The 57,671-nt window shown below is 52.5% G+C and carries 61 protein-coding genes and 1 pseudogene (1 of these 62 running past the window's edge); 49 read left to right on the top strand and 13 right to left on the bottom strand.

Annotated elements, in window-relative coordinates; genetic code table 11:
- Positions 1–36 precede the first annotated feature (36 nt).
- The 10 genes and pseudogenes from FMM01_RS07635 (at position 37) to FMM01_RS07590 (ending at position 12,280) form a co-directional block, all read left to right on the top strand.
- A complete protein-coding gene (locus FMM01_RS07635) occupies positions 37–1,110 on the top strand; it encodes a hypothetical protein (RefSeq protein WP_150392118.1) in 1,074 nt (357 codons plus the stop codon).
- A 156-nt stretch (positions 1,111–1,266) separates the two neighbouring features.
- On the top strand, positions 1,267–3,870 hold the full coding sequence (locus FMM01_RS07630) for a MucBP domain-containing protein (protein ID WP_150392117.1): 2,604 nt from the start codon (positions 1,267–1,269) through the stop codon (positions 3,868–3,870).
- 57 nt (positions 3,871–3,927) lie between these two features.
- Positions 3,928–5,166: pseudogene (locus tag FMM01_RS07625) on the top strand (ISL3 family transposase).
- A gap of 158 nt (positions 5,167–5,324) precedes the next feature.
- A protein-coding gene (locus FMM01_RS07620; protein WP_375708622.1) for an IS5 family transposase occupies positions 5,325–6,103 on the top strand; the annotation gives its coding sequence in 2 pieces (ribosomal slippage) (positions 5,325–5,655 and positions 5,655–6,103; 780 coding nt in all).
- Between the two features lie 407 nt (positions 6,104–6,510).
- Positions 6,511–8,448, top strand: a complete 1,938-nt coding sequence (locus FMM01_RS07615; RefSeq protein ID WP_150392116.1) for a M13 family metallopeptidase — start codon at positions 6,511–6,513, stop codon at positions 8,446–8,448.
- A 236-nt stretch (positions 8,449–8,684) separates the two neighbouring features.
- Positions 8,685–9,143, top strand: coding sequence for a hypothetical protein (locus FMM01_RS07610; RefSeq protein ID WP_150392115.1), 459 nt, complete (start codon positions 8,685–8,687; stop codon positions 9,141–9,143).
- Between the two features lie 181 nt (positions 9,144–9,324).
- Entirely contained in the window at positions 9,325–9,522 is a 198-nt protein-coding gene (locus tag FMM01_RS16760) for a helix-turn-helix domain-containing protein (protein ID WP_150392114.1), read from the top strand.
- A complete protein-coding gene (locus FMM01_RS07600) occupies positions 9,435–10,532 on the top strand; it encodes an RNA-guided endonuclease InsQ/TnpB family protein (protein WP_190973483.1) in 1,098 nt (365 codons plus the stop codon). The genes FMM01_RS16760 and FMM01_RS07600 overlap by 88 nt, the downstream gene beginning before the upstream one ends.
- A gap of 160 nt (positions 10,533–10,692) precedes the next feature.
- Complete coding sequence (locus FMM01_RS07595; protein WP_150392112.1) at positions 10,693–11,070, top strand: hypothetical protein; 378 nt, start codon at positions 10,693–10,695, stop codon at positions 11,068–11,070.
- A gap of 22 nt (positions 11,071–11,092) precedes the next feature.
- The gene (locus FMM01_RS07590; protein WP_150392111.1) at positions 11,093–12,280 is read left to right on the top strand and encodes an SPFH domain-containing protein; all 1,188 of its coding nucleotides are present in this window, start codon (positions 11,093–11,095) and stop codon (positions 12,278–12,280) included.
- Between the two features lie 73 nt (positions 12,281–12,353).
- Here FMM01_RS07590 and FMM01_RS16695 read toward each other — a convergent pair whose 3' ends face one another.
- From FMM01_RS16695 to FMM01_RS07565, 5 genes are all read right to left on the bottom strand, one after another.
- Positions 12,354–13,598 (bottom strand): C40 family peptidase, encoded by a 1,245-nt coding sequence (locus FMM01_RS16695; RefSeq protein WP_272868977.1) that lies wholly within the window; start codon positions 13,596–13,598, stop codon positions 12,354–12,356.
- Between the two features lie 299 nt (positions 13,599–13,897).
- Positions 13,898–14,203, bottom strand: a complete 306-nt coding sequence (locus tag FMM01_RS07580; protein ID WP_056990078.1) for a hypothetical protein — start codon at positions 14,201–14,203, stop codon at positions 13,898–13,900.
- Positions 14,204–14,236: 33 nt separating this feature from the next.
- A complete protein-coding gene (locus FMM01_RS07575) occupies positions 14,237–15,076 on the bottom strand; it encodes an IS3 family transposase (protein ID WP_063516983.1) in 840 nt (279 codons plus the stop codon).
- A 32-nt stretch (positions 15,077–15,108) separates the two neighbouring features.
- The gene (locus FMM01_RS07570; RefSeq protein WP_150392110.1) at positions 15,109–15,864 is read right to left on the bottom strand and encodes a helix-turn-helix domain-containing protein; all 756 of its coding nucleotides are present in this window, start codon (positions 15,862–15,864) and stop codon (positions 15,109–15,111) included.
- A gap of 89 nt (positions 15,865–15,953) precedes the next feature.
- On the bottom strand, positions 15,954–16,499 hold the full coding sequence (locus FMM01_RS07565; protein ID WP_150392109.1) for a DUF308 domain-containing protein: 546 nt from the start codon (positions 16,497–16,499) through the stop codon (positions 15,954–15,956).
- 123 nt (positions 16,500–16,622) lie between these two features.
- Between FMM01_RS07565 and sfsA the strand changes: the two genes are divergently transcribed.
- The gene (gene sfsA / locus FMM01_RS07560; RefSeq protein WP_150392108.1) at positions 16,623–17,357 is read left to right on the top strand and encodes a DNA/RNA nuclease SfsA; all 735 of its coding nucleotides are present in this window, start codon (positions 16,623–16,625) and stop codon (positions 17,355–17,357) included.
- On the opposite strand, the gene FMM01_RS07555 is transcribed toward sfsA, so the two are convergent.
- The 4 genes from FMM01_RS07555 to FMM01_RS16755 form a co-directional block, all read right to left on the bottom strand.
- Entirely contained in the window at positions 17,348–18,517 is a 1,170-nt protein-coding gene (locus tag FMM01_RS07555) for a GNAT family N-acetyltransferase (RefSeq protein WP_150392107.1), read from the bottom strand. The two genes, sfsA and FMM01_RS07555, sit on opposite strands and share 10 nt — an antisense overlap.
- A 72-nt stretch (positions 18,518–18,589) precedes the next feature.
- Positions 18,590–19,453, bottom strand: coding sequence for a hypothetical protein (locus FMM01_RS07550; RefSeq protein ID WP_150392106.1), 864 nt, complete (start codon positions 19,451–19,453; stop codon positions 18,590–18,592).
- A gap of 186 nt (positions 19,454–19,639) precedes the next feature.
- Positions 19,640–20,251: a C40 family peptidase gene (locus tag FMM01_RS07545; protein WP_223850018.1), complete on the bottom strand. Its 612-nt coding sequence runs from the start codon at positions 20,249–20,251 to the stop codon at positions 19,640–19,642.
- Positions 20,252–20,389: 138 nt separating this feature from the next.
- The gene (locus FMM01_RS16755) at positions 20,390–20,473 is read right to left on the bottom strand and encodes a hypothetical protein (protein WP_419555026.1); all 84 of its coding nucleotides are present in this window, start codon (positions 20,471–20,473) and stop codon (positions 20,390–20,392) included.
- Positions 20,474–21,034: 561 nt separating this feature from the next.
- Here FMM01_RS16755 and FMM01_RS07535 point away from each other — a divergent pair.
- The 6 genes from FMM01_RS07535 to FMM01_RS07510 all read left to right on the top strand — a co-directional run bounded on the left by FMM01_RS07535 (position 21,035) and on the right by FMM01_RS07510 (position 24,526).
- On the top strand, positions 21,035–22,240 hold the full coding sequence (locus tag FMM01_RS07535; protein WP_223850016.1) for a C39 family peptidase: 1,206 nt from the start codon (positions 21,035–21,037) through the stop codon (positions 22,238–22,240).
- Positions 22,241–22,412: 172 nt separating this feature from the next.
- Entirely contained in the window at positions 22,413–23,282 is an 870-nt protein-coding gene (locus FMM01_RS07530) for an NAD(P)-dependent oxidoreductase (protein WP_150393251.1), read from the top strand.
- A gap of 26 nt (positions 23,283–23,308) precedes the next feature.
- Positions 23,309–23,572 (top strand): hypothetical protein, encoded by a 264-nt coding sequence (locus FMM01_RS07525; protein WP_063516393.1) that lies wholly within the window; start codon positions 23,309–23,311, stop codon positions 23,570–23,572.
- Between the two features lie 36 nt (positions 23,573–23,608).
- A complete protein-coding gene (locus FMM01_RS07520) occupies positions 23,609–23,875 on the top strand; it encodes a hypothetical protein (RefSeq protein WP_150392102.1) in 267 nt (88 codons plus the stop codon).
- Between the two features lie 140 nt (positions 23,876–24,015).
- A complete protein-coding gene (locus FMM01_RS07515; protein WP_027829317.1) occupies positions 24,016–24,222 on the top strand; it encodes a DUF1659 domain-containing protein in 207 nt (68 codons plus the stop codon).
- Between the two features lie 34 nt (positions 24,223–24,256).
- On the top strand, positions 24,257–24,526 hold the full coding sequence (locus FMM01_RS07510) for a DUF2922 domain-containing protein (RefSeq protein ID WP_150392101.1): 270 nt from the start codon (positions 24,257–24,259) through the stop codon (positions 24,524–24,526).
- 82 nt (positions 24,527–24,608) lie between these two features.
- On the opposite strand, the gene FMM01_RS07505 is transcribed toward FMM01_RS07510, so the two are convergent.
- Positions 24,609–25,682 carry a hypothetical protein gene (locus FMM01_RS07505; RefSeq protein ID WP_150392100.1) on the bottom strand — a complete coding sequence of 358 codons (1,074 nt, stop codon included), beginning with the start codon at positions 25,680–25,682 and terminating at the stop codon, positions 24,609–24,611.
- Between the two features lie 230 nt (positions 25,683–25,912).
- Between FMM01_RS07505 and FMM01_RS07500 the strand changes: the two genes are divergently transcribed.
- The 26 genes from FMM01_RS07500 (at position 25,913) to FMM01_RS07380 (ending at position 50,762) form a co-directional block, all read left to right on the top strand.
- On the top strand, positions 25,913–26,323 hold the full coding sequence (locus FMM01_RS07500) for a DNA-directed RNA polymerase subunit beta (protein WP_150392099.1): 411 nt from the start codon (positions 25,913–25,915) through the stop codon (positions 26,321–26,323).
- A complete protein-coding gene (locus FMM01_RS07495; RefSeq protein ID WP_150392098.1) occupies positions 26,313–27,620 on the top strand; it encodes a Y-family DNA polymerase in 1,308 nt (435 codons plus the stop codon). The genes FMM01_RS07500 and FMM01_RS07495 overlap by 11 nt, the downstream gene beginning before the upstream one ends.
- Positions 27,613–27,975, top strand: a complete 363-nt coding sequence (locus FMM01_RS07490; RefSeq protein ID WP_150392097.1) for a hypothetical protein — start codon at positions 27,613–27,615, stop codon at positions 27,973–27,975. Before FMM01_RS07495 ends, FMM01_RS07490 begins: the two co-directional genes overlap by 8 nt.
- Positions 27,976–28,204: 229 nt before the next feature.
- Positions 28,205–29,221 carry a hypothetical protein gene (locus tag FMM01_RS07485; protein ID WP_150392096.1) on the top strand — a complete coding sequence of 339 codons (1,017 nt, stop codon included), beginning with the start codon at positions 28,205–28,207 and terminating at the stop codon, positions 29,219–29,221.
- A 100-nt stretch (positions 29,222–29,321) separates the two neighbouring features.
- Positions 29,322–30,299, top strand: coding sequence for a glycosyltransferase family 2 protein (locus FMM01_RS07480; protein WP_150392095.1), 978 nt, complete (start codon positions 29,322–29,324; stop codon positions 30,297–30,299).
- A gap of 185 nt (positions 30,300–30,484) precedes the next feature.
- Positions 30,485–31,159 carry a PI-PLC domain-containing protein gene (locus FMM01_RS07475; RefSeq protein ID WP_150392094.1) on the top strand — a complete coding sequence of 225 codons (675 nt, stop codon included), beginning with the start codon at positions 30,485–30,487 and terminating at the stop codon, positions 31,157–31,159.
- Positions 31,134–31,940 carry an ABC transporter permease gene (locus FMM01_RS07470; protein WP_223850015.1) on the top strand — a complete coding sequence of 269 codons (807 nt, stop codon included), beginning with the start codon at positions 31,134–31,136 and terminating at the stop codon, positions 31,938–31,940. The genes FMM01_RS07475 and FMM01_RS07470 overlap by 26 nt, the downstream gene beginning before the upstream one ends.
- A gap of 12 nt (positions 31,941–31,952) precedes the next feature.
- A complete protein-coding gene (locus FMM01_RS07465; protein ID WP_150392092.1) occupies positions 31,953–32,951 on the top strand; it encodes an ABC transporter ATP-binding protein in 999 nt (332 codons plus the stop codon).
- Entirely contained in the window at positions 32,935–33,093 is a 159-nt protein-coding gene (locus tag FMM01_RS16215; RefSeq protein WP_190973482.1) for a hypothetical protein, read from the top strand. Before FMM01_RS07465 ends, FMM01_RS16215 begins: the two co-directional genes overlap by 17 nt.
- Before the next feature lie 8 nt (positions 33,094–33,101).
- Entirely contained in the window at positions 33,102–33,362 is a 261-nt protein-coding gene (locus tag FMM01_RS07460) for a hypothetical protein (protein WP_150392091.1), read from the top strand.
- Between the two features lie 83 nt (positions 33,363–33,445).
- Positions 33,446–34,504 carry an IS30 family transposase gene (locus tag FMM01_RS07455; protein WP_150391459.1) on the top strand — a complete coding sequence of 353 codons (1,059 nt, stop codon included), beginning with the start codon at positions 33,446–33,448 and terminating at the stop codon, positions 34,502–34,504.
- Positions 34,505–34,557: 53 nt separating this feature from the next.
- Positions 34,558–35,358: an extracellular solute-binding protein gene (locus FMM01_RS07450; protein ID WP_150392090.1), complete on the top strand. Its 801-nt coding sequence runs from the start codon at positions 34,558–34,560 to the stop codon at positions 35,356–35,358.
- A complete protein-coding gene (locus tag FMM01_RS07445) occupies positions 35,345–36,208 on the top strand; it encodes an ABC transporter permease (protein ID WP_150393250.1) in 864 nt (287 codons plus the stop codon). Before FMM01_RS07450 ends, FMM01_RS07445 begins: the two co-directional genes overlap by 14 nt.
- A 4-nt stretch (positions 36,209–36,212) precedes the next feature.
- A complete protein-coding gene (locus FMM01_RS07440) occupies positions 36,213–36,674 on the top strand; it encodes a hypothetical protein (protein WP_150392089.1) in 462 nt (153 codons plus the stop codon).
- Positions 36,661–37,059, top strand: a complete 399-nt coding sequence (locus tag FMM01_RS07435) for a CehA/McbA family metallohydrolase (protein ID WP_150392088.1) — start codon at positions 36,661–36,663, stop codon at positions 37,057–37,059. Before FMM01_RS07440 ends, FMM01_RS07435 begins: the two co-directional genes overlap by 14 nt.
- A 129-nt stretch (positions 37,060–37,188) precedes the next feature.
- The gene (locus tag FMM01_RS07430) at positions 37,189–37,608 is read left to right on the top strand and encodes a CehA/McbA family metallohydrolase domain-containing protein (RefSeq protein WP_150392087.1); all 420 of its coding nucleotides are present in this window, start codon (positions 37,189–37,191) and stop codon (positions 37,606–37,608) included.
- 235 nt (positions 37,609–37,843) lie between these two features.
- A complete protein-coding gene (locus FMM01_RS07425) occupies positions 37,844–39,676 on the top strand; it encodes a polysaccharide deacetylase family protein (RefSeq protein WP_150392086.1) in 1,833 nt (610 codons plus the stop codon).
- A 113-nt stretch (positions 39,677–39,789) separates the two neighbouring features.
- Positions 39,790–41,034 carry a serine hydrolase domain-containing protein gene (locus tag FMM01_RS07420; RefSeq protein WP_150392085.1) on the top strand — a complete coding sequence of 415 codons (1,245 nt, stop codon included), beginning with the start codon at positions 39,790–39,792 and terminating at the stop codon, positions 41,032–41,034.
- Between the two features lie 106 nt (positions 41,035–41,140).
- Entirely contained in the window at positions 41,141–42,961 is a 1,821-nt protein-coding gene (locus FMM01_RS07415; protein WP_150392084.1) for an immunoglobulin-like domain-containing protein, read from the top strand.
- 158 nt (positions 42,962–43,119) lie between these two features.
- A complete protein-coding gene (locus tag FMM01_RS07410; RefSeq protein WP_150392083.1) occupies positions 43,120–43,569 on the top strand; it encodes a hypothetical protein in 450 nt (149 codons plus the stop codon).
- Positions 43,570–43,649: 80 nt separating this feature from the next.
- Entirely contained in the window at positions 43,650–43,844 is a 195-nt protein-coding gene (locus FMM01_RS07405) for a hypothetical protein (protein ID WP_027827606.1), read from the top strand.
- Positions 43,819–44,178, top strand: a complete 360-nt coding sequence (gene tnpB / locus FMM01_RS07400) for an IS66 family insertion sequence element accessory protein TnpB (RefSeq protein ID WP_150391429.1) — start codon at positions 43,819–43,821, stop codon at positions 44,176–44,178. The genes FMM01_RS07405 and tnpB (FMM01_RS07400) overlap by 26 nt, the downstream gene beginning before the upstream one ends.
- 98 nt (positions 44,179–44,276) lie before the next feature.
- Complete coding sequence (gene tnpC / locus FMM01_RS07395; RefSeq protein WP_150392082.1) at positions 44,277–45,833, top strand: IS66 family transposase; 1,557 nt, start codon at positions 44,277–44,279, stop codon at positions 45,831–45,833.
- Between the two features lie 28 nt (positions 45,834–45,861).
- Entirely contained in the window at positions 45,862–46,890 is a 1,029-nt protein-coding gene (locus FMM01_RS07390; protein ID WP_150392081.1) for a M10 family metallopeptidase domain-containing protein, read from the top strand.
- A gap of 138 nt (positions 46,891–47,028) precedes the next feature.
- The gene (locus FMM01_RS07385) at positions 47,029–48,327 is read left to right on the top strand and encodes a zinc metalloprotease (RefSeq protein ID WP_150392080.1); all 1,299 of its coding nucleotides are present in this window, start codon (positions 47,029–47,031) and stop codon (positions 48,325–48,327) included.
- A gap of 422 nt (positions 48,328–48,749) precedes the next feature.
- Positions 48,750–50,762: an immunoglobulin-like domain-containing protein gene (locus FMM01_RS07380; protein WP_150392079.1), complete on the top strand. Its 2,013-nt coding sequence runs from the start codon at positions 48,750–48,752 to the stop codon at positions 50,760–50,762.
- A 208-nt stretch (positions 50,763–50,970) separates the two neighbouring features.
- Here FMM01_RS07380 and tnpC (FMM01_RS07375) read toward each other — a convergent pair whose 3' ends face one another.
- From tnpC (FMM01_RS07375) to FMM01_RS07365, 3 genes are all read right to left on the bottom strand, one after another.
- On the bottom strand, positions 50,971–52,527 hold the full coding sequence (tnpC, locus tag FMM01_RS07375) for an IS66 family transposase (RefSeq protein WP_150392078.1): 1,557 nt from the start codon (positions 52,525–52,527) through the stop codon (positions 50,971–50,973).
- 100 nt (positions 52,528–52,627) lie between these two features.
- Positions 52,628–52,987 (bottom strand): IS66 family insertion sequence element accessory protein TnpB, encoded by a 360-nt coding sequence (gene tnpB / locus FMM01_RS07370; RefSeq protein ID WP_057824131.1) that lies wholly within the window; start codon positions 52,985–52,987, stop codon positions 52,628–52,630.
- The gene (locus FMM01_RS07365) at positions 52,962–53,156 is read right to left on the bottom strand and encodes a hypothetical protein (RefSeq protein WP_146995692.1); all 195 of its coding nucleotides are present in this window, start codon (positions 53,154–53,156) and stop codon (positions 52,962–52,964) included. The genes tnpB (FMM01_RS07370) and FMM01_RS07365 overlap by 26 nt, the downstream gene beginning before the upstream one ends.
- A gap of 13 nt (positions 53,157–53,169) precedes the next feature.
- On the opposite strand from FMM01_RS07365, the gene FMM01_RS07360 reads away from it, so the two are divergent.
- From FMM01_RS07360 to FMM01_RS07335, 6 genes are all read left to right on the top strand, one after another.
- Positions 53,170–53,379, top strand: coding sequence for a hypothetical protein (locus FMM01_RS07360; protein WP_150392077.1), 210 nt, complete (start codon positions 53,170–53,172; stop codon positions 53,377–53,379).
- Positions 53,380–53,502: 123 nt separating this feature from the next.
- Positions 53,503–53,697, top strand: a complete 195-nt coding sequence (locus tag FMM01_RS07355; RefSeq protein WP_150391512.1) for a hypothetical protein — start codon at positions 53,503–53,505, stop codon at positions 53,695–53,697.
- A complete protein-coding gene (tnpB, locus tag FMM01_RS07350; protein ID WP_057824131.1) occupies positions 53,672–54,031 on the top strand; it encodes an IS66 family insertion sequence element accessory protein TnpB in 360 nt (119 codons plus the stop codon). The genes FMM01_RS07355 and tnpB (FMM01_RS07350) overlap by 26 nt, the downstream gene beginning before the upstream one ends.
- 100 nt (positions 54,032–54,131) lie before the next feature.
- Entirely contained in the window at positions 54,132–55,688 is a 1,557-nt protein-coding gene (gene tnpC / locus FMM01_RS07345; protein WP_150392076.1) for an IS66 family transposase, read from the top strand.
- A gap of 194 nt (positions 55,689–55,882) precedes the next feature.
- Entirely contained in the window at positions 55,883–56,899 is a 1,017-nt protein-coding gene (locus FMM01_RS07340; RefSeq protein WP_150392075.1) for an IS30 family transposase, read from the top strand.
- Positions 56,900–56,991: 92 nt separating this feature from the next.
- Positions 56,992–57,671, top strand: a protein-coding gene (locus FMM01_RS07335) for an IS5 family transposase (RefSeq protein WP_419555021.1) whose coding sequence is annotated in 2 segments (ribosomal slippage) — positions 56,992–57,322 and positions 57,322–57,671 — 780 coding nt in all; it runs 99 nt beyond the window's last position. Because the reading frame shifts where the segments join, the coding sequence is not laid out codon by codon here.

Below are 57,671 nucleotides of genomic sequence, written 5' to 3'. Positions count from 1 at the left end.
TATTGTGACACAAAGAACAAGAAATGAGGGAGAAAAGTGAAGAAATCAATGGGTTTGTTATTCAGCGCCGCGGTATTAGGTGTCAGCTTGGCAACCATCGCCCCGACGGCCGTGCACGCGGCGGATGCAGCGCCGACTGCGGCAGTGACGAAAGCGACGATTGCTGATAAGAAGGGCACCGTATACCGGTTTGCTTACGGAAAGGCCCCTGCGATTGCGACGTATACTGACGCTGCTTTGACGAAGAAAACCGATAAAGCCGTGGCCAATACGTCTGTCTCAGGGCGCACTTGGTTGTGGGAAAATGCGTATGACCAAGTGGCCACCGACGATCAGGGCGCAGTCACAGCGTATCATTTTGCGGAGGGCTGGGCAGCCGCTAAGGAATTCTACACGGAAGACCCGACACAATATAAGATCTATCCAGAATTAAACAATGGCACGGTCACATCCGAAAAGCCCGCGACGGTTTACGCTGATCCGCAACTTACCAAGGCCACGGGCAAGACTTTGCCGGCCGGCAGCCGCTGGCGCATTAACGCGTCTTACAACGCGTTGACTCAAATTAACGGATCGTGGGGCATTGCCGATACGGTCGCCTACAATCTTGGCGGCAATCAATGGGTCAGCAACAAAGAATTCACCTCGGATGCCGGCGCAGCTTTCTATACGTCGAATAACGTTGGTGACGTCCTGGTCACTAACCCTAACGGCGCTAAGCTATACAGTGACTTAGCCCGGACTAAGTTCACTGGCCGTACCTTGTCGTTCGGTTCACGGTGGCAGGCACCCGATTCCATCATGAGCCATTCAGACGGCACGGTCGGCTGGGGCTTAGGCGGATTGCAGTACGTCAACAAGACTGATGTCAGTCCCGTTTACCGCTTTGACGCTGTCTTCACGGTCCGCTACAAGGCTCACCCAACTTGGGGCATCGCCGTATACAACAGCAAACTGCAAGTGACTAAGACCATTCCGGCCAATTCTCGCTGGCGGGTATTCAAACAGTTGCTGCGCCGAGTGAATGGAACCAACACGACCCAGGAATATTACAACATCGGTGGCGACCAATGGGTTCGGTCAGATTACGGAACCGTAGCGCCTAAGTAGCCGATCCTCATCAAGAGATGCCTGACCAATTTTGGTAGGGCATCTTTTTTAATACCGCCAAGGCATATTGTTACCGTCTTCAACCCAATCCGGCATATAATAACGCTCAAGATACGTTGTTTTGCTTTGCACAAGGGATCTGCGGGAGGATAAAATATGTTTGGGAATAAGGTACATCACGTGTTCCATAAGGTGCACAAACGGTGGCTGGTGGTGGGAATCACGGCATTGGCGCTGGGACTGACCACCACGCTGACCACCGCCAAGGCGGCCGATACCGTCAGTATCAACTATGTTTCCGGATACAGTGTTGCCGCTTGGCAGCACGCCAATGGCGTACAGGCCACCAGTAAGAAATTACCCACCGGCACTCGGTGGGCGAGTTATGGTGCAGTCCAGCAAGGGACCAACGGCGTCTATTTGAACGTGGGCGGCGACCAGTGGATCGACAGCAGTTACGCCGATTTGGCAGGCGAGAATTCCAGTCATGAGCTGCGCGGTGTTGTCACGATTCAGTATGTCCCGGGCTATGGCATTGCCATATGGAATAGCGCCAGCGGCGACCGCCAAATTGTGCGTCGGGCGGTGCTGCGTCACGGGACACAGTGGCAAGTTTATCGCCGCGCCGTGGTCAACGGCCGTACCTGGTACAACCTCGGCGGCAATCAGTGGATCGACGGCGGCTTTGCTAAGTTGACCGCTCAGCAATATCGCGGGCCGAAGACCTATCAAAGCGGCGGTCCCACCTTGATCAAGCCGACCGAACCGACGAAACCGGCGCCGAGCACGCCAATTGTCCAGAAAGTGAGCTATCGCGTCGTCACCCGGGATCAATATGGGACGATCGTTTCTACCCGGATCTATGAAGGTAATATCGGCGATACGATCACCATCGGCGCCGCCGGGATTGACGGCTACACCCTCAACGACGGCAGCACCAAAACAATTCGCCTGAGTGCGGACAGCGGGCAGAACGATATTGATTTCACGTACACCCGTAATACGCCGAGCAATCCAAATCAAGGCAGCTATGTCCCGCCGGCAGTGACGCAGCAGTATGTTAACTACCGCATCCTGGCGGTGGATGATCAAGGTCAGCCAATCCAGGAATATATCCCGACGACGGGCAGCAGTTTGCTGCGCGCAGCTATTAATGCCCCGACGATTCCCGGCTACACTGTCAGCGGTGCCCGGACGATTAATGTGGGCGTCAACGGCGGCGACGTTAAGTTTATTTATACCAAAGACGCCGTGAAAGATGTCAGCTATACGATCAAAGCAGTGGATGACCAGGGCGTCGCAATTGCTAGTTTTACTTCTGACACCAAGTCTGGCCAACCGGGGGCGACGATCAGTGCGCCCTCGATTACCGGGTATACCGTCACCGGCGCCAGTACCGCACCGATTCCAGCAACCGGCGGCGCGATCACCTTTAAGTATACGAAAAATACCCCAACGACACCGGCGACGGTGACTTATCTAATTAAAGCGGTGGATGAGCAAGAGCAGCCGATCACAGCTTATACGTCCCAAGACACCTCCGGCAAGCCCGGCGATAGCATCACGGCCCCGACGATTCCCGGCTACACGATTCAAAGCAGCAGCACCGCCCAGATTCCAGCCACCGGCGGTCCCATCACGTTCAAATATACCAAAAATGAGCCAGCTCCCGTAAGTTATACGATTAAAATCGTGGATGAGCAGGGCAACCCCATCACGGGATACCCCGACCAAACCGGCCAAGGTGCACCCGGCACGCCCATCCCTGTGCCGCCAGTCACCGGGTATACAATCAAAACCCCGACTACTGCCACAGTACCGGCTGCCGGCGGGGTAGTCACGTTCACTTATACCCAAGATGCTCCGGCAGTGACGACCGTTAAGTACACCATTGCCTATGTCGATGAGGACAAGCAGCCCATCACCACGACTAATCCGGCCAGTGGCGAAGGCAAAGTCGGTGATCCAATTTCTGCCCTGCCGATTCCGGGCTATACTGCCCCCACTGAAACACAAACGCTGAAGTCGGACACGACCGCAGTGACTTTTGTGTACAAGAAAGATGCAGTTACGCCAGCAACTGTGAACTATACAATTGCTTATGTGGATAAAGATGGCAACACTATCACCACGAACAAGCCGACCAGTGGCTCAGGCCAAGTCGGCGATCCAATTTCTGCACCCGATATTGATGGCTATACCGCAACTGCGGAGACGGCAAAACAAACGTTAGCGGCCGAGACGACAAAGATTACGTATATCTACACGAAGAACCCGGCGGCTACTGTTAAGTATACGATTGAGTACTTGGACCAAGCTAATAATCAGGCCATTACCACGAGTGAACTGACTAGTGGCGAAGGTAAGGTCGGGGATCCTGTTAATGCGCCAAATATTGCTGGCTATACGGCAACTGCGGAGACGGCCAAGCAAACGTTAGCGGCCAATACGACAAAGATTACGTATATCTACACGAAGAACCCGGCAGCCACTGTTAAGTACACGATTGAGTACTTGGACCAAGTTAATAAACAGGCTATTACCACGAGCGAACCGGCCAGTGGTGAAGGCAAGGCTGGTGATCCAGTTTCAGCGCCAAACATTGACGGGTACACGGTCACCGCCGCAACGGCCCAGCAAACATTAGCCGCGGATACGGTGAAGATCACGTACATTTACGGGTCTAGAATTTTTGGTGTTGGAAAGTATTTCCATTCCAAAAGTACTAGGCCCTTTTTGATAACAAAAAAAGACATCTAAGCCTCCCTCGTGCTATGCTTTAAGCGACGAAACTCAAGATAAGCGGGGTAGGAATAGATGTCTCAACTAGATAATACACTTAAATTACTGGGAATTACAGACACAAACATTCAGGTGTTCGGTACTCGTGAGGAATTTCATGGTCGGGGCTCGGGTCGCAAAAAGTATTTGGTCATCCAGGCAGAGCTTACCTACACACTCAGGCGCTGTCCCAGCTGTGGATACAATACGTTGCACCCTAACGGACACAAGCTCACTCATGTCCACATTGCAGGACCCATGGACCGGCCCGTAATTCTAGAGCTAAACAAGCAACGCTGGCGTTGTAGTAACTGCCATAGCACTTGTACGGCCACCACGCCAGTGGTATCAACCAACCACACCATCGGTCACGGACTAGCGACTCATGTGCTGAAGCTAGCCACTAAATTACTCCCGGCTAAGACTATCGCCAGTCTCACCGGTATTTCGACAAACTCAGTTTAGCGTATTTTGACGGCTAATATTCATCCACCCGCGAGCCGCCGGTTACCGATTAATCTATGCTTTGATGAATTCCGTTCCACGCACGGCTCCATGTCGTTTATTTGCATTGACGCCGACACTCACAAATCAGTTAAAGTACTTAGCGACCGCCTTAATAGAACCATCAAACAGTTCTTTCTTAGTCAGTACAGCACCGCAGAACGGGCCGCGGTTCAACGCGTCATCATGGACATGAACGCCTCCTATCAGGCATTCGTGCACGAACTATTCCCTAACGCCGAACTCATTATTGATCGGTTCCACATTGTTCAATTAATGGGCCGGACGATGGATACCATTCGCACTCAATGTTTAAAGCAACTCGACAAGCATTCGCGGGAATATAAAGTACTGAAATCACTATGGCGCCTATTCCACAAGGCCAACCCTGACGCACAAAAGAGCCGCTACCTCTTCGGCCTGAATGAGTACTCGACCGAACAGAACGCTATTGATATTGGAACCGATACATTTCCGGCCTTCAAAACAGCTTATGAAACCTACATCGATCTCCACGATGCTTTGATGGGGCGTCACGCTGATGAACTCAAGAATATCATCACTAACTATCAGCCTAACGGCACGCCCCTAGATACGGCCATGCATACCCTACGAAAGAATCTTAATGGCGTAATTAACGCCGCCCAATCGTCCTACTCTAACGGACCGATAGAGGGCATCAACCGTAAGATCAAGGAGCTCAAACGTGCTGGTTATGGCTTCTCCAATCAGGCCAATATGTTCACCCGCGTCTACCAGCTGATTGCCTAGATTATCTACCACAATAACGTCACGATGGTAGGCTTATTTGTTATACCTTCAAGTACGATATTCAGACAACACACCAGATTAAACGCCGCAACTAGGGAGCGTCTGAAAATCCCGAAATCCTGTATACTTCTTGTTAAAAACAAAACGGAGTGTGCAGGATGGTTATACCCAAACGTTATGAAGTAACCGACGAACAGTGGGAACGGATCGCTGATCTGTTTCCAAAGCGGTCAACGCGCGGCCGACCGCCTAAGGTCGACAATCGTACTGCTTTTAACGCCACATTATGGCTTATTCGCAGCGGTGCAGCTTGGCGGGATTTGCCCGAGCGTTACGGCCCCTGGAAGACAATCTACAGTCGGTTCCGGTTGTGGGTTGACGCGGGCGTGTTTGAGCAGATCTTCAAAGCTGTATCTGCCGATGCGGACATGGAAAACGTGAGCTTAGACTCAACCAGCATCCGCGTTCATCAGAAAGCCAGCGGTGCGAAAAAAACGCGGTAAATGCCGATGTGAATCAGTACATTGGCCGGAGTCGCGGCGGCTTGACCACTAAGATTCACGCTATCGTCGATGGCCTTGGCAATCCTCTGAGCTTCTGCCTGAGCGGCGGCGAGGTACACGATAGTACAGTGGCTGCACCGTTGCTCGGTACTATTCCATTGAAGAGCGTCAATGTCCTGGCGGACAAAGCGTACGGGACGCAGGCGCTACGAGACTTCATCACGTCTCAGGAGGGATACTACACAATCCCACCCAAAAGCAATGCAGTGAACCCCTGGCCGTGCGACTTCTATCTTTACAAGGAGCGACATCTAATCGAAGGCTTCTTCAACCAGATGAAGGAGTTCAGGCGTATAGCCACACGCTATGATAAGCTCGCGCATGTCTTTCTGGGCGCGGTTTACGTTGCAGCAATATGGGTATGGCTTAAGTAATTTTCAGACACACCCTAATAAAACAACAAAAAAGATCTCCTACACGTGAAGTGCCCCAAAGGATAGAAACTATCCTTCAACACCATTTGACAAACTTCCAAAATGAAAAGCTTATAGGTCCGGTAGCACTGGCTTATGTGGTCTAGGCCACTCGGGATATATCAGATTTCTGTGGAAAATTTTATTTTGTTGGTATTTATTCGTGTTTTGTCATATGGCTGGCAAACATTGATGTGGCGCGGCTGACAAGGGTGTTCAACAATATTCAGGATCGTTTATTTTTTTGGTCAGATAAATAACGTTGCCATTCTGGATGCTTCCTTGTGTGTTCAAGCGCACCCAGCGATGTATAATGTATCTGTGTACCCACGCCCAGTGTGGGCAACCTTCCTAAGAGGAGTGATCGAATGTTACAACGATTCTACGCTGCTGATAAGGGTGTCTACGGTTCAAGCGGCGTTGCGTACAAAGACGATCTATACGAAGCAGTCAACGGCAAGTGGGAGAAAAAAGCTAAGATTCCTGCTGACCGAGCTGGCGCCGGTGGATTCAATGATTTAAGCATCGACGTTGAGAATAAGCTGATTAGCGACTTGAACAAGATGGGCGAGCTGGAATCGACGACGGATAAGCCGGAGCTGCAAGAGGCGGTCCGCTTCTTCCAATTGGCATTGGATTTTGGCCGGCGGAAAAAGCAAAAGATGGCACCGGTGATGCCGCTCTTGAAGCGGGCCATTGAATTGAAAGATTTCGCTGATTTGAACGCCCAGGCGGGTTCATGGTATGAAACCTTCCCGGTGCCGTTCCAATTCTCAGTGGAACCAGATATGAAGGACACGGCCCACAACGCGGTGTACGCCTATGGCCCGGGCTTGATCCTGCCGGATATGACCTATTACGCCGACGATAATCCCAATCGCGACACGTTGTTGGCCACCTGGCGGGAGATGGCAGTGAAATTGCTGGTAGCCGCTAAGTTTTCCGAGAAAGATGCTGAGCGGATGGCCGATGGCGCGTTGAAATTTGACCGCAGCCTCGTGCCGTTTTCGAAGTCCGGGGAAGAATGGGCAGATTATCCGGCGATGTACAATCCGGAGCCGCTGGACAAGTTTCTGACCCATTCTGAAATGCTCAATTTCCGCAAGTTCCTGGATGATTTGCTGCCGGAAGAACCGAGTCAGATCATCGTCACAGAGCCTCGCTTCTTTGAACACTTCAACGAAGTCGTTAATGCCCGCACCTTCCGGCTGCTCCACGATTGGATGATCATCCGTTTCTTGATCCATGCGTCCAAGTACTTAAGCAATGATTTGCGCAAGGTGGGCGATACGTTCCATCGGGCGATCACTGGCAGTCAGAAGTCGCCAAACAAGACGAAGAGTGCTTACTATGTGACCAATGATTACTTCGATGAAGTCATCGGCCAATATTATGGTGAGAAATACTTCGGCGATGACGCCCGCCAAGATGTTCGCAAAATGATCGACACGATGATCAAGGTTTACGAAGATCGGTTGGCTCATAACGACTGGCTGAGTGAAGCCACCCGTAAGAGTGCCATCGACAAGCTGGAGAAAATTGTCGTCAAGGTCGGCTATCCTGACAAGCTGCGGCCGCTGTACAGCGAGTTCAAAGTGGATCGCCAAGCGAGTCTGTTTGATAATGTCCAAGAATTTGATACCCTGATTTTGCGGGATATGTTCGCCAAACTGGCAAAGCCGGTGGACCGGACGGAGTGGGGCATGCCGGGCAGTCTAGTCAATGCCCAATATGATCCATCCAGAAACGATATCACCTTCCCGGCTGCGATCCTGCAATCGCCGTTTTACAGCTTGAAGCACAGCGCATCCCGGAACTATGGCGGTATCGGCGCCGTTATTGCTCATGAAATTTCCCATGCCTTCGATAACAATGGGGCGAAGTTCGATGCTTACGGCAACTTGAAGGATTGGTGGACTAAGGAAGACTTGGCCAACTTCACGAAGCGCACGGAGGCCATGGTCGCAGAATTCGACGGTCTGCCGTATGCTGGCGGCAAAGTGAACGGCAAACTCATCTTGGGTGAAAATGTCGCCGACCTCGGCGGGATGTCCGCGGCGTTGGAAGCCGCGAAGCAATCCAAGGGTGTCGACCTGCGGGCTTTCTTCATTAACTGGGCGCGGGTATGGCGGGGTAAATATACTCAAGCCAATATGACCGCCCAGTTAGCGACAGATCCCCATGCACCGAATGTTTTGCGGGCCAACATGCAGCCGCGGAACTTCCAGGAGTTTTACGATGCGTTTGATGTGCAGCCCGGCGATGGGATGTATATGGATCCCAAGAAACGCGTTCACATCTGGTAATTTTTGAACACAAAGGGCCTGACTGGGCGTAAAATCCCGGGCAGGCCCTTTTTCTAAGCAAGTGACAACCTTGTCACATCCCTGATAATTCCCACCATCAGCGGTAAAATAGAGGCGAGGCCCGCGGTCAGTCCTGAGACCGATTTTTAACTTTCCTCATCGTTTTGCTTGCTTTCTTCCCTTACCATGGTAATATGAAAGCGTCAACGAGTGATAGAAAGGAAATGGTGAACGTCGTGGACGATGCAGAATTGCGGGCCAAACGGCGGGAAGCGATGGCGCGTTATCGTCAGCGCAACCCGAACCTGAATCAGTATGTATCATTGCGTTCCAGCGCCCGCTCGTTCTTGCGGAATAACGCAAACTATGCGGATACCTTGGAACTGATCTTCCTGGCCACCCAGCGGCAATTGCAGCTGGGGGAGACCATGGACGACGAGCTGGCGGCGGCCTTCCAGAAGTTCTGGCGGGCATTGCAGCAGCACGCTGAAGAGCCGTTAACGGAACGGTTGACGGTGCAGTTAGCGGCCCAAGCCCAGGATGCCTTTCATCAGGCATTCATCTGGCGCCAGTTGCGGGGCAACCTGGAACTGGTGGGTGAGCATCTGGCCTTGACGATCGCCTTAAACGACACCACCGTCACTGGTCAGATCCTGACCTTCCGGACTGATGGTGGTCTTGACGAGGAGGTTTGAAATGATTGCTAATTATGGGATCAAATGTCAACATCGCTAAGCAAAGACCATCATGATCCTAGATTGTTTTGTATCATGTTTCACCACTTTTCTGACTGATTCTTGATACAAATTGGTGAGCTCGAAAAAAGACAAACGTACATTCGATTCGGTATCCTTGAATTATGAGGAGGTGAATCGAATGCCGATCAAAACCCACAAGATCAGACTTTATCCCAATGCCGAAATGGTCACAGTCATCACTGAGCTGATGGATTACAACCGTTTCTGCTGGAACAAGGGATTAGAGGCTTGGAACACCATGTACACCGAGTCGCTGCTCATGAGAAGAATAAGAAACTGCGGCCCAGTGGGCGTAAAGTGCGCAACGAACTGGTGAAGAGCAAAGCCGACTGGCAGTATCAGATGTCAGCGCGCGTGCTCCAAACCGCAGTGCATCGACTGCGCCAGGCCTGGAAAAATTTCTTCAATCCCAAAATGCCGGATGCCCGCAAGCCTAAGTTTCACAGCAAACGAGATCCTAAGCAAAGTTTTACAACTGATCGGGGGACAGTGAATGGCAAGTTTCTGACCCTGGATCAACCGCATGAAAGCACTCATCGGTTCACCAAGATCAAGATGGCCGAGACTCTGCGGTTTACTGGCAAGATCAAAACCGTGACGATAACCAGGCGCGGCAACAAATTCTATGCCAGTATCACTGTTTCAGTTGAGGACCTGCCCCGGCCGGTTTTTACCAACAGCTGGGACATCGTCGCGGTCGACGTGAACGTGGGCCACTTTAGTTGGAATGGCGGTGAAGTCAACACCTTCACTCCCAGGATGGCAGCCCTGCACCAGCGGATCAAAGTTTACCAAAAACGTTTGAATCGGAAGCGGCAGGATAACCCCCACCATTTCCGGTCCAAGAACTATCAACGGTTGAAGGCTAAACTGAACCGCACTTATGAGCAGGTCTACACTTTGCAGAATGACTTGATTCATCAGTTCAGCCACCAAATCATTCGGGATTACGCCGCTCCTTGCTTGGAGGATCTCAACGTCCGATCCATGATGATGGATAAGAAAAAGATTAAAAGTCTGCAGCGCAGTCTCTTTCGCCGATTCCGTACGGCGGTTGAATACAAAGCAGCTTGGCACCATCGCCGCCTAGTGATCGCAGACCGGTTCTATCCGTCGACCCAGCGCTGTTCTAACTGCGGCTACATCAAAAAAGAAGACAGCTACGGCGGTAAGATGACGCTCCAAGGCGATAGCATTTATCACCAGCATGACGTGTACCGCTGTTATGAGTGCGGTCTGGTCATCAACCGGGATGAAAATGCGGTCCAGAATTTAATCGCATTTGCGGCGGGGCTTCCGCCAGAATGGGCAACCATTCAGAGATGATTCTCTAGTCGGTCACTGTACCGGCTGGCTTGTCTAGCTGGGGGAATATCGGTTATGACGAAATCGACTAAACACTGTCCTCTTCATGGTCTAAATCTGAAGCAACATCATAGACCAGATGTGCATACATTTGAGGACATTTTAGAAAGCAGGCACTCTGATGGAAGAGTCATTACAGCGCATCATCAATAAGATCCAAACCACTGAGCAGAATCCGCTCTTCACGCTGTTCTCTTTACCGGACAACGAGAAAGCCGAACTGACCCAGCTGCCGGATGGGTTGCAGCGGGCGATTCTGCTGCTGACCGCCGGGACCGTGTCCGGCAACAACAATGCGGTCCGGGATGATTTGATTGGCAAGAGCGTCCACGTCGCGGATGCCCATGCCAAGTCGATTTCAGTATTCGGTTCCTACTATCCCTTTGAGCTCATTGACCACGATGCCCAAGGCGACTATGTGATCATTTCCGCGGAAGACAATGTCTTGTACCTGTTGTCCAAGCACGGTCTGCAGGATACGTGGGAAACTGAGTTTTAACTTTTAGAAAGAGGGTATCATCATGGGTGGTTATATCACACTCGCCGTTGTGGCGATCATTGTTCTGTTATTGTTGTACTTCTTCTTCCACACCTTCATCTCGGTGGAATCCGGGACCGAAGCACTGGTGACTAGGTTCGGGGAATATACGAAGACTTTGCAGCCAGGACTGCATTTCTTGATTCCCATTGTGAACCGGGCGTATGTTGTTTCCATGCAGCTGCAACCCCTCGATGTCGAGAAGCAGCCGTTGATCACTAAGGATAACGCCACTGTGCAAGCGGCGGAAAAAATTAAGTACCACGTTACTGATTCCTACAAGTTCCAATTCGGCAACTCGGATTCTGTTGAATCCATGATTCAGGATGCCCAATCTGCATTGCGTTCCATCATTGGGCAAATGGATTTGAACGCCGTTTTGGGCGGCACCGAGACAATCAACCAGCGCCTGTCTGAAGCCTTGGCTGAAACGACTTCCGCTTATGGGTTGAAAGTCGATAACGTCGCCATCTTCGGGTTGCAACCGGATCCCCAGATTCAGCAAGCGATGAACAAGCTGCTGACGGCCGATCGGGAAAAGCAAGCTGAAATCAGTAAATCTGAAGGTGAACGGACCGCTGCTGAGAACCGGGCCAGCGGGCAAGCCTTCGCCATCAAGACAGAAGCCGAAGCCAATGCCTATTCCACGAAGATGTCTGCTGATGCCCAAGCTTATGCAACAGCGCGGGCAGCCGAAGCCCAAGCCGCGGCCAACACCCAAATCTTGGATGCGTACTCGGCAGCTAATTTGACCACTGAACAATACGTCCAATTGCAGCAAATTGCTGCCTTTGCCCGCTTGGCCAGCAGTCGGGCCAATACTGTCGTGATGCCGTCGGATAAAATGGATGGGGCAGTCAAAGCCGCCACAGCCACCAAGATCTTCAAGACAGACAATTCTGATACCACCGGCGCCACGTCCATCGTGAACGAACTGGATCAAAAGATCCAAGCCCCGAAGAGTTTGGAAGCCCAGGAAGCCAGCGGCAATGGTGATTTCAATCCGAACTTCGGCGACACTATGGCCAATATCAAGGCCAACGTGGCGACCGGTGACACGGAAGCCGCCGGGTCCGCGCCCAGTCCCTCGGCGTCGCCAAGCCAGCCCACCGCAACACCGGGGTCACCGGAGTACTACCGCCAGTTGAACGCGGCGGCGCGCCAGCATTAATCAGTTAAATCGTTGACAAAAAAACGCCGGCCGCATGGTCGACGTTTTTGATTGGCTAAAATAAAGTCATTGTTTACAGCACCCGGACCGCCATGCTCGGCGCAAAGCCTGGGCTGATCGTCTGGATCCGTACGACATCGCCGGGTTCCGGCGCGGCAATGTATTGATTATTGCCGATATACAGAGCGTCGTGATAGGTATTGCCGCGCGGGCCCCAAAAAATGATATCGCCAGGCTGCAGCGCGTTAAGCGAAACTGATTGGCCGGAGGATTCCTGAGGCACTGTCCAACCACCGATATTGACGCCCGCGGCGTTGAGGAAGATGTAATACATCAAACCGGAACAGTCGAACACGTCGGGGCCTTTACCGCCCCAAACATAAGGCTTGCCCAATTGCTGCTGGGCGAGGGCGATGACCGCGGCAACCTTGGTTTGGTTGGCCGGCGGCGTCACACTGTTGCCGGGTGTACTGGTACCTGAACCACCGCTGGCGGCATCAGAAACCACCGTCACAGCCGCACTGGCAATCCATTCATTGTTGCCGATGCAGTACCAGACATACCCGTCGGCCTGCTGGGCAGCTGTGTACGAATATGTACCGCCTGCGGCCAAGGTCTTCGAAATGGCATAACTGGTGCCGGCCCCTTGCCGAATATTGGCGGCGCAATTCACCCGCACTGACCCGGTTTGGTTAGGCGTCGGCGTGACGATAGGATCACCGCCGCCCGCATTATTCCCCGCATTGCTGCCGGAGCTGGTGCCATTGCCTGGATACAGCCCGGTCCCTGCAGTGACGGCCACCCCCGCGACCCATTGGTCACCGCCCAGATTGTACCAGGTATAGCCATCAGCCTGTTTTGTGGCGAAATACTTATAAGCTTCGCCCTGACTTAAACCGCGCACGACACCATAAGTCAATCCCGCCCCCGAGCGGAGATTAGCCGCTGTATTGACGGTGACCCAGCCGGTTTGGGTGGTGGTGGGCCCAGTCGCACTCCCGGCGGCTGGCGTACCAGTCCCCGGTTCAACGGCCGCACCGGCCACCCATTGGCTGCCGCCCAAGTTATACCACGTATACCCATCGGCTTGCTGGGTCGTGTACGTCTTATACGCTTCACCTTGGTTCAATGTGCGCAGTGTGGCGTATTTCAAGCCCGGCCCTTGACGTAAATTAGCCGCATAAAGAACCTTTACATAGTCCATAGTTGCAGCCTTTACCTTTTTCGTCGCGGTATTCGCGGCAATGACGCCGCCGCTGAGTAGGACAGCGGCTGACGCCAGCGTTACCATACCCGTATGTGTGCGTTTTCCTGTCAAGACGAACCCCTCCAATTCGTTATCTTTGCCCCCGATAACTATTCACTTTTGATTGTAGCACAGGCAGGAGGGGGCCCGGCTACATAAAAAGTAAAATTCCTTTACCAAAAGTAAAGGAATTTTCGCAGAAAATAGAAAAAAGCGGCCGCAGCCGCTTTTCTGACGTGCGGGGCGGTGCCCCGTCAAGTGGACAGCTCAAATATTAAAAGGTCGTTCTCGTGTTGTTCCCCAATTAGGGGCGAATTAGTTACTGATTTTGGCAGTCCGCAGGGGCTGCCATTTTTGATCCAAGAACTTTCCTAATCAAATGGTCCTTCTGGAATAGTTGGATACCGATTTAGTGCCATCTCATACGTTCCCATAGAGATGCGCTTGGCCTTGGCTATCACATTTTCTGTGTAGATTTGGAACCTTGTGCGGGTCGGCGTTACAACAAATACAAGGTCGACAATCGAATCGCTTTCTTCGTCGTAAAGAAGTGAATGATCGTAGACCTGGAAAACATCACCCGCGTCGAAAATAATCTCTTCTCGCGGTTCATCACGATAAATATCAAAACCAGTAATTTGGTCCCAGGCCTGGTAAAATTGTCCTTCTCGAATCATGGTTCTCCTCCTTATGCGTCCCTCAATACACGATCAAGCCGCTGTCTTAACGGCATGATTCCGGTATTCCACGGGGGTCATGCCATCGAGTGTTTCTTGGCGCCGATTGCAGTTGTACCACAACGCGTATTCTTCAATGAGCCGCATCATTTCTTCGTATGTGTTGGCGTGGAAGAAGGCAAAATACTCAGCCTTCGCATGACTCCAGAGACTCTCCATCGGGCCGTTGTCGCCAGGCGTTCCTGGCCGTGACATGCTATGAATGACGCCGGACCCGGCTAATTCCGTGTTGTAAAGCCGGGAAGTGTAACTGGAGCCCTGATCACTGTGCAGAAGCTTAGGCAGTACTTCTTCGGCTTCTACTGCCGCCCTGAACGTGTCGGTGACCAGCGTGGCAGTCTCAGTCGGTTCAACCTCCCAGGCTACGATACTATGGTCGTAGAGGTCCTTGATCGCGCTCAGACGCAAGCGGCACTCTGAATTGAAACCGTACGTCAACTCGCTGCAGTCCGTGACCCAAACCTCGTTTGGCCGGGTAGGATGAAAGGCATGGCTGCCGTCTTGGTTAAGCAATTTATTGCCAAGAATGAATTCTTTCTTCTCCGCTACTCGATCATGCTTCTTCTGACGAATCGAACACTGGATACCGTTATCCCGCATCAATCGCCGGACCCGTTTAGGGTTCACGTGATGTTGCGTTTCCCGATTGATAATCATCGTTAATCGGCGCACGCCATAAATATAATGGTTGTCCGCTTCCTGTTCCTTGATAAGACGGACCAGCTCGTCGTTTACGATGTCTTGCTTCGTCGGTTTCCGGCGCAACCACTTGTAGTAAGCAGAGCGTGGAATATCGAATATTTGGCAACACACCGATACCGAGTGGTATCGCTTGGTGACCTGGTTTACTTCTTGGGTGAGTTCGTGAATGGCAATATATTGGTGCTGTCGGTGTCGTTGCCGGCACTCCTTCTCTCTACATCCTGCAATTTTTTTAATAGTGCGATTTTCGTCTCCAGATAATCAATCCGAGCCTTGCTCTCCTTGTTCTCGAGTTTTAAACGTTCATTCTCATCAAGGGGACTTTCAGGCTTACGCTGGCCGCGACGATCAGTGAGACCCTCCTCGCCGCTCTCGCGGAACTTCTTTACCCATGAATAAACTTGGCCATACGAAACACCAAAGTGCTTAATGGCCCCTTGGTAGTCCATGTCATGTGCAATGGTCCACTGTGCAATTTCAATTCTCTCAACGTAAGTCGTTTTCCTGCCCTTGGTCATGGGTGCACTCCCTCTAGTGGTCTGTAGTAGTTGACCACTATTATACAGAGAAACCCATTGGTAAACGACTGCTGGATTGGAGATGTCGTACTTAGCACACAGCTTATAGTAGGACGTCCCACCCGCTAGGTATTCCTGAACAATCTGAAACTTGAGCTCGCTGGAATACGTCGTGCGCTTACGCTGTTGGCGTCGCGGTGCTCGTTCCTTAGGGACGAGTCCGGCTGTTCCCCATTGTTTATACTTCTGTACCCATTGACTCAATGCTTCCTTGCGCGGCCCTCCGGATCGCTGAACATCCATGAGTGACTGGCCAGACAGTACTCGATTAACGAACTCAATCTTGTCTTCCAAAGAGTAACGGATTCCCTTCCGCCGCATAAAAAAACTCCTTTCTGGGAGAACAGACCTTTGATTATTTGGTCTGTCCACCCTGAAGGGAGTATACCCTGCTTTATTCTGTTTTTAGCTTAGGCTTGTTTCTTGTAATACCGACCGGTGAAGAAATCGATAATGACCATTGCAATCAAGGTACCGCCGAAGAACCGGAACAGCAGCATCAACGTGCCAAAAGGATTGATCACTAAGACGATTCCAGCGATGATCAATAATGCGCCGTAAATTGCCATGGGCCAGGGGGTCACGTTTACGTAGGTCCGGTTGCGGCTGAAGCCGCTGACCAGCCGGTTGATACCCATGAAAATCAGAATCAAGCCCAGGATAAAGGGCAAGGACGCCAGCAATGGCTTGGCCAGCAGGTAGAAGACAACGGCGACCACGATCAGTCCGATGCTCAACCCCTCGGCCATCTTGTTATCCTGCATCGGATTATCCTTACCGGCCCGAATTGCAGCCACCAGCCCGATGATCCCTTGAATGGCAATGTAGGCGGCAATCAGGGCAATGGCGGCACTGGTGACAATCTTCGGCACCAGCAGCAGCAAGACCCCTAAAGCTAAACTGACAATGGATTGCAGCCAGTTGTAACGACGAAACGTAGTATATAATTGTTGCATGGAATTCACTCCTCGCAGGTTTCAATTTTTCAAGCACACAGTCAATCTTTTAAGTCACCTTCAGTATACCTGGTTCGAGGGACGGGCCAAATCGGTCCAAAGTATGGAAAGAGGTCAGGATGTATGGACTATCCTGGTATTATTTTAGGCACCTTCATCGATCGGCCCAACCGGTTTGTGGCCCACGTGGTGATTCAAGGAAAAAAAACCGCTGTCCACGTGAAAAACACTGGTCGGACCAACATTTTGGTGGCCGGGCGCACCGTGGCGCTGGCCCCGTCGGCGAATCCCAAACGCAAGACCCGTTTCGATCTTGTGGCGGTAGAAACGCTCAAGGGCTGGATCAACATTGACTCCCGGGCACCCAATGCCGTGGTCGGCCAGGGTCTGCGGGATAATCAAATCAAACTGCCAGGGTTGGCCGAGATCACACTAGTGCGGCCGGAGACCACTTTTCAACAGGCCCGCTTCGACTTTTTCGGCAGCAGCGGCCAGCAGCCCTTCTTCCTGGAAGTGAAGGGCGTAACGCTTTGGCACCATGATGTGGCCGCTTTTCCCGATGCACCGACGCTGCGCGGGTTGAAGCATGTCGAAGAACTGATCACCGCAGTGGGGCAGGGGTATCACGGCTATTTGCTGTTTCTGGTGCAGATTCCGGATATTCGGGTGGTGACGATTGCCCGGGAGATGCAGCCGGCGCTGGCGGCGGCCATTGCCCAGGCCCAAGCGGCTGGGGTGCATGTCTTGGCTTACGGTACGCGGGTCACACCAGGCACCATGACCCTGAGCCAGCCGATTCCGTTTGACGTGCAGGCCCCGTTTTCCATGGCGGCAGCGTTAGCGGAGGCTCAGAAATAATCGTTGAGCATCGGCAGTTCGTGGTGCAGTACCCGGTCCAACCGAGCCACCGCGTCTTGATCGCCATCGGCGCGGCCGCTTTTGACTAGGGCAGCCAACGGTTGGGTACCGAACAAAGCCTTGGTCAGGACTTGGATCGAAAGTGAAATGTCCGCCTCTGCGGCGGGATCATCGCCGATTTTCTCCGCCCCGGCAACGCTCAAGCGCCAGACACCCTGGTTGGCCGGCAGGGTGTCATCGGTGACGGCCAGGGTGACCGGATCCGCCAGCTGGCCGGTGTAGGGATAGCGGTTGAAAAAGTCTTGCAGGTCCACGATGCGGGCCATCATAAACGGCTCCGCCGCCGCTTTCAGCACATAGGGATTCGGGAACCAATCCCCGCGGTAACGGCTGTCTTGGTCGGCAAACTCCAAGGTAGCAAAGGTATTGCCGTGCTTCAACAGAAACGCCATCAGATGCGTCCACGCTGTCTGGTCCGCGGCATACCATTCCTGGACGGTCAGCGTATTGCCGCTGCGCTCATAAAGCAAGTACCCCCGCACCCGCCCGGCATCGTCCTGATACAGCGCGGCGTCCCAGTTGCTGGCCAGCGCCAAATGTTCCCACCACCAGTCTTCCCGGATCATCCCGCCGCGCAAATGCTCAGCCAACTGAGCATAGAGCGGTTTGAGCACGGGCAGCGCCAACTGCAGCGATTGCCGAGTGACGGTACCGTCCCCTTGGGCGCGAAACGCCGGGACATCTTTGCCCGCGATGGTGTACACCATTTTATTGAAGACCTGCTCATAACCGAAGCGCCGGTAATATTCGTAGGAGAAAGGCGCTAAATACGCCAATGTGCCGTGCTTTTCAGCCATTTCAGCCAACGATGCCCGGAGCAGCGTGCCTGCACCGCCGCGGCCGGAGAATTCCGGGGCGGACATCACGTCACCGATACCGTTCATGCGGAAGTTGACGCCGTGAAAGTTCACCGTGAAGGGTAAACTATACAATCCGCTGACCAGCTGGTCGCCGGCGTGCAAACCGTAGATCCAGCCGTGATCGTAGCGTTGGAAGAAATAATCCCGCCGGCGGGCACTGTCCTGGCGGTTGAATGCATATAAGTACAATTGGTAGAACTGTTCCCGGGCGGCCGGTCCGGTCAAGCGATAGTCTGTCATGTTTTTTCTCCATTTCTACATAAAAACCCGTCGGCCCTCTGGCGGCCAACGGGCGAATTTATTCACACGGGATTACTTCAACCCAGCGTCCTGGGGCGTGATCTTCGTCCGGCCGTCCGCATGGGCCGCCTTAATGGCCTTCATGATGTCCAGGTCGGACCAGGAAGCGGAATCGATACCTTGCGCCTGCAAATCCTTGCGGGCTTGCTGGATCTGGGCGGCGGTGATTTTTTCACCATTGATCTCCGTATCGCTCTTGTCCACGCTGTACTCACCGGAACCGCTGGCTGCGTTGCTGGATGATGATGAAGCCGAGCCGCCATTGCCGGCGGTGCTGCCGCTGGCGTTTTGGGCGCTGACGGCACCAACTTGCAGCTTCAACGCGCCGGTATAGATTGTGGCGTAATAACTGTCCGCAATGTCGCTTTGGTTGACCAATTGATTCAGCGTGGCGATGGCGCCAGCGTAATCTTGCTGATCATAAGCCGTTTGGGCTTTTTGCAATTGCCCCTGGTAGGCTTTGTATGTGGTCTGCACCTTATTGATCGTCGTCAGCAGTTCGTCCGCGACACTGTTCAGACTGCTGTCGCCGCCGGTGACGGTTTTGACGGCCGCAGCCGAGGATTTGGCGGCGTTGAAACTATTTTTGCTCAGGCTGTTTTGCGCTTCGATCAGTGCCTTCGTCTGCTTGACCAGCGCTGTCGCCTTCTTGTCGCTGGACTTTGTTAAAAGGGCACTCTGAAAATAGCCCAGCGCCTGGTCGTAAGCCTTGTTGCTGACGGCATCGCGGCCGGCGCGGATAATGGCCGTGTAGCTGGACGTGGTCTGCGCCGCTTGCGCCGAGGCCGCACTCGCACTGTCATTACCCTTGGGTTGGCACCCCGCCAGGCTGAACAACGCCAAGGCAGCGGCCACACCGACCAGAATCTTCTTCATGGGGATTCTCTCCTTTAGGCGGTCACTGGTCTGATGCCCAGCAACCTGTCTGTTCAGATTTTATCATGGATTGGCGGCGGTACCAAGTGTTGTGGGAATTGAAAAAGGGTTGAAAGAAGCAGAAAAGCCGCTGGGCGTTGCCCAATGACGGACAACGCTCAGCGGCTTATTTCGTTCTTTATGGAATTAAATAAACGGTCGGCCAACCCCGGCGATCCAAGACCGCTGGGAGTTAACGATCGGCTGGACCATGATCTTCGGCGGCCAGGATTCAATCACCTGGTTGTTGCCCAGATAAATGGCGACGTGCCAGATCAACCCGTTGCTCGGGTCACGGTAGAAGATCAAGTCTCCGCGCTGGCGCTGGGCATACGGTACTTTCTTCAAACCGGCATTGGCCCACAGATTCCGAGATTCCCACTCGTAACCCGGTTGGGCATGGCGAATGGAAGAGGAAGGCAGGGGATTGATGCCGCTCGCGTACAGGGCTTGCATGACCAAACCGCTGCAATCTGTCCCGTAAGCCGGAGACGTGGACGCGCCGACGATGTACGGCTTGCCCATGTACTTGTAGGCGGTCTGGATCATCGCTTCGATGTGCTGTGCCCGGGTGCTGTCCGCGTTGGTCAATAATGGCGAGACATAACTGTCAATAGCAAACCATTCATTCCGGCTGAAGCCCATCCGGGTCCAGAAATTAACATCAACTTCCCCAGTCACGGGCATGTGCCACTGGCGCTGGTAATACTTGATCTTGTTGACGGCGGTTTGATTCAAATTCGCATAGGAGCGGTTCAAGCCGAGCCACCACAGGGTCAGCCAGGTCTTGATCCCCTCGGAGCCTAAGCGCAGATTATAGCCGACTGTACCCTGGGGCTTGATCTGCGTAGCACTGATCTGCCAATATTGGCAGGGATTTTGGTAACTGGATTGGCGCTAAGCGCTGTTGGCGTTGATCCACTGGTTGCCGCCCAGTTCATACCATTGACTGCCATTGGCGGCCTTGGTCGTGGCGGTCACTTTCCAGCGCGACCCCTTGCCCAGCTGGCGGCCGGTGTATTGCCCCTGCACGCCAGTCCAAAGCGGGGCCGGCCGCAGTAACTGTGACGGTGTAATTCACTGCCTGCGGGGCGCTGTGGCTCATTTCGCCCAAATCGTTAACGTTCACCCATTGATTATTTCCCAGCTGATACCAGGTTTGGTCGGTACCAGTGGTTTTGCTGAACGCCTGCCAAGTGGAGCCGATTTTCAGCGTTCGGCTGGTACTGACGTAGCGGCCGTCCTGATATTGATACAAGGGTGCGTCGTGCTTCATTCCGACAATATATTTTGCCGGCAGTTTTTCTAAGGTCGGCGGTGCGGCCACCCCAACGCTGCTGTCCGCGGCGTAGAGTGTGGCGGGTGTGCTCAGTACCGGTGCAGCGGCCATCACCGCGATTGCGGCGACGGTCAGCCAGCGTGAAACCAATTTTCTCTTTTTCATTTCCACATCTTCCCCAAAGTAACAGTATTTTGTTGCTTGTATACATGATAAGATGAACAAGCATAAATTGAAATGAAAAGTTTTGGGGAGATGGCATGATGTGGAGAAAAGTGTGGACAGCTGCGGGGATATTGGGGGCAGCAGTGGTTGCTTATTGCGGTTTGACGGCGAATCCGGCCCAGGCAGCGGTAGCTGACGGCGTGATCAGTCTTGAACAGCCGGCGACGCTGTATCAAGGTTTTGATGCGACGCGGCAGAGTACTGGCCGCACCTTGGCCGCGGGGACGCGCTGGCGGGTCTCGGCGACCCAAGAAGTCGATGGGGTCCAGTGGTACGAAGTGGCCACGAATGCCTGGGTGACGGAGAACGCCCAGTTCAATCCGGTGGTTTATCAACCCATCAAACTGGCCCAGCCGACCACCCTTTACACGGGCTACGGGCCAGACCGGCAAAGCACTGGCCGGGTTTTGCCCATCGGGTCGGCCTGGAAAGTGCTGAACCGGGTCGTCGTTGACGGCATCGCCTGGTATGCCATCGGGGCCAATCAATGGGTGACTATGGATACCAGTGCCAATCCAGCGGTACCCGCCAACTTCACGAATGCTGTCTTAACCGTGACAGTGAATAATAAGAACGGGGCCAACATTTATTCTACCTACCAGCCCAATCGCTACCAGACCGGCACCTTGCCCTTCGCCAGCCGTTGGCGCGCCGGCCGTCAATCCGTCGCCGAAGATGGCTCGCTCTGGTATCAGCTGGGGACCAACCAATGGATCAGTGCTACCAGCGGCATTACGACTGGCGCCGTCTATCCTGCCAGCGCCCAAATCAACGGCGTCCCGCTGATCGCTCAGCGGCCCGAATTGCCCAACGGCTGTGGGATCACTGCCGTGACCATGATGCTGCGCTATGCCGGCGCCAAAGTCGACAAGATGCAGCTGGCCCGGGAAATGCCCCGGTCTAAGGATCCCAACAAGGGCTACATCGGCAATCCCTGGGACCGTTCCGGTGTGACCATCTTCCCGCCGGCCTTGATGGGCCTGGTGCAAAAATACGCCGGCAACGCCATCAACATGACTGGCATGTCCTTCGATGCCATTCGTTATCAAGTCGGCCTGCGCCAGCACCCTGTCGTGGCTTGGCTGACATTGCACGGGTTCCCGTATCATGCCGTGGTCGTCATTGGCTACGATGCCAGCAACGTGACGTATCTCGACTGCTGGACGAACCAGCGGGGAACGATGAGTATCGCGGCGTTTGAGAAGAACTGGCAAACGCAGAAGCGGCGGGCGATTTCGTATTGAGAAAGTTGATATAACGGCATAACGCACAGGAATGGCCTCGAATCATGTGTTGAGATTCGGGGCCATTGGTGTCTTGAAGAAAGAAATGTGCTGTACCAACTGCATGGATTTACACCCCTCAACCTTTGGTACAATATAAGCAGCAACATACTTCCAAGGAGGCTTTTTGAAAATAAAAATCGGATTTATCGGCACTGGGGTCATGGGCACTGGCATGGTCCAGAACTTATTAGCCCACGGTTCAGACGTGACAGTGTATAATCGCACCAAGGCCCACGCGCAAACGGTGATCGACGCCGGTGCTAAATGGGCTGACACCCCCGCTGCGTTGACCCAACAAAGCGACGTGCTCATCTCGATCGTCGGCTTCCCCAAAGACGTGGAACAGGTCTACTTTGCGGACGATGGTGTCTTTGCTGGCGCCCACGCTGGTTTGACCGTCATTGATATGACAACGGGGTCACCTGAGACGGCGAAAAAGATTGACGCCGCGGCTAAAAAGTTGACCAACGTGGCTGCCTTGGACGCCCCCGTATCCGGCGGCGACATTGGCGCCAAGAAAGGCACGCTGACGATCATGGTCGGCGGCGATAAGGATACTTACGACAAGATGCTGCCGATCTTCCAACAGATGGGCACGAGCATCAGCTACTTCGGCCCAGCCGACAGCGGGCAGCACATGAAGATGGCCAACCAGATCATGATTGCCGGGACGATGACCGGGATGACTGAGATGATGGTGTACGCCCAGGCGGCGGGGCTGGATCTCAAGCAAGCCTTAAAGACCTTGGCCGGCGGTGCGGCCCAGAACTGGTCGCTGGATAATTACGGTCCGCGGTTGCTACAGGGGGACTATACGCCTGGTTTCTTTGCTAAGCATTTCTTGAAGGACTTGCGGATTGCCTTGGACGAAGCAGATCGGATGGGGCTGGAGTTGCCAGCAACCGCGGAAGCTAAGCATCTTTATGAAGTGATGGTGGATTCGGACGGGCTAGGCGACTTGGGTACGCAAGGGTTGATCAAGCTATGGTGGCAGAAGTAGAAGATTTGACGAAGGGGTAGAAGCCAATGGCTGAAGGTGACATCTCGTGGGGCAAAGAGTACATGGACAAAATGCGCTCTTTACCGCACTACACGCAGGGACATCAAATCGTTGAAAAAATGGTTTTAAACCACGTGAGCACGGAACAGATTCTTGCTTTCACTGGCCTGACCGAGAATGAGTTCGCAGCAATGCTGGCTGGTGATGGTGCTTTTTCGAATCAGCAGTACACTGACCTTTTCGCTCAGATTGAGAAACATGGGCATAAGCCGGCACATGGTTCTGATTAGTCGTCAAAAGCGAACTAACGACAGGAGGGCTGTGGTGTGGAAGAACCTAAAGTTACAAAGGGAGACGTCCTTTGGGGCAAAGCATACATGGACCGCATGCGGGACATGCCTTTCTACATTCAGGGCCGAAAAATCGTCCTTGAAATGATCGACAACAACGTCTCCATCGAACAAGTACTAGATTTTACCGGGTTTACTGACCACGAGTTTGCCCGGATGCTGGCCGGTGATGGGCCGTACACCCAGCAACAGTACGACGACCTCTACGCCCAGATTCGTGCCCACCAAACCCCAGTTAAATAGCGCCCCAACGGCTTTCTGCCAAAAATTTAAGCAGAAAGCCGTTTTTCTTTGCCGTTTTTTCCCGCTCCATCCGTTGTTATCAATGTAAGGCAAGGCGGGCCCGCCGGCTTACAAAAACCACACCAATGGAGGAAAAAACAATGGCTAAAACTTGGTTAAGCAATTCCGTAGCATTCTCCCTGACGAACGACACGTATGACAACGGCACGCTGGATCGGCGGTTCAATAATATCGCCGAAGACGCGACGCCCGAGCAATTGCTCGCCGTGGGGGATGCGCTGACAACGCTGCATGCCGGCGACATTCTGACCACCACGATTCTCACCACCAAGGCGCAAATCGCCTAACTCGGCCCGAGTCAACTAAAGGAGGAAAAACCGCATGAAGCAATTACAAATGAAGTACCACACGTCCGCAGGCAAGAGCAAGACCCTGTCCGTGAATTATGTCGACCAGAACCTGACCGGGAAACAAGTGAAGAAAGCGATGGGCACCATCGCCGCTTCCAAAATCTTCATCAAAGACGCCGTGTTCCTGTACGATGTGCCGGTTTCGGCGAAGTATGTGGAACGCACTGAAACACCGCTTTTTGATGACGAAGCTGGCGAAAGCACTCCAGAAGTGCCTGAAGCAGCTCCGGCAGCTCGTTAGTCTCCTGCGGGCAGTGCTGAAGAAGTGAGAAAAGGGGGCGGCCCCTTGGTGGAGCCGCCCCCTTTTCATTACATAAAGCGAGTTAATAATTATATTTCAAGGTACCGGTTGAGGCCAATACCCACTGGTTGCCGCCCAGGCTATGATAGATCTTGCCGCCCACTATGCGATCTTGGAAAGTCTTCCACTGCGACTTGGCCGGCAATAGCCCAACGGCTTTCATCTGACCGTTCACGAACTGGTACTTCGCTACGGACCAAGTCGGATGGGCCGGATAGTTAACCGTGAAGATATTGCTGTTGATCCGGACGCCATTAGCATAGGCGGTCACATCCCGCCGGGCGACCCATTGGTTACCGCCTAAGTTATAGGCGTTCTGAGAGGTGAAGACACCGCTTTGCTGCCCCTTCAGGTAACTAAAGTACTGCCACTGACTGCCGGCCGCTAAGGTGCGGCCAGTCGTCTTGGTCAAGGTCTGATCCGTATAAATCGGGGCGCCCTTTGTGCCAACGATAACCGTACCGGCACCTTTTTCAACCGTATAGACAGCTGGATTCTCTTCATAGAAGTAGCCGCCAGCTGGCACCCAGCCCTGGGCTAAGTGATAGGCCGTTGTTTGCCCCATGGTATTCACTGCGATTTGGTCGTAGGCGACGCCGTTTTCGCCCATTGGCATAGGAATGAACGTCAATTGGGCATACCCGGTATTGATTTGCTTCATTTCCGGATCTTTATACGTCGCAATACCGTCATTGTAATAACTGAGATACAGCTTGCCGCTCTTCTTCTGGGCCGTGATTTTACCAGTGGCAGTGGGCGCATTGGACACATCAATGGTTGCTACCCATTGTGTGCCGCTCACTTTATAGGCCGTTACGCCAGTGGTCGGACTATTCAGTATCGCACTGTAGCGCCACGCTGAGCCGAAAGCCAGATGACCATTGACCGATGTCAGACTGGCCGGATCGCTGTATGTGTTGGCCCCGCCACTGCCGGCAATATACACTACTCCCTTGGCCGGAGTGACCACGCCGTCCCCCTTGGTTTGAGTCGTGGCGGCGCTTACGGTTGCTGGCTGTGCAACAATTGGCGTTATCGCCAAGGCCCCCGCGCTCAACAGGGCCGTCGCAATTAATAAATGTTTGAACTGACGCATGATAAAAGTCTCCTCTCACACCATTGCTGGTATTCACAATCTGGAAATAGCGTAGCATCGCTGGCATGTAAGCGCAACAAATATGCTATCCATAGGCAATATTTTAACATTTAGAAGCGAACGTATGCTTGCCTTATCCCAATCGATACCGTATCATAAAGGCGTGCGAACGTCCGTTCAACAACTGAGCAGACGAACATCAACTTAACTTAGCAATGGAAGGTGTTTGTATGGCGAACATCTATGATCCGCCGCGCAGCAAGTGGCTTTATCCCGATCGGGGCATGGTGAAGTGGCTGGGCTTCTTTCTCAGCGACCACACCGCCGCGTTGGAACAAGACAGCGATACCGGCCAGCCGGTGGGCACGCCCCAGGTCCAGCAGGACGAAGAAACGATTGGCGCGCTGCTGGATAATGCCTATCTGACGGGGGAGACCGTCCATATTCAACTGAACGTGTTAGAAAATGACCATTTTCCGCCGGACACCGTGGGCACGGTCGCCGGTTTTTCGAATGACGGCCGGGTGCTGCTCTACACGACCCATGGCGCCAAGCAGCTTAATGTGGCGGTCATCCGCAACATTCGCGCCGAAGAACCGGCCAAATGGTACCGTGCCGGGGTGAATAATTATGGCCAATAAGGAAGGAAAGACGCCGCTATCCGACCCGACCGCGCTGCCTCGGCGGGATTTTCTATGCATTGACTGCAAGTCTTTCTACGCCAGCACCGAAGCCATCAAGCGGGGGATCGACCCGCTGGGAGCTAACATGGTTGTGCTGTCCCGGGAAGAAAACAGCGGCGGGCTGGTCCTGGCCGCGTCGCCGTACTCGAAGGAAACCTACGGGGTGAAACTGGGCACCCGGCGTTACGAAATCAAACCGCAGATGAACCTGACCATCGTCGAACCCCACATGGCCGATTACATTGACCACAACATGCGCATCAACCACATCTACCAGCAGTTCACCGACCGGCCCCACTGGTTCCCGTACTCCATCGACGAATCCTTCCTGGATGTCTCCGGCTCCCATAAGCTGTTCGGCGACAACGACGAAATTGCCGCCCGCATCCAGCACAAGGTATTCACCGAGACCGGCATCGTCACCACCGTCGGCATCGGCCCCAACCCCTTGCTGGCCAAGCTGGCCCTCGATAATGCGGCCAAAAAGAAGACGCCGTGGCGGGCTGAGTGGGATTATGCCGATGTACCGGCAACGGTGTGGAAAATTGCGCCGCTGGACGACATGTGGGGCATTGGCAGCCGGCTGGCGAAACGGCTCAACGCCATGGGGATTTATACAGTTAAAGAACTGGCCCAGGCTAATTTGAAGATGCTGGAAAAAGAATTCGGTATCCTCGGCGATCAGCTTTATTACCATGCCTGGGGGATCGATTACTCGAACCTTGAACACCGTTACGTGCCCCGGAACGAAAACCGCGGTTACGGCAATTCCCAGGTCTTGATGCGGGATTACACCACCTTCGCGGACTGCGCCACGATCATCCGGGAGATCGCCCACCAGGTCGCCGCCCGACTGCGCCGCCACCAAGTCCAGTGCGAGATCATCGGCATCAATATCGGCTATGCGGAAGAAAGCGACCAGCGCCGCGGCTTTTTCTCCGCCCAGACCCGTGTCACACCGACGAACCTGGACGACGAGATCGCCACCATCGCCGTTTACCTATTTAATAAGAAATGGGACGGCAGCCCTATCCGTAACGTCGGTGTGCGCTGTACCCGGATTTCTGAACAGCACAGTCTCCAATTGAATGTGTTCGAGACCGGTCAGCACACTCTGGACCGGGCCCAGTTGGACCGGGTGATCGATAACATCCAGACCCGTTTCGGCGTCAAGGCGCTGGTGCGGGCTTCCAGTAAGACGAAAGGCGGGACGGCCATTGATCGGGCCGACCTGATTGGTGGGCACCATGCGTGAAGAAAGTAAGCTGTTATTACAGCGCTATGACCATTACTTCCAGCGGGAGTACAACTACCGTTATTGGCTGCGGATCGTGACGAACCGATTCGATAACGTCTACGGCTTCTTTCTGGAGTCCCGGAAAAAAGGCGAAGCCATCGTCCACTCCAACGAATTGCTGGCCTTGCCCTTTGCCAGCGGCTTATACGATACGGTCTTGCATGACCTGCAGGTCCATTCCCACCTGGACATTATCTATCGGGATACCGCTCAGCTGAGGAAACGAGTCCCCACGGTAACCTTTGATCCGCTCCATGGGCATCGCCACAGCACGGCCTATCTTCCCACCGATAAAAATAACAAGCGTTCTTAAACAGATATAGACCGATTTTGGGCAATGTGACAACACTGTAAGTTGAATGTCACCATTCTTTACCTTATTGTAATATATAATCCCCAGATTTGCGGTAGGATATACCCAACTTGAATTTTCGGCGGGGAATATCGGTCTGAGGATTGAGGAAGACCAATGTCGCTATGATATACTTAAAAGGAATCGTTAAGGAAAGCTAACGGATGTTTAACGCGAGGTGGGACCAATAATGAAGCCAAAGAAGAATACCATGTTCACGTCTAGAATCGGCCGCTTGATCGGGACCGTTCTTTTGGCCGGCGGCTTCACGTTGACTGCCGCTGGCGTTGTAGCAGTACATAATGCGCGGGCGGCGGACAACAGTACACCGCCGACGAGCCAAGCCGATACCGGCAATAAAAACGAAGACAAGATTGACGATCCATCTGACAGCACATCTGGCGGAAACGCCAATACCGGTGTCAAGGAAGTCAGCGGCCAGATCGTACCGGTGGATCCTTATCAGCAGTCTCTGAAGGTGCCGTCGACCAGTTACGGCCCGGTGCAAGAGGGCACCAGCATTGACGTGCCAGTGGTTGCCGGGTATTACCCAGAGGACAGTCAAGATGTGGATTCGCTGGTGGTTGGCGTTCAGGTGCATGTCCCCAAAGAGGGCGGCACGATTTATGTGACCTATCTGCCGACGAAGAACACGGGCGGTAATACCGGCGATGGCGGCGGGGCCAGTTCTGGGAGCAGCGGCGCCGGCAGTACGACGAGCAGCAGCAAACCCAGCAGTACCCCGAGCACGTCGACCAGCCAACCGGCGTCCCAGCCATCCAGCAGCACGACGAGCTCTGAGACGCCTAAGATTCCCGACGGGCCCAGTCAGAACAAGAGTACCAGCAGCAAGAAGTCGTCCAGCACGACCCAGCAGGCGTCTGGTCAAGACAGCGACAGTGCCGCCAGTTCGTCCAGCAAGCCCTGGTACAGCTGGTTCACCGGCTGGTTTAGCGGCAACAAGGACAGCCAGTCTTCATCGTCCAGTACAACCAGCAGTAAGAAAGGCAGCACGTCCAGTTCAGCGAAGAAGGACAGCGCCGATAACGACAGCAGCAGTCAATCCGCCGCGACGCACTTGAAGAGTGCAGCGGGTAAGACAACTAAAAGTCACACGCAGTGGCTGGCCATTGGCATCACCGTCGTGAGCGCCGCGCTGCTTGGCGGCGTACTGGTCCTCCTGTGGCGGCAGCGGCGTAAGAGTTAACCATACAAAACTTAATCAGCAACAGTGAAACGCGGCCCATTTTGGCCGCGTTTTTGTTATGCTTAGGAATAGAAATTATCAGAACGAGGAGCCAAAAAATATGACCGCCATTGATCTCGCCATTGTCTTACCCGCGTATAACGAAGAAGCCGTCCTGCCCATTTCCTTGCCCCGCTTAGAGAAACTGCTGGACCAAATGATTGCCGACCAGCTGGTGACGCCTAAAAGCCGCTTAGTGTTCGTCGACGACGGTAGTCAAGATAAAACCTGGACATTGATCCAGCAGGCCCAAACCCAAGACCCCCGGGTCACCGGCGTGAAACTCAGCCGCAACTTCGGCCACCAGCGCGCGCTGCTGGCCGGCTTAAGCGTCACCGCGCCATTAATGGATGCCGTCATTTCCATTGACGCCGATCTCCAGGACGACATCAATGCCATTCCTAAAATGGTCCAGCAATTCCAGAACGGTTACGACGTCGTCTACGGCGTGCGCAACGACCGGCAGACCGACACGGCCTTCAAGCGGGGCACGGCCAATATGTTTTACGGCCTGATGAACCGGCTCGGGGTGCAAATGATTCCGAATAGTGCTGATTTCCGGCTTCTCAGTCAGCGGGCGGTGAAGACACTGCTTTCCTTCCCAGAAGAAAACCTCTTCCTCCGGGCGATGGTGCCCCTGGTCGGCTACCCCAGCACCACCGTCGAATACGCCCGTCTGCCGCGACCGGCGGGGGAGTCCAAGTATCCGCTGAAAAAGATGCTTTCCTTCGCCTTCGACGGCATCACCAGCTTCTCCATCGAACCGATCCGGCTCGTTATGGATATCGGTTTTCTCTTCGTTTTCATCGGCATTGCCGCCTTCATCTACTCCCTTGTCCAGCACGGCCGCGGCCGGGTGGTGCCGGGGTGGACCTCCATCTTTTGCTCGCTCTGGATCATCGGCGGGGCACTGATGATTGCCATCAGCGTGCTGGGGGAATACATCGGCAAGATTTATACCGAAGTGAAACGCCGGCCGCGGTTTATTATTGAAGAGGATACCGTGACACCATCCGAGAAAGAGACACAGAAAAAATAATAATTCAGCAGCAGACGGCTTGTATCCCGAGCCGTCTTTTTTTGCCAATAACCACCAATAACAGATGTTCGTTTACAAAAATCAGTCTTTTTTACGCACTTTTTACTGCCTTAAATGTGGGATATTTACATCCCTTCCGCATACTAAAGAAGCACGTGTAAATCAAGTAAAGGAAGGCGATGTCCATGATTACCGCCCATTCTGGGAGTGTTGGTTTACCAGCCAATAGCCGCCAGTTTCTGAAAACGGCGACCCGATGGCCGGTGGATGCCCTGGAGATCGATGTCCGCTGGCGCCAGGATCGGCGCCAACTGGTTCTGGCTCATGATCAGGAAACAGAAGATAGTGTGCTGCTGGCCGATGCGTTGGCCATTTTTCGCCGCCAATCCCACCTGCAATTACTGAATTGTGATTTGAAAGATGCCAACCTGGCTGGCCAAGTGATGGATCTGGCCCAGCGCAGCCGCCTGGCGGACAAGATTATCTTAACGGGCACGATCAGCGCTTTAGAACAGCGCCGCTGGCCGCGGCACGTTTGGCGCAATGTGGAAACCCTGCTGCCGGAGGTCAATTTTGACCAGTTATTGAATGACCATGTGATGTTCACCCAGATGCTGAAGCAGGCCAAAAAGGAAGGGTGCCAGTGGCTGAACCTGCCTTTTCAGCTGCTGCATCCGGTCAATCTTGCGCTGTTGAAGGATACGGATTTCCATCTATCTGTGTGGACCGCCCGGGATGTCGCAACGACAGCGGTGCTGCTGGCAAATGGCGCGGCGAATGTCATGTCCCTGGCCGCCCATACTTATTGCCGCACGATGGAAGGAGGACTATCTGTTGAGCAAGCGCAAATGGGTCATTAACTTTCTGGTACTTTTTGTCTTCGCGTTCTTCATGTATGGCCCGCTGCTGAATACGCTGATGATTGCCTTTGCCGACAAGTATCAAGCCCCCCACGTCTTGCCCGTCACCTTCGGGTTCACCTGGTGGCAAAATGTCTTGAGCCAAAGCGATCTCTGGCAGGCGTTCATCAACTCATTTCTGGTCGCCGCCCTGGCAACCATCGTGTCCATGGCGATTTGTCTGCCAGCGGCCTATGCGCTGGCGCGGTATCACTTTAAGGGGCGCAGTTTATTTCTCTTCTCGTTCCTGCTGTCCAATGCGTTTCCCAAGATTGGTTTGTACACAGCGATCGGGATCATTTTCTATAAATTACAGTTGATGGGCACGCTGACCGGGGTGGTGTTGATCAATGTGCTGAACACGATGATTTTCATGATTTGGATCCCCACGGGGGCGTTTCAAAATGTTTACCAGCAGCAGGAGGAAGCCGCTCGGGATGTCGGAGCTGGGCCGGTGCGGGTATTCTTTACGATCACTTTCCCCAGTGCGGCACCAGCAATTCTGGTGGCGGCGATGTACACCTTTCTGGGCGCTTTGGATGAATCCCAAGGGACCCTGCTGGTCGGCTTTCCCCAGATCAAAACGATGGCAACCGCGATGTACGGCATCATTCGGGATCAACCGCCGATGGTGGGCGCCATCTTTGCCCTGCTGCTCATCGTGCCGGCAATTCTGATTCTGTGGGGGTGTTACAAAGTATTCGGCAAAAAGTCGTTTCTTAAACAATTGATGATCAAATAGGAGGTCAAACGTATGACAGTGAAGTTGGCCCTGCATGAGGTGGCCAAAGAATATGCCAACGGTGACGGGATTTATCATATTAATCTGACAGTGAATGCCGGCGAGATCCTCACGATCCTGGGCCCCTCCGGCTGTGGTAAAAGTACGCTGCTGCGGACGATTGGCGGGTTTGAAAAAGTAACTGCCGGTACCGTCCAAATCGAGGATCAAGACATTACTGATCTGCCGCCGGAAAAGCGGCCGACCATTATGGTTTTCCAGGGATATAACCTGTGGGCGCGGATGACGGTTTACCAAAACCTGGAATTCGGCCTCACGCTGCGCAAAATGAGCAAACCGGAGCGGCACCAGCGCATTGATGAGATGCTGACAATGCTGGTAATGGCCGAGATGGCCAATAAATATCCCCAGCAGCTCTCCGGCGGCCAGCAGCAACGGGTGGCGATCGGCCGCGCACTGGTCCTGCGGCCGGAAATTCTGCTCCTCGATGAACCGTATTCCGCGCTGGACGCGAAGATTCGAGTGCAAATGCGGGAAGAATTAATCAATATCCAGCGCCGGCTGCATATCACCACAGTATTTGTCACCCACGACCAGGAAGAGGCAATGATGCTCTCCACCCGGATCGCAGTGATGAAGGCGGGCGAGATCGTCCAAGTCGGCACGCCCAGTGAGATCTATAATGAGCCGAAAAATATCTACGTGGCGTCGTTCATCGGGCAGATGAATTTCATCGATGCCGGTCCTCAGACGGTTAATGCCTTCAGACCGGAGGATGTCCGAATTGTAGCCAATACGGCAGATTACACGGACGTGTACCAAGGCACCGTCCAGCAAAGCACCCAGATGGGCCATTATTCCCAATTGACGGTGCGGCTCAAGGACCGTTCCATGATCCTTTTTGCCCCCAAGGATGCGTTTGCCCAGCATCCCGAGAACACCCCAATCAAATTCATTGTTGAAAAAAAGCAAACCTTTGCAAAGGAGCAAACTCATGAAACTTTGGCATAAAGCAACAGTCGGCCTCGCCGCCGGCGCTCTATTCTTAGCCGGCTTAACCGGCTGCAGCAACCAGTCCAGCGCCAACGCCAAGTCTGGCAGCAGTGTTAAACAAACTTCCGTGACCTTATGGGCCGGCGGTTCCCAAATTTAAAAGACGGCATGAGCAAAATCGCCAATGCCTTTAACGCCAGTCCCGAGGGGAAGAAGTATAAACTAAATTTGCAATTCATTCTCTCCGGCACCAGTGCAGCTAGTTTGCAAGACCGAATCGTGGCGGCGCAAAAAGCCGGTCAGAAAAAGACCAATTACGACCTGATTTTAGCGTCCGATGCAGAGTACGCCGCGTATACCCAATTGGGCGGCAAGGACATTTTTCAAAAAGCCGGATTTAAAATTGAAGTGCAACACCGATTGAGTTAGACCAATCGACCGGGTTGATTTAACAAAATAGGCCATGAAGACCTATCCTTGAAGCGACTAAACTACCAAGAAAGGTGACCTTCATGACCCACAATCAGTCTAACAGTCTCGGCTCGTACACTCAACTCACAGAGGGCGAGCGCGGAATAATTGATGCGCTTTGGCACTCCCATGAATATTCCATTCGCGATATTGCACACATCATCCATCATTCCCCTAGTACGGTAAGCCGTGAGCTTAAGCGCGGCCGAGTCCAGCAACGGGATTCGAATTATCATTACTACAAGGATTACTTCTTTGATGCTGCCCAACGACAACACGAAGAACGACAGACCCATTCCCACGCCAAGAGCATGTTGGAGAAGTGTACCTACTTCTTTAACTGGCTGACCGCTCAGATCAAGAAGCATGCGTATCGTGAACAAAGTATTGATGGGTACGTGCATCAGTTCCAGCAACTCTGGCCTAATCGTTCGTGCCCCTCAACGCCGACCGTGTATCGCTACATTGATGCCGGACTGTTGTCAGTGACCAACATGGATCTGCCTGAGAAGTTGCGGCGTCGCGAGAAAAGGCCAGGCCGTAGTCATGCGCGTAAGAATAAACGCATCGCTGGAACGTCCATCGACAAGCGGCCCAAACAAATCAATAACCGCTGGTTTGTTGGTGACTGGGAAGGCGACCTGGTGAAGGGGAAGCGTTCTGCCGACCAACCAGCATTACTCACCCTGACAGAACGTGTCACACGTTATGAGCTGATCTACAAGATCCCAAACTATCACGCCCGGACTTGCTTAGAGGCCATGCAATACGTTCTGAACACACATGATCCTTATCTATTCCACTCCATCACCTTCGACAACGGTTCTGAGTTCGCCCTCTTGGACCAACTCAGAGGAACAAAGATCTACTACTGCCATCCCTATACACCCAGTGAACGTGGCAGTAACGAGAATGCCAACGGCTTGATTCGAGAATTCATTCCAAAGGGTCAATCACTATGGGAAGTCTCTAAGGAGAAGATTCGTAAGAGCCAAGATGTCTTAAACCACCGGTTAAGGAAGTGCCTTGGATACCGCAGCGCAATCGCGGCGCTCCAGGCCTCCCCCCTGGGCCTGGAGGAATCCCTGCCCACTACCTAAACCAATTCACATGGATGAGTCTTCACTGTTGCACTTAATTTGACAATTCGGGCATTTTTCAAAAATACGACAAAAGCGCCATTCCCAATCTGAAAAACGACAAGGCCACGGTGGGAGCAGGGGCCGGTTATCTGCTTCCGTATCGAGGCACCACGGTGGTTTTGGCCTATGATTCCGCCAAAGTGAAGAACCCGCCTAAGACAGACAAAGAGCTGTACGCTTGGATCAAGGCCAATCCCGGCAAGTTTGCTTACAATACCCCTGAATCCGGCGGGGCCGGCGCGGCGTTTGTCCAGACCGCAGTCTATAATTACCTGCCTAAAGCGGCACTGACTTCCAGCGATACAAAATGGACCAAACAGTGGACGAAGGGGCTAACTCTGCTCAAGTCGTTGGATAGCGCGATGTACAAATCCGGCGGTAAGGTCGTCTATCCCAACAAGAACCAGGGATCGATGGATCTGCTGGCGAACGGTCAAGTGGCAATGATTCCGGCGTGGCAAGACATGACCGCAGTCGCTTTGCAAGCCGGTACCTTGCCGGCCACCGTCAAGATGACCCAAATTTCCCCGGCCTTCACCGGCAATCTGGACAGTTTAGTCATTCCTACTATTGGGTCTAATAAGCCGGGTGCGGAAGCCGTCATGAACTTCATGCTGACCAAACAGGCCCAGAACATCCTGGTCGACACAATGGCGGCGATCCCAGTAATCGATAAAAGCGCGATCACGTCCAAGAATCTCAAGTACATCAAAGTCCTCAACGCCAAAGACTTCCTTTTCTCCAGTACCGGCAGTCTCAGTGCAGAACTGAATAAGGAGTGGGATTCTCAAATTGGCAATGGTGTTAAGTAAACAAACCAAACGGGCAGTCATTGGCCGCCGACAGAAACTGACGCCGTACTTGCTGGTCTTGCCAGCCTTTCTGGTCGTCCTCGGCCTGATCGTCTATCCAGTCCTCACTGCAGTTAATTTATCCCTGCACAGCGGCTCAGCAACTCGGCTGACTGGCGCCAATTATCGGTACTTCCTCACCGATCCGGTGCAGCTGAAAAATATCGGCTATACCCTATTTGTGGCCGTCATGACGGTGGTGCTGGCCTTGCTGATCGACCTGCTGCTGGCGCTCTATATTCGATTCAATCAGAATCGGTTGAGCCGATTGGTGATGGCGTTAACGATCCTGCCGCAGTTTATTCCCGGGCTCGTGGCTGTGTATTCAATGATGCTGGTGGTCCGCAACGGCGGCACCCTGAGCCGGCTTGCCCAGGCAGGGCACACGTTCAACCCGAACCTGATGTACTCCGCCAAAGGCCTGATCATGGTCAATCTGTGGTTCAATATTCCCTTCGCGCTGCTGCTGCTGGCCAGTTTGACCAGTATTCAGGAGGCTTCGATCGAAAGCGCGCGGGACGTGGGCGCCAATCGCTGGCAGCTGCTGCAAAAAATCATTTTGCCAGCTACTTACAAACAATTCTTTATTGCCGGGGCCTTCATCTTCATGGGCAACGTGGGTTCCTTCACCACGCCGTTCCTGATGGGCGGCAACACACCTCAGATGCTGGGCGTCGTCCTGTATAAGGAATTCAACCAGTATCTGGATTACAATCGGGCAGCGGCGCTCTCGGTCATCCTGTTTGCCCTCTGCAGTCTGTCCGCGATTGTTTACGTGATCGTCAACATGCGTCGAGAAAAGTGGCGGTGATCCCATGCAAACTATTCTGCAGAAACAATTTGTATTCACCCCGCAAGACGACAAAACAACGATTCCCTTGCAATTTAGCCTGGCTGATCCGATTCAGGGGTTGCGCATCGTCTTTCAGTACGGACCGCAAAACGTTGAACCGATCCGCGCCCAAGCGCTGATCACCGCCGAACTGCAGCAGGCCGGACTGCACGCCACACCTGCCGCTGTGGCGGCCTATCTGCCATTGCAAAATCTGGTGACGGTCTCGGTGGTCAAAGATGGCCAGTATTTGGGCAATCACCATTATAAAGCCACCGATCAGATAATTACGCTGACCACTGCGGCCGCCTCATTGGGTTTTGCCCCGCCGCGCCAGCTGACCGGGGATTGGCAGATCAACCTGCATCAGCACTGTATTGCGTCCGAGCAGGTCCGGGCAGCGATCACGATCAGCGAATTGGAGGCCAATGATGCATTATTATAGTATTGAGTGGCATACCCACACGACCCACAGCGACGCCGATCAGACGATCGATCAGCTGTTTGCTGCCGCGGCTGCAGCCCACTACGATATCTTGAGTATTTCGGATCACAGCACGCTGAGCTCCTACGCCGAGATTCAGCAGCGCCAGCTTCAGCCAGCCAGCTGGCTGTTGCGCAATTCGCTGGAATGGACTACATATTATGGCCACATGCTCGTGCTGGGGACCCAGGACGGGGTCAACTGGTATGAAGCCAAGCCCACTGACATCGATCAGTGGGTGCAGAAAAATCGCGATGCCGGGGCTATTGTCGGCGTGGCCCATCCCTTTGAACTTGGCAGTCCAATCTGTACCGGCTGTCACTGGGACTTCTTGGTCAGAAATTGAGACAACTTCGATTTTCTTGAAGTGTTGAACGGCAATAGCCCTCAGGAGCAAACTTACAACCAAAAGGCGTACACGCTTTGGTCACAGCTTCTTAAAGCAGGCCATCGGCCCAAAAAGGCAACAGACAACGTGGCCGTCAACTATCTTGGTATTCCTGATGAACTCAGCGATGCAGCAATCAAAGCCAGCATTCGGCAGGGAAATTTCTACGTTTCGCTCGGCCCCACGTGGCAGGTTACCCTAACGGACGCCCAGCACCGCCAGCACTTTATGGGCGAAACCCTGCCGCAGGGTCAGTACCAGCTGGATATTGCCATCTTGAGTCAAAGCAATGCCTTGAGTCAGGACTTCAAGCCGGCAATCAAGGAATTTCGGCCGCCGGCCAATGAGACAGTGCTTCGCCGCTTGCCGGCAACGGCCCTTGAAGGCGGCCGGTTACAGACAGAGGTCGCACTGCGCACCGGCCCGTTCCGTCTCGAAGCCCGGGGGGCGTTTAAAGGGCAGACCGATCAACGATTGATTATTGGCAATCCGTTCTACATTAGTTAATTCAGATCAAACCAATCAAGCCCTAACCAGCAGTCAATCTTGTCGGCTGCCGGTTAGGGTTTTTGTCGAAGCAAAGCCGCATACTGCGGATGAATTTTACTGTTCTGAAAAAATCCGGGTGTTCCACGGTGCTTTTTTGCGGGTTGTTGTTATAATGTAAACGCACAACAAAGAACTGGCCGCGGTGTCACGCCGCGGCCAATTCTGAATTTCCTTGAGGGAGGAGCGCATAATCATGAAGAAAAAACCGCAGCGCCGCTGGCTTTTCGGCTTGCTGGCGATCCTGTTTGTCGGGATCCTCGGCTTGACCCGCGGCCAAGCGCAAGCAGCGGACAATGCCCCGAATCCAATCGGCAACCTGGACGCGCACCAGATCCTGACCATTTACAACGGGGTCGGCGGTCCGGCCTTAGACACCGGCAGCACCGTCCAACCGGGCCAACGGGTGACGGTCAACACCATCACCACGATCAATGGCTACAGCTGGCTGGATCTCGGCGACAACCGCTGGATCACTTTCGATCCCAGCTTCAATCCGACTTACGAAAGCAAGATCTGGACACCGACGCCGATCACCATTTACCAAGGCTTCGGCGATACTCGGACAAAGACCAGCAACAGCATCGCCGCCGGGACGGGCAGCGTCGTGACCGCCTATGTGGATTGGAACGGCAGTGCCTGGTATCAGGTCGGCAAAGACCGCTGGGCCAGCACGGCCGGGCAGTACAACCCGACCCAGAACGACCAAACCTTGCAATTATCATTCACCACCACGGTCTACACTGGGACCGGCGCCAAGCGCCAAGCCACGGACAAGACCCTGCCGGCGTTATCCAAAGTGGCCTACACCAAGACACTGGTGGAAGGAAACACGACCTGGTACAACATCGGCGGCGATGACTGGGTAACGAGCGATCCGGCCTACAACCCAGGATTCCAGCAGTACGTTTACGTGCCTAATGCCGTGCCGATTTGGACCAACTATACGGCCGACCGGACCAAGACGACGCAGACTGTTTCGGGCAACAGTACCCAGGTGCTGCAAGGTACCGCATGGTTCAACAACGTCAAGTGGTACAAGATCGGCGTCAATCAATGGATCACGCTGGACAGCGCGACGAATAACGCCGACAGCCACCAGCCGACGCCGCCCAGCGTGACGAAACATGTCGTCACGCTGCTGGCCGACACCAAGGTCTTCACCGCGCCAGACGCCACCGGTACCGATACCGGCCGGACGTTGAAGAGCGGCACCCAATGGCAGTACTTCAACAGCCGCACTGTTAATGGCGTCACTTGGTACAACCTGGGCGGTGCCCAATGGGTGACCAACGCTCAAGACACCAGCGGCTGGACGAAGAAGAAAGACACCATCCAGTTCCCGATCCTGATGTATCACGAACTCGGTAGCAACCAGCCTAACAACACCTGGTTCGTCCCCGAGAACGAATTTGCTTGGCAGATGCAGTGGCTGCGCAACAACGGCTACTACTTCCTGAACACGCAAGAAGCGTACACCGTCTTGACCACCAACCAAGCCCCCAGCGACAAGCTGGTCTGGCTGACGATGGATGACGGTTACGAGAGCTGGTTCACCAAGGGTCTGCCGATCATCCAGCAGTACGGCGTGAACGGCACCCTGTTCCTGATCACTAACACCGGTACGCTGACCCGCCAGCAGGCCGAGATCATGAAGGAAAACGGCATGGACATCGAGTCCCATACCCTGAATCACTTCCACCTCAGCCAGCTGCCGGATTACCAGCAGAAACAAGAAATGCTCGGCACCAAGGAATACTTGGACCGGACCTACCACCAGAACACCACCGCCATCGCTTATCCTTACGGGGATTACAGCGAGACCACGGAAAAAGAAGCCGCAGCCAGCGGCTACACCATGGCCCTGCGGATCCACGGCGGTTTGGCCAGTATTGATAATGGCATCTACAGCCTCAACCGGGTCAAGGTTTCCCCCGGTCTGACAGTTGATCAATTCCAGTATCTGGTCGAGAACGGCAAGGATGAAGATTCGTCCGGCGCTATTGTCGGCCCGCCGGTACAGAAGTAACCAAGAATTGAAGATTTCAGAAAGGCATGCCTCCGGGCGTGCCTTTTTTCTTTACATTCAATGGACCAACGGCTAATAATGGACATTAGAATAATTTAGGGGAGACTGGGAAAATGAAACGCATTACCGCATTTTTGATTGGGCTGCTCACGGGGGCGGTGGTCGTTGGCGCCGCCGGTACAGCCACCTATTATGGTTACGTCAGGCCGCGCCACTTGGCGGAAGTGAAACGGGAGGCCGAAAAGGATGCCGCCGATCGCAGCAGCCTATCGTTACGGGTCAGCGACTTGACTAAAGATTTACAAGCGGCGGATAAAAAACTGCCGGTCCAGCCCGGCCAGACCAGTGTGAACAAGCTCAGCGAAACCGCTGAAGCTCAGCTGACCAAGAAGCTCCAGGCGGAGCAGTTTGTTGGCACGGTGCTGCTGGTCCGCAACGGGACGATTATTTATCACCAAGGCATCGGGTACGCGGATGCGGCGAAGAAACGCTTGAATACCGTCAAGTCGATCTATCAGATCGGTTCGACCCAAAAATCATTGACGGCCATTGCGTTGGCCCAATTGATTCAAGCTGGCAAAGTCCATTATGGAGACAACATTCACCAATATTACAGCCAGATTCCGGCCAGCCATAATATCACGATCCGTGAAATGCTTAATATGCGCAGCGGGCTGATTTATACGTTGGGCGCGCCCAAAACTGTACTGACCGATGATCAAGTGATCCAGCGCAGTCTGGATAATCTGACTTACGATGCTGACTTGCACGGCAAGCAGAATTATCAGGCGGTGAATTTCGTCCTGCTGGCTGGTATCATCGAGAAGATCAGCGGACAAAGTTACGAACAATACATTACCCAGCACTTGTTCCAACCGTTGCAATTGACCAATACCCAGGCCGGCTTTGCTTGGAACTTCGCCCAACAGCCCAACCGTACGGTGAGTTACGTGGCTAAAGACGGGATTGGTACTTATGATAAAACGATTACCGAAAATCTCGCCGATATGCGCGGCGAACTGGGTACCGGCAATATCTACACGACGCCTTACGCGCTGTACCGCTTGGAACGAGCTATCATTCAGGGCAAGTACACGTCAACGGCCGCCGTGGCCGAGCTGCGGGATACCACCGACGGGCAATATGGCGGCGGCGTCTACAATTTCCCGACGTATGTTTATTCCCATGGGGTGAAAAATTATCAAGAGCTCGTCTTCACGATGAGTGATGACGGCAATACGGCGGCAATCCTAATGACCAATCGGGCTTACGATTATAACAACGCGCTGCCGCGGGCGAAATGGTATTATCATTTCGCGCAAACGGCGGAGTTGGCCACTGAAGTGACAAAATCGTAAGGTTCAATTGGTCCTGCCCCTTGGCGGAGACGGCGTCCTACGTTATACTGATACTGGTTTCTATGACGTCGGATGTTTGATCACAGATCTTGGAGGGATTTATTAGATGAAAAACACAACAAAGTATGCTGGGTTAGTTGCGGCTGCCTTACTGGCTGTTGCTCCGATCGCGGCACCGGTTGCGACAGCGACAATTGCGCAAGGTAATGGCACGGTACAAGCTGCGACGAGCACAACACCGTATTTCATGATTGGCAACAATCAAAAGCTATCCGATGGTGCAGCACCGGACGCACTCGCCCAAACTTTTGATACCGGCACTTCGGGCACAGATATTCTAACTGCTGTATTTGCTCAGGCAAAGAAGCAGTTAGTTAGCAGCCCGATTTTACAAGCATATTACGTGGACAAGAACGGGAATCAACAATCCTTACAGTTTGATTCTGCCCAATTCAATCCCATTTTAACGGACAAGAATATTGCGTATACCAAGGAATTTGCAACAGCGGGCAAGTACAACATTCCCTTCACCGTTACGAATCCTGAAACTAAAGAAGTCGGTACTATCAACGTACCTGTGACAATCCTTGATTCTGCTTCCGCACCGTATGTTACTGGTATCACTAAAATGTACGTTGAAAAAGGCGACAGTTTTTATCCCACCGCTGGCCTTAACTTTTACGAGAACAAGAACAGTACGACAACGTTGGATACGTCAATGTACTCTATTGATCAATCCAAGCTGGATCTGAAGACACCTGGCCACTACACCATCTATTACACGGTTAAAAACAGTGCTGGCCTAACCCGCACTATTCCTCGGGACGTTACTGTTACTGGAGATACGGTCCCGAGTTTCAGTTACAAGTTTGGCACGAATAATACCAAGACTTACAAGAATGGTGACACGGTTGCTTTGAACGATGCTGATACCAAAGCATTGACTTTCAAGACGAATGTCAGCTTCAACGACATTACAGCCGCATTGAAAACATTCGTAGGCACCAACAGTAACTTGAGCGCATCCTTTACTCAATACAAACAGCCAACAGGTGCTGCGGCTGATGACAGTTCTGTCATTAACGTTGACTTGACGACAAACTTCAACACGACGGATGCCGTCCGCAACGTTATTTCCAACACATCAACTGATGCTTCATACAACATCCCGGTTACCGTGCAATACGATAGCGGTGACAAGGTGTCTGTCAATGTACCAGTAGTTATCGGCACGCCGAATGCTTTGACGCAAACCAACAAGAGCCAAGTCGTTTACATCAAGTCTGGCGTTACTGCTCAACTTTATTCTGATAAGGCTACGACCCAAGCCATCAGCGGTCGGACATTGTCCGCCAGCTCCGCTTGGCAGTCACCGGCCGTTGTCACTGATGCTAGCGGCAAGGTCGTTGCCTACAACTTAGGCGGCAATCAATACGTCAAGGCCAGCGATGTTGAAACCACCCCGCAAGACAACGTCTCCTACCAAGTTAAGACGCAAACCATCTACGTGGGCAACAAATCTGGCGCTCAGCTTTACAGCGATCCGACTGCCACGAAGGCAATCTCTGGCCGCGACAACTTGGCCTACGCTTCCGCTTGGGTTTCCTATAAGGAAGTCTACAATAACGGCACTTTGGTTGCTTACAACCTGGGCGGCGACCAATACGTCAAGGCTGAGGACGTAACTACCACGAAACCGTCTGGCGACCAAGGCCAAGCCGTTTCCGGCGTCTACACCATCTCCGTACCGAACCACCCGACTTGGGGCACAGCCTTCTACAACGATTCCTTGCAAGCTAAGGGTATCCTGCCGGCTGCTTCCAAGTGGCGTGTATTCTCCATCAAGACTTTGAGCGATGGCAAGCAATACTACAACTTGGGCGGCAACCAATGGATTCGTGCGGACTACGGTCGTTTGACTAAGTAAGCGCACCTGATCATTGAGCGTTAACCTGAATAGGTCTCTGGAACTTTTCTGGTTCTAGAGGCCTATTTTTTGCATATCTGAAAAGATATCCAGAGATTGCCGCTGATGCGGTACCATGACTCTATGTGCACCACGGATTTTTGAATGGGGGAGTAGGAATGAACAAGGAAAATTGGAAACGAATCCGACAAACGCTGGCTGCTGCACTGCTGGCTGGCAGTTTAACAGTGGGCGCGGTCAGTGCGATTGCACCGGCAGGTAGCTCACAACCGGTGGCCGCCGCGGTCGTCACCACGCATTATCCGCAAGGTGCCTTCAATTATGGGGATAATCACGCGTCAATTTACGTCGATCAAACTAATTTCACTGCCGAACAAGTAGCAACCGTTAATGAGGCTATTGCGAACGTGCAGACGATGCTCAACGGCATCTTTACAATCACTGTGACCAACACCAGGAATGCTGCCGATATGGTTATTGCTGGTAAGGACTTGAGCAATACTGAGACCGCTGCCGGTGAGCAAGTCGGCGGATCAACGACTATTAATTACAATCGGGTCGTCAACCATATTGCCCAGCATCCTAATGGCACCCAAATTGTTGTGTAAGCGGTCGTTGACATAGGTATCGTGACCCGGTGCAGGCCTCCTTGTAAACTTGGTTTATCAAGTAAACAAGGAGGCCTTTCATGGTTCAAATCAAAGATATCGTGCCGATCCAGGTGACCGACCGGTCGCCGAAGCCGCTGGTCAAACCGCAGGTTGCGGCACGAGTGAAGCTCAAGGACGCCGAGGTCGTGTTTTACACCGGTGTTGACCGGGCAATTCTGCACGTGGTGCTCCAGGAGTTGACAGGCAATGTTCCCCAATATCCAAGAGCTTAACATCTATATCATTTGCGGAAAAACGGACCTGCGCAAAGGAATCGACGGTTTGGCCGCTTCCTTGCGGGAGCTGTACGGCGAAGACGAAGTGCCTTATGATCACTCGCTGTTCTTATTCTGCGGCAGTCAGCGCGATCGGTTCAAGGCTCTGTACTGGGACCGCAGTGGGTTTGTTCTTTACTACAAACGGTACGAGAACGGCCACCTGCAGTGGCCGCGAACGCGCTCTGAGGTGCAGCATCTCAGTCATTACCAGCTGAAGCGATTGATTACTGGTCTAAGTATTCAAGAACGGAGTACCATTCATGATTTCAAGCCAGGATATACCAACTAATTGAGGAGGAGAAGCCATGATTTATTGGCATCTCCTCTTTCCTTCGCCGTATAAAACATGATATAATCCATTTATTATATTTATTGGAGGAACACCGATTGGTAGACACAAAAGATGCAGTGCGATTGGTGGACGCTTCGCCAGAACAATTACGCACCGCACTGCAGAATTCGATAAATGAAAATCAGGACCTCCGGGAACAGATCGCCGTCTTGAAGCGCATGTTGTTCGGTCGGCGCCGGGAATCAAGCGATAACCTGCCGCATGGCCAGACGAACCTGTTCAATGAGCACATCATCACCGGTGAAGAACAAAGCATCATCGACAAGCTCACCGGTGATGACCGCAAGGTCGCCAAGAAGAAGCTCAAGAAAGCGACACGGACCAAGAGCACCGACTTGAACAAGCTGCCGCTGGACGAGCAGGATTGCCTGCTCGAAGGTGAGGAGCGCAAGTGCCCGGTCTGTGGTGAAGAGATGCAGGATATCGGCCGGTCGAAAGTACGCGAAGAAGCAACCTTGATTCCGGCACAGCTCCTGCACACAATCGTCTATCGGCACACCTACGCGTGTCCTAACGGCTGCTTGAATCAGCGCGGCAACCAGTTCCTTAAGAAGTCCGATGTGCCTCGCCCAGCCATACCGCATAGTCCAGCTTCTTCAAGCGTCTTGACCGAATCCATCATGGCTAAGTTTGCCTACAAGATTCCGGACAACCGGCAAGAACGCTTGTGGCACAGTCGCGGGGTCGATTTCACCCGGCAATCAATTGCCAACTGGCACATCAAGGCGTCAGAAGGCTACCTGGAGTCCCTATACAAGCTGATGCACCGAGATCTGCTGACTCAAGACGTTATCCATGCGGACGAAACGCCCTACCGGGTGTTGGATCTAAAGAAGGCGCAGACCTATTACTGGGTCTACACGTCCAGCAAGCACAGCGCCCACCAGATCGTCATGTATGAGCACGGTAATAGCCGCGGTTACGAGGAAGCTGCCCGGTTCCTGGCCGGCTACGAAGGCTACCTGCAAAGTGATGCCTACGCCGTTTACCCTAATTTGCTTGGGGTCACCAATGTCTTCTGCTGGGCTCACGTGCGTCGTAAGTTTGACGAAGCCGTGACCGCCGGAGACAAGGGGCTGGCCCCAACGGGCCGCCAGTATTGCAATGATCTCTTCCAATGGGAAAAGAAATGGCAAGACTTGTCGGCTGATGAACGTCAAACCCAGCGCGAACAACGACTCAAACCTGTCATGGATGCGTTCTTCGCTTGGCTGGTCTCGTTGGACGGCAGCTATCTGCCAAAATCCAAGGTGGGCAAAGCCATCACCTATGCGTTGAAGCATGAGGCTGGCTTGCAGGCAGTCCTGTTGGACGGCCGACTTGAACTATCGAACAACCGGGCCGAACGCGCCGTCAAAGAACTGGTCATCGGTCGTAAAAATTGGCTGTTTTCGCAGAGCAAACGCGGCGCGACGGCTGCGGGGGTCATTCTTAGTCTGCTCACGACAGCACGGGCTAATCACCTCGATCCGAGTAAATATTTCAACTATCTATTCGACACAGTGCCTAATTTGCCGGCTCCCAGCGACATGGTCGCCTTGCAGGACTATTTGCCGTGGGCGCCGAAGGTGCAGGCGTTCTGTCACGAATAACAGCGGGTAAAGCAATGGTGCAATCTTCATGATAGAGAATTGCACCATTTTTGTCTTCACACCTATTTCAACGACCGCTTACATTGTTGTAGACGACAGTTACCGGTCCTATGCAACGTCAAAATATTTTACGCCTGAGTGGTCACCGCAATTGCCCAGCCAAGGTGATCCCCAGTACCAGTTCTTCTACAATTACTATCAGGGGTATTATGATAAGTGGCAAAAGAACACGCTGCTGATTGATACTGAACACGAAATTGGCCACGGCCTCAGTCTCGATCATTTGCCGGTTGCCGTGTACGGCTCTGCCATCATGAATCCTGCTGAAGCGTTGGATCACCAGGGTAATCCGCTCATAGATTTGGCGAAAGACCCGACATACATTCGCGCTGCGCAGGCCATTTACGGCGGCCAAGCCACCGCCCTTGGCGAAACGGACGTTAAGCAGCCAACGCAAGGCTACCATAGCAGTAATGCCGGCAGCTCGAATAATGCCGGCAATAATGGAAATTCCGGGAACACTGGCAACAGCGGAAACGGTGGGAATTCCGGAAATACGGGAAACACAGGTAATACCGGCAACTCCGGCAACGGCACATCATCCCAGAAAAACACCGTTAAACCTGCCAGCGGCACTGTAAACGTCTATCAGGCATCTGGAGCGGAGGTATACAGCGACGCCGACTTCACGAACGACACCGGTAGAAAATTACCGCAAAACTCGCAGTGGAAGGGATTTGGCATCGTTTTGGACGCAACCGGCAACACCGTCGGCTTTAACGTCGGCGGTCAGCAATACGTCAAGTTCAGTGAGTCATCATTCGTATCCCCGCTGGGGCACACGAATGAAAGCCAAACCGTCTCTGGCGTCTTCAAGATCAATGTTCCCGGACACCCGACCTGGGGCACCGCGTTCTACAACGACGCCCTCCAAGTCAAAGGCATCCTCCGCGACGGCTCACGCTGGCGGGTATTTGCCCGCAAGACCTTGAGCGACGGCTACAACCTCGGCGGCAATCAATGGATCCGCTCCGACTACGGTTCATTCATTCAATAAGCACACTCGGCGTCTGGCACCGTCACTCACGGCGCTGGACGCTGATTTTTGCTTTGGTCAGAAAACTTCCTTCAACCGCCCGTAATGCGGTATCATGGCATTATACAAAGGAACGCAATTCGAATGGGGGACATACCGATGAAAACAAGGTATTGGGAACGCCTCGGCCGCACACTGGCGGCGGCTCTGCTGGCCGGCAGCCTGGCCATGGGGGCAGTGGCGCTGGCGGCACCTGCGCAAACTGCGCAGCCCGTGGCTGCGGCTACGACAGCGCAAACATATTATCCGCAAGAAGACTTTAACTACGGCAACAACAAGGCCGTGATCTATCTCGATACGACCGGCTTCACTGCTGATCAACTGGCCACCGTGAAGCAGGGAATCACCAACGTGCAAAATATGCTCAACGGTATCTTCACCTTCACGCTGACGAATACCAAGAGTCAGGCCGATATCGTTATCGCCGGCAAGGATTACAGCGATACCTCCGATAACGGCGAACAGGTCGGCGGCGCCACCTTCATTAAATACAACCAGGTGATCAACCACATTGCCCAGCATCCTAACGGTACCCGCATCTTCCTGGACGACAGCTACAAGTCCTATGCCACCTCTCAATACATCGGCGAGCAGTGGTCGCCGCAGTTACCCGCGAAGACGGATCCTAATTATCAGACCATCTTCAACCAGTACCAAGCGTACTTTGATAAGTGGAATAAGAATACGCTACTGCTGGCGACAGAGCATGAAATTGGTCACGGGATCGGCTTGGACCACACGTCAACATATACCTACGGCTACTCAATCATGAATCCCGAAGCCGCCCTGAACAAAGAGGGCGACCTGCTCATGGACGTCACCAAGGATGCCACGTATATTCGAGCAGCTCAGGCTATTTATGGCGGCCAAGCAACGATTCTCGGCGACACCGAAGCCAAGCAGCCCACGCAGGGGTATCACGGCGGCGATTCTGGTAACGTGAATCCCAGCCGGGATAATACGACGAAGCCGGGAACAGGCGTTGTTTATGTTAATATGGCGACTGGCGCTGATCTATACAGTGATGTGAACTTCAAAGCCGGTCACGGCAAGAAATTACCCTTCAGTTCGGCTTGGCAGTATTATGCCGTGGTGTACGATGCCAACGGCCAAATCGTCGGCTACAATCTTGGCGGTCAGCAATTCGTCAGCACTGGTGACGTCGCCACCACGAAACCCGTCAGTTCCGTCAAGGGCGTCTTCACTGTCCACTACAACGCCAACCCGAAGTGGGGGATTGCAATGTGGAACGGCCAGCTCAAGCCATTGAAAATTTTACCGGCCGGCAGCCGCTGGCAAGTCGCTGGCGCCGCCTATCTCGGTGACGAGAACCTTTATTTCAACCTCGGCGGTGACCAATGGGTCGCAGCCACCAACGGCTACTTTGCCCGTAAGTAGATCATTAATAGAAGGAAAGAAGAGCAGCGCAAAAATTAAGCGCTGCTCCTTTTTTGGACAGAAAAAAGCGATGTGCGTGAGCACACCGCCAACGATCAATTATGAGCGTCAGTACCGAATACCAATGTTCAGTATAACCGTTGGGCTGTCAAAAGGGAAGATGTCCGCTCACAAAAAGTGACAAGAAATCGTTTTAAGTCTGAAAAGGCCTATATTTCAAGGACCGTTGACGGTTTGTCACAAAACTGAAACACACTTTAGTTAACAGAACGGTGGGATTCAGGTATAATGACTTTGTACTGATTGAAAGCGTAGTGCACCGAACGAAAAGATTTCCAGCTTTTTGTTGTCCCTCTAGAGGGCATGTGCTACAATGACAATTGGTATCAAGATAAATTATGAGATCTTAGGAGGAATACCACATGAAGAAATTTTCAAAGGTTAAGTACTTCGGTGCTGTAGCCGCTGCCCTGTTGGCAGTTGCTCCGATCGCTGCACCAGTAGTTAGCCAGGTTGCTTCACCTGCAGTAGCGCAAGCCGCTAAAGCTGACAACTATGCAGATGCGTTGAACAACTCATTTGCAAACACGTCGAACATTACTTTGCCTGCAAAAGTAACTGGTGCTTATTTCGCAGCTACTACTGAATCGGCAGCTACGTCTAAGGCAACTGCAGACGGTACATTAGGTGCTGCTTTGTTGAAACAGGGCGTTAAGCCTGACAGCAAGTTAGACAGTGCTAGCTTGCGTTTTGTATTCACTGGTTTAGAGACATATAATGCAGACAAGTTGGCTACTCAACTGAGCAATAGTGCAACAAAGACTTATACTGTTACTATTTATGCTTATGATGGTGCAAACCAAGTTGCAAGCAAGACAGTTACTGTTAACATTGCTGATAGCTCAAAAGCTACTGTAAAAGGTTCAACTGTTAAGATTGGTGACAATGTTTCTGATTTGCTGACTCAGACATCTCTTGCCAGTGCAGTTACTTTGCAAGATCGTAACGGCAATTCCATTAGTCTTACTGGTGCTGACTTCGAAGCTTCCACTAACTGGGCAACAACAGTGGGTGGTTCCGGCGCCGACTTAAGTACGATTAAATTCTACAAAAACAAGCCTGCAGCATCAACTGATGGCAAGTGGGCTAATCCGGGTCAGTTGTATCAAGTTTCCCAGATTTCTAATCCTACATCCACTAAGTTTAGCAGTGTAAACTGGGCACAAGTTGCTAAGGCTTCTGACGGCTTGGTCACTGTTGATCCTGCTGAAGGCGCACCTGCTCACGTCTATGTTTATCGTCCAGTAACGGTTCAAACTGGCAATAACGACCAGCAATTCTATCCGGTTGTAGATTACACTTACGCACCTGGTTCTGCAGATGCTGCTAAGAAGATTGTATCCTACACTAACGGACAGACTGTTGAATTGAATGCTTCTGACGCAGCTAGCTTGCACTTCTATACGGCTGCTCAAAATACTTCTTATGAGAGCATTTCAAAACAATTGAAGGCCGTTCTGAGTAAGAACAACTTTGTTGCACGTCAGGATGCAACTGTTAATGGTATGGGCCAACAAGCTGGCCCGGCTACTGTTGATTATGATAAGTACTTTGGCGCTGATGCAGTGAAGAGTGCCATTGGCTCTGACCTTTACAAGGCTGGCACTTATAATGTCCCTGTGCAGGTAACTAACAGAGCTGGCTTGTCCACTACTGTCTATGTACCTGTAACGATTGGTTATGCTGCTAATGCGCCTGTAGCTGTTTCCTTCACACCGTACACCGAAATCACTAAGGGTGCTGCCTTTGACAAGTTTGCTGGTATCCAATTCCAGAATTCTGCTTCTGACAAGACAGTTATTCCTGAATCTTCTGTCTCTGTATCTGGTGATGTTGATACTACTACCCCTGGAACTTACACTTTGACTTACACAGTTAAGAACACTCAAGGCAACACTTCTACGTTTACACGTACTGTTGTTGTTAAGGACGGTGCTTTGACTGAGTCTAATGCTGACGGTGTTGTTTACATCAACAAGGCTGACGGTGCTAAGATTTACTCTGACCAAGCAACTACTAGCGCTACTGACAAGACTTTGGACAACACCACTGCTTGGAAGTTCCACTCTGTAGTTAAGGATTCCGCTGGTAAGATTGTTGCCTACAACTTGGGTGGTAAGCAATATGTCAAGGCTTCTGAAGTTTCGACTTCACCTGTTAAGGCACAAGCTGGTGTATTCACGGTTTACTATCCTGCTAACAGCAAGTGGTCGATCGCTGTTTACAACTCTGATCTGAAGGTAATTAAGTTGATCCCTGCCAAGTCTTCTTGGTTAACGTTTGGTACTAAGACTCTGAAGGACGGTAAGTCCTACTACAATCTTGGTGGTAACCAATGGGTTCGCACTGATTATGGTTTCTGGAACGCTAAGTAATTAGCTTAACCAGTTTTGAAACGGCCCTCCGGGGCTGTTTCTTTGTATGCAAATGGAAGCGCTACCATTATTGGAGGATTGATTTGTAAGAGGTCGTTAAACGGGCGTAAGCGGTCGTTGAAATGTAAGAGGTCGTTAAACGGGCGTATATGAAAAAGTGGCGCAACCCTCTAACATAAGGATTGCGCCACTGCTGTACTCGAATTATTTATTCGTGGCAGATCTCCTGCACTTTCGGTGACCAGGGTAAATAGTCCTGTAGGACCGTCAAGTCCCCGGGCACCGGCAAATTAGGTAATGCCGCAAACAAATAGTTCAAGTATTGACGAAGGTCGAGGTGATTTATCTCTGCAGTTTTGAGCACACTTAATAAGATGCCCGTCGCTACGGCGCCGCGTTTGCTCTGTGAGAAGAGCCAATTTTTGCGGCCCATCACCAGCTCTTTGACGGCTCGTTCGGCCCGGTTATTGGATAACTCCAACCGGCCGTCTTGGAGAACCGCCCGTAATCCTACTTCATGGCCCAGTGCGTATTCAACTGCGCGACCAAGTTTGGATTTCGGTAAGTAACTGTCACCCAATTCAAACAACCATTTGAAGAAGGCATCCATCTGCGGCTGGAGGTGTTCTTTACGCTGCGCAAGTCGCTCAGTTGCGGGCAGGCCACGCCATCCCTGTTCCAAGTGGAACATCTCATTACAGTATTGCCGACCAATGGGTGCCAATCCGGTATCACCACCGGTAACCGCTTCGTCGAACTTCCGCCGGACGTGCGCCCAGCAATAAACATTGGTCAGATCCGGCAACCGGGGATACACAGCATAGCCATCGGTCTGCAGGTATTTCGTATATCCCTTAAGGAAGCGCTCAGCTTCGCCGTACCCGCGGGTGTCGCCGTGGTCATACAGGATAATTTGATGCTCCGCAAACTTGCCTGAGGTGTAAACCCAGTAATAGGTCTTGGCCTTCTTGATGGCGAGCACCCGGTAGGGCGTCTCATCGGCGTGAATGATATCCTGGGCCAGCAGTTCTTGATGCATCAAATTGTAGAGCGGCCGCAGATATTCTTCGGCTGCCTTGATAGGCCAACCAGACAGGGCTTGCCGGGTAAAATCTGCGCCACGATTATGCCAGAGCTTTTCTTGCCGGTAATCCGGCACTTTATAGATAAATTTGGTCAAGATTGATTCGGTCACGACCGCATTTGAAGCCATACTGTGGGAGATCACGGGCTTCGGTACGTCTGCTTTCTTGGTGATTACCTTACCGTGGTCTTGTAAACACTGCTCGTTAGTGCAGACGTAAGTGTGCTGGTAAACAGTGGTGGCCAACAACTTAACGGGGACAAAGTCGACCTCTTTACGTACGGCTGTCCGCCCAATATCGGCCATCATCTTCCCACATCCTGGGCAAATCTGATCTTCAGTGTCTAAAGTATAGTCGCGAGTGTTTTGTGGTAATTGACTCAGGTCCATCGATTTTCGGTGAACCACTTTCTTAGGGCGTTTCTTGACTGGCTCGTCTTCGCCACTCGCCTTGGCGACCGCTGCTTGTTCTTCCTGGATGAGCACGTGTTCGTTGAAGAGGTTGGTTTGCCCATCTGGCAAATTTTGGCTGGATTCGCGGCGACGACCATAGAGAACACGTTTCAATACGGCCAGCTGCTCCTGCATCTGTTGGTTTTCGTGGAGTAAATTTTGGACGATAGTCCGTAATTGCTCGGGGGTGGCATCTGCGAGTGCAATGCTATTTTTTGGGTCGACCAATGTGTGGCCCTCCTGAATTATTGATTATTGGATTATATCATTTATAGATCATAAAAAGGAAGAGGTAATACCAAATTTCATTTGGCATCCTCTTCCACATTTAATTGGTATATCCGACCCTGCGGTCATGAATGGTACGCCTCTCAATAATACTTAGACCAGTGATCAATCGTTTTAACTGGTAATGGCTTAGTCGTTGTACGTCGGACCGGTTGCGGGGCCATTGCAGGTGGCCGTTCTCGAACCGCTTGTAATAGAGGACGAAGCCGCTGCGATCCCAGTAAAGGGCCTTGAACCGGTCCCGCTGACTGCCGCAAAATAGGAATAGTGAGTGGTCGTACGGGACTTCGTTCTCACCATAGAGTTCCCGCAGTGAGGCAGCTAAACCGTCAATTCCTTTGCGGAGGTCAGTCTTGCCACAGATGATGTAGATGTTAAGTTCTTGGATATTGGGGAACATTACCAGTCAACTCCTGTAAGACGATGTGCAGAGTGCTCCGATCAGCACCATTATAAAAAATCACTTCGGCATCTTTGAGCTTGATTCGAGCAGCTATCTGGGGCTTCCCACCAGTGCTGGGTGTCCGATCTGTCATTTGAACCGGCACAATATCTTTAATTTGAACCATAAAAAGCCTCCTTGTGCACTTGATGACTCAAGCATACAAGGAGGCTACGGCGCGAACCATATACCCGTTTAACGACCGCTTACAGATAAATCACCTCGACCTTCGTCAATACTTGAACTATTTGTTTGCGGCATTACCTAATTTGCCGGTGCCCGGGGACTTGACGGTCCTACAGGACTATTTACCCTGGTCACCGAAAGTGCAGGAGATCTGCCACGAATAAATAATTCGAGTACAGCAGTGGCGCATCCTTATGTTAGAGGGTAAGCGGTCGTTAAACGGGTATATGGTTCGCGCCGTAGCCTCCTTGTATGCTTGAGTCATCAAGTGCACAAGGAGGCTTTTTATGGTTCAAATTAAAGATATTGTGCCGGTTCAAATGACAGATCGGACACCCAGCACTGGTGGGAAGCCCCAGATAGCTGCTCGAATCAAGCTCAAAGATGCCGAAGTGATTTTTTATAATGGTGCTGATCGGAGCACTCGGCACATCGTCTTACAGGAGTTGACTGGTAATGTTCCCCAATATCCAAGAACTTAACATCTACATCATCTGTGGCAAGACTGACCTCCGCAAAGGAATTGACGGTTTAGCTGCCTCACTGCGGGAACTCTATGGTGAGAACGAAGTCCCGTACGACCACTCACTATTCCTATTTTGCGGCAGTCAGCGGGACCGGTTCAAGGCCCTTTACTGGGATCGCAGCGGCTTCGTCCTCTATTACAAGCGGTTCGAGAACGGCCACCTGCAATGGCCCCGCAACCGGTCCGACGTACAACGACTAAGCCATTACCAGTTAAAACGATTGATCACTGGTCTAAGTATTATTGAGAGGCGTACCATTCATGACCGCAGGGTCGGATATACCAATTAAATGTGGAAGAGGATGCCAAATGAAATTTGGTATTACCTCTTCCTTTTTATGATCTATAAATGATATAATCCAATAATCAATAATTCAGGAGGGCCACACATTGGTCGACCCAAAAAATAGCATTGCACTCGCAGATGCCACCCCCGAGCAATTACGGACTATCGTCCAAAATTTACTCCACGAAAACCAACAGATGCAGGAGCAGCTGGCCGTATTGAAACGTGTTCTCTATGGTCGTCGCCGCGAATCCAGCCAAAATTTGCCCGATGGGCAAACCAACCTCTTCAACGAACACGTGCTCACCCAGGAAGAACAAGCAGCGGTCGCCAAGGCGAGTGGCGAAGACGAGCCAGTCAAGAAACGCCCTAAGAAAGTGGTTCACCGAAAATCGATGGACCTGAGTCAATTACCACAAAACACTCGCGACTATACTTTAGACACTGAAGATCAGATTTGCCCAGGATGTGGGAAGATGATGGCCGATATTGGGCGGACAGCCGTACGTAAAGAGGTCGACTTTGTCCCCGTTAAGTTGTTGGCCACCACTGTTTACCAGCACACTTACGTCTGCACTAACGAGCAGTGTTTACAAGACCACGGTAAGGTAATCACCAAGAAAGCAGACGTACCGAAGCCCGTGATCTCCCACAGTATGGCTTCAAATGCGGTCGTGACCGAATCAATCTTGACCAAATTTATCTATAAAGTGCCGGATTACCGGCAAGAAAAGCTCTGGCATAATCGTGGCGCAGATTTTACCCGGCAAGCCCTGTCTGGTTGGCCTATCAAGGCAGCCGAAGAATATCTGCGGCCGCTCTACAATTTGATGCATCAAGAACTGCTGGCCCAGGATATCATTCACGCCGATGAGACGCCCTACCGGGTGCTCGCCATCAAGAAGGCCAAGACCTATTACTGGGTTGACACCTCAGGCAAGTTCGCGGAGCATCAAATTATCCTGTATGACCACGGCGACACCCGCGGGTACGGCGAAGCTGAGCGCTTCCTTAAGGGATATACGAAATCCCTGCAGACCGTTGGCTATGCTGTGTATCCTCGGTTGCCGGATCTGACCAATGTTTATTGCTGGGCGCACGTCCGGCGGAAGTTCGACGAAGCGGTTACCGGTGGTGATACCGGATTGGCACCCATTGGTCGGCAATACTGTAATGAGATGTTCCACTTGGAACAGGGATGGCGTGGCCTGCCCGCAACTGAGCGACTTGCGCAGCGTAAAGAACACCTCCAGCCGCAGATGGATGCCTTCTTCAAATGGTTGTTTGAATTGGGTGACAGTTACTTACCGAAATCCAAACTTGGTCGCGCAGTTGAATACGCACTGGGCCATGAAGTAGGATTACGGGCGGTTCTCCAAGACGGCCGGTTGGAGTTATCCAATAACCGGGCCGAACGAGCCGTCAAAGAGCTGGTGATGGGCCGCAAAAATTGGCTCTTCTCACAGAGCAAACGCGGCGCCGTAGCGACGGGCATCTTATTAAGTGTGCTCAAAACTGCAGAGATAAATCACTTCGACCTTCGTCAATACTTGAACTATTTGTTTGCGGCATTACCTAATTTGCCGGTGCCCGGGGACTTGACGGTCCTACAGGACTATTTACCCTGGTCACCGAAAGTGCAGGAGATCTGCCACGAATAAATAATTCGAGTACAGCAGTGGCGCAATCCTTATGTTAGAGGGTTGCGCCACTTTTTCATATACGCCCGTTTAACGACCTCTTACATTTATCTCTGCCCGCGTTTACAATCTAAGTGCAACACATAATTAAATAGACCAAAAAGGCCATGATGACCTATTCTTATAAGCAACCAAGCACATAAGAAAGGCACATCATGACCAACATCAAGCTTACCATCTCTAAGGCTTACCAACAACTATCAAATTTTGATCGCGTTCGCATTGAAACTCTGCTCAATCAGGGATTCTCCCAAGCACGGATTGCCCGCAAACTCAACCGCTCTCGTAGTACTATTTCGCGTGAGATCACTCGTGGCTCCGTTCTACAGCGAATTCCCGGGCATAAGGTAGCGTTGATTTACTTTGCTGATACGGCAGCTTATCTGCACGCTCAGCGGCGGGAGCGGTGTCGCCCCAAGACGATGCTTGAGAAGAACCCCGAGTTCTACGCCGCCTGTGCCGCTGCCATCAAGCAACGTCCACGCGTACACAGTGTGGACAGCTTCGTGCACACCTTCAAACGGGAACACGCAGACGAGGTTGTTCCTTCAACACCAACGGTTTACCGGGATATTGAGGCCGGTAGATTCGAACTACGGACCCACGACTTACCGCGCAAACCCAGCTTGCGAATTAAACGAAGCCATTCCCATACCCGCACCAATAAGACGAAGCTTGGTACCTCGATTGATGAAAGACCCATTGAAGTTCAAGACCGTCGGCAAGGGGGCCATTGGGAAGGAGATTTAGTGAAAGGTAAGCGCGTTGATAGCGAACCTGCGTTGCTGGTTTTGACAGAGCGGACGAGTCGCTTCGAAATCATCATCAAGCTCGCTAACTACAAAGCAAGTACCTGTAAGGTGGGACTTCAGTCCATCATTGATGATTACGGTGCGGAATACTTCACCACCATCACCTTTGATAACGGCAGTGAGTTCGCACAACTAGATTCAGTAGAAGAAACTGATGTCTACTTTGCTCATCCGTACTCACCATGGGAGCGCGGAACAAATGAGAACCAGAACGGCCTTCTACGAGAGTTTATTCCGAAAGGTCGCTCACTCCACCATTACGACATCATTGATATTCAGAGCTTCCAGGACGCACTCAACAGCCGGCCTCGTCGTATCTTGGGCTACCGGAGTGCGGCGGAACTGATGCCGGAACTCTAAGCTGTGTACCACTTATAGGATTGGACTAGGGAGTGTCTGAAAATCCCGAAATCCTGTATACTTCTTGTTAAAAACAAAACGGAGTGTGCAGGATGGTTATACCCAAACGTTATGAAGTAACCGACGAACAGTGGGAACGGATCGCTGATCTGTTTCCAAAGCGGTCAACGCGCGGCCGACCGCCTAAGGTCGACAATCGTACTGCTTTTAACGCCACATTATGGCTTATTCGCAGCGGTGCAGCTTGGCGGGATTTGCCCGAGCGTTACGGCCCCTGGAAGACAATCTACAGTCGGTTCCGGTTGTGGGTTGACGCGGGCGTGTTTGAGCAGATCTTCAAAGCTGTATCTGCCGATGCGGACATGGAAAACGTGAGCTTAGACTCAACCAGCATCCGCGTTCATCAGAAAGCCAGCGGTGCGAAAAAAACGCGGTAAATGCCGATGTGAATCAGTACATTGGCCGGAGTCGCGGCGGCTTGACCACTAAGATTCACGCCATCGTCGATGGCCTTGGCAATCCTCTGAGCTTCTGCCTGAGCGGCGGCGAGGTACACGATAGTACAGTGGCTGCGCCGTTGCTCGGTACTATTCCATTGAAGAACGGCAATGTCCTGGCGGACAAAGCGTACGGGACGCAGGCGCTACGAGACTTCATCACGTCTCAGGAGGGATACTACACAATCCCGCCCAAAAGCAATGCAGTGAACCCCTGGCCGTGCGACTTCTATCTTTACAAGGAGCGACATCTAATCGAAGGCTTCTTCAACCAG

It is taken from the genome of Schleiferilactobacillus harbinensis (assembly GCF_008694105.1).
Lineage (GTDB): Bacteria > Bacillota > Bacilli > Lactobacillales > Lactobacillaceae > Schleiferilactobacillus > Schleiferilactobacillus harbinensis.
This window is presented reverse-complemented; position numbering and strand designations above follow the sequence as displayed.

Bases quoted from the DNA above. Each gene is read 5' to 3' on its own strand.
- FMM01_RS07405 (WP_027827606.1), top strand. From the start codon at position 43,650: ATGGTTCAAATCAAAGATATCGTGCCGATCCAGGTGACCGACCGGTCG.
- FMM01_RS07570 (WP_150392110.1), bottom strand. From the start codon at position 15,864: ATGCGGCGGAAGGGAATCCGTTACTCTTTGGAAGACAAGATTGAGTTC.
- FMM01_RS16215 (WP_190973482.1), top strand. From the start codon at position 32,935: ATGAAACTTTGGCATAAAGCAACAGTCGGCCTCGCCGCCGGCGCTCTA.
- FMM01_RS07555 (WP_150392107.1), bottom strand. From the start codon at position 18,517: ATGACAGACTATCGCTTGACCGGACCGGCCGCCCGGGAACAGTTCTAC.
- FMM01_RS07510 (WP_150392101.1), top strand. From the start codon at position 24,257: ATGAAGCAATTACAAATGAAGTACCACACGTCCGCAGGCAAGAGCAAG.
- FMM01_RS07535 (WP_223850016.1), top strand. From the start codon at position 21,035: ATGTGGAGAAAAGTGTGGACAGCTGCGGGGATATTGGGGGCAGCAGTG.
- FMM01_RS07505 (WP_150392100.1), bottom strand. From the start codon at position 25,682: ATGCGTCAGTTCAAACATTTATTAATTGCGACGGCCCTGTTGAGCGCG.
- FMM01_RS07380 (WP_150392079.1), top strand. From the start codon at position 48,750: ATGAAGAAATTTTCAAAGGTTAAGTACTTCGGTGCTGTAGCCGCTGCC.
- FMM01_RS07515 (WP_027829317.1), top strand. From the start codon at position 24,016: ATGGCTAAAACTTGGTTAAGCAATTCCGTAGCATTCTCCCTGACGAAC.
- FMM01_RS07425 (WP_150392086.1), top strand. From the start codon at position 37,844: ATGAAGAAAAAACCGCAGCGCCGCTGGCTTTTCGGCTTGCTGGCGATC.
- FMM01_RS07385 (WP_150392080.1), top strand. From the start codon at position 47,029: ATGAAAACAAGGTATTGGGAACGCCTCGGCCGCACACTGGCGGCGGCT.
- FMM01_RS07615 (WP_150392116.1), top strand. From the start codon at position 6,511: ATGTTACAACGATTCTACGCTGCTGATAAGGGTGTCTACGGTTCAAGC.
- FMM01_RS07565 (WP_150392109.1), bottom strand. From the start codon at position 16,499: ATGCAACAATTATATACTACGTTTCGTCGTTACAACTGGCTGCAATCC.
- tnpB (WP_057824131.1), top strand. From the start codon at position 53,672: ATGTTCCCCAATATCCAAGAACTTAACATCTACATCATCTGTGGCAAG.
- FMM01_RS07480 (WP_150392095.1), top strand. From the start codon at position 29,322: ATGACCGCCATTGATCTCGCCATTGTCTTACCCGCGTATAACGAAGAA.
- FMM01_RS07550 (WP_150392106.1), bottom strand. From the start codon at position 19,453: ATGAAGAAGATTCTGGTCGGTGTGGCCGCTGCCTTGGCGTTGTTCAGC.
- FMM01_RS07340 (WP_150392075.1), top strand. From the start codon at position 55,883: ATGACCAACATCAAGCTTACCATCTCTAAGGCTTACCAACAACTATCA.
- FMM01_RS07500 (WP_150392099.1), top strand. From the start codon at position 25,913: ATGGCGAACATCTATGATCCGCCGCGCAGCAAGTGGCTTTATCCCGAT.
- FMM01_RS16760 (WP_150392114.1), top strand. From the start codon at position 9,325: ATGCCGATCAAAACCCACAAGATCAGACTTTATCCCAATGCCGAAATG.
- FMM01_RS07420 (WP_150392085.1), top strand. From the start codon at position 39,790: ATGAAACGCATTACCGCATTTTTGATTGGGCTGCTCACGGGGGCGGTG.
- FMM01_RS07495 (WP_150392098.1), top strand. From the start codon at position 26,313: ATGGCCAATAAGGAAGGAAAGACGCCGCTATCCGACCCGACCGCGCTG.
- FMM01_RS07465 (WP_150392092.1), top strand. From the start codon at position 31,953: ATGACAGTGAAGTTGGCCCTGCATGAGGTGGCCAAAGAATATGCCAAC.
- FMM01_RS07415 (WP_150392084.1), top strand. From the start codon at position 41,141: ATGAAAAACACAACAAAGTATGCTGGGTTAGTTGCGGCTGCCTTACTG.
- FMM01_RS07460 (WP_150392091.1), top strand. From the start codon at position 33,102: ATGAGCAAAATCGCCAATGCCTTTAACGCCAGTCCCGAGGGGAAGAAG.
- FMM01_RS07435 (WP_150392088.1), top strand. From the start codon at position 36,661: ATGCATTATTATAGTATTGAGTGGCATACCCACACGACCCACAGCGAC.
- FMM01_RS07485 (WP_150392096.1), top strand. From the start codon at position 28,205: ATGAAGCCAAAGAAGAATACCATGTTCACGTCTAGAATCGGCCGCTTG.
- FMM01_RS07355 (WP_150391512.1), top strand. From the start codon at position 53,503: ATGGTTCAAATTAAAGATATTGTGCCGGTTCAAATGACAGATCGGACA.
- FMM01_RS07365 (WP_146995692.1), bottom strand. From the start codon at position 53,156: ATGGTTCAAATTAAAGATATTGTGCCGGTTCAAATGACAGATCGGACA.
- FMM01_RS07630 (WP_150392117.1), top strand. From the start codon at position 1,267: ATGTTTGGGAATAAGGTACATCACGTGTTCCATAAGGTGCACAAACGG.
- FMM01_RS07440 (WP_150392089.1), top strand. From the start codon at position 36,213: ATGCAAACTATTCTGCAGAAACAATTTGTATTCACCCCGCAAGACGAC.
- tnpB (WP_057824131.1), bottom strand. From the start codon at position 52,987: ATGTTCCCCAATATCCAAGAACTTAACATCTACATCATCTGTGGCAAG.
- FMM01_RS07525 (WP_063516393.1), top strand. From the start codon at position 23,309: ATGGCTGAAGGTGACATCTCGTGGGGCAAAGAGTACATGGACAAAATG.
- FMM01_RS07455 (WP_150391459.1), top strand. From the start codon at position 33,446: ATGACCCACAATCAGTCTAACAGTCTCGGCTCGTACACTCAACTCACA.
- FMM01_RS07580 (WP_056990078.1), bottom strand. From the start codon at position 14,203: ATGATTCGAGAAGGACAATTTTACCAGGCCTGGGACCAAATTACTGGT.
- FMM01_RS07490 (WP_150392097.1), top strand. From the start codon at position 27,613: ATGCGTGAAGAAAGTAAGCTGTTATTACAGCGCTATGACCATTACTTC.
- FMM01_RS07410 (WP_150392083.1), top strand. From the start codon at position 43,120: ATGAACAAGGAAAATTGGAAACGAATCCGACAAACGCTGGCTGCTGCA.
- tnpB (WP_150391429.1), top strand. From the start codon at position 43,819: ATGTTCCCCAATATCCAAGAGCTTAACATCTATATCATTTGCGGAAAA.
- FMM01_RS07595 (WP_150392112.1), top strand. From the start codon at position 10,693: ATGGAAGAGTCATTACAGCGCATCATCAATAAGATCCAAACCACTGAG.
- FMM01_RS07445 (WP_150393250.1), top strand. From the start codon at position 35,345: ATGGTGTTAAGTAAACAAACCAAACGGGCAGTCATTGGCCGCCGACAG.
- FMM01_RS07590 (WP_150392111.1), top strand. From the start codon at position 11,093: ATGGGTGGTTATATCACACTCGCCGTTGTGGCGATCATTGTTCTGTTA.
- FMM01_RS07475 (WP_150392094.1), top strand. From the start codon at position 30,485: ATGATTACCGCCCATTCTGGGAGTGTTGGTTTACCAGCCAATAGCCGC.
- FMM01_RS07390 (WP_150392081.1), top strand. From the start codon at position 45,862: ATGATAGAGAATTGCACCATTTTTGTCTTCACACCTATTTCAACGACC.
- sfsA (WP_150392108.1), top strand. From the start codon at position 16,623: ATGGACTATCCTGGTATTATTTTAGGCACCTTCATCGATCGGCCCAAC.